Annotated in this window: 56 protein-coding genes, 1 tRNA gene and 1 pseudogene (1 of these 58 running past the window's edge); 29 read left to right on the forward strand and 29 right to left on the reverse strand. The window is 39.9% G+C overall.

Going from position 1 to position 55,281, the window contains the following annotated elements:
- A protein-coding gene (corA, locus tag G6Q06_RS02315) for a magnesium/cobalt transporter CorA (RefSeq protein WP_163565581.1) crosses the window boundary here: on the forward strand, nt 1-838 show its 3' portion. It extends 122 nt beyond the left edge of the window; 838 of the gene's 960 nt are visible here — the last part of the coding sequence; its start codon lies beyond the left edge, outside the window; it ends in the stop codon at nt 836-838.
- Here the strand turns inward: corA and G6Q06_RS02320 are convergent.
- From G6Q06_RS02320 to G6Q06_RS02330, 3 genes and pseudogenes are all read right to left on the reverse strand, one after another.
- Complete coding sequence (locus G6Q06_RS02320) at nt 833-1,366, reverse strand: PepSY domain-containing protein (RefSeq protein ID WP_163565582.1); 534 nt, start codon at nt 1,364-1,366, stop codon at nt 833-835. The genes corA and G6Q06_RS02320 overlap by 6 nt on opposite strands.
- Nucleotides 1,363-2,532 (reverse strand): glutathionylspermidine synthase family protein, encoded by a 1,170-nt coding sequence (locus G6Q06_RS02325; RefSeq protein ID WP_163565583.1) that lies wholly within the window; start codon nt 2,530-2,532, stop codon nt 1,363-1,365. The genes G6Q06_RS02320 and G6Q06_RS02325 overlap by 4 nt, the downstream gene beginning before the upstream one ends.
- Nucleotides 2,533-2,690: 158 nt before the next feature.
- Nucleotides 2,691-3,308 (reverse strand): annotated as a pseudogene (locus tag G6Q06_RS02330) (UPF0323 family lipoprotein); the annotation flags it as partial.
- A gap of 63 nt (nt 3,309-3,371) precedes the next feature.
- On the opposite strand from G6Q06_RS02330, the gene G6Q06_RS02335 reads away from it, so the two are divergent.
- Nucleotides 3,372-3,956, forward strand: a complete 585-nt coding sequence (locus G6Q06_RS02335; protein ID WP_163565584.1) for a ribonuclease HII — start codon at nt 3,372-3,374, stop codon at nt 3,954-3,956.
- Here G6Q06_RS02335 and G6Q06_RS02340 read toward each other — a convergent pair.
- A complete protein-coding gene (locus G6Q06_RS02340; RefSeq protein WP_163532810.1) occupies nt 3,930-4,688 on the reverse strand; it encodes a sulfite exporter TauE/SafE family protein in 759 nt (252 codons plus the stop codon). The two genes, G6Q06_RS02335 and G6Q06_RS02340, sit on opposite strands and share 27 nt — an antisense overlap.
- A gap of 99 nt (nt 4,689-4,787) precedes the next feature.
- Here G6Q06_RS02340 and G6Q06_RS02345 point away from each other — a divergent pair, with 99 nt between their 5' ends.
- The 4 genes from G6Q06_RS02345 to G6Q06_RS02360 all read left to right on the forward strand — a co-directional run bounded on the left by G6Q06_RS02345 (nt 4,788) and on the right by G6Q06_RS02360 (nt 7,259).
- The gene (locus G6Q06_RS02345) at nt 4,788-5,900 is read left to right on the forward strand and encodes an FtsW/RodA/SpoVE family cell cycle protein (RefSeq protein ID WP_163565630.1); all 1,113 of its coding nucleotides are present in this window, start codon (nt 4,788-4,790) and stop codon (nt 5,898-5,900) included.
- Nucleotides 5,862-5,938: transfer RNA gene (locus tag G6Q06_RS02350), tRNA-Ile, on the forward strand. The genes G6Q06_RS02345 and G6Q06_RS02350 overlap by 39 nt, the downstream gene beginning before the upstream one ends.
- 19 nt (nt 5,939-5,957) lie before the next feature.
- Entirely contained in the window at nt 5,958-6,590 is a 633-nt protein-coding gene (rpe, locus tag G6Q06_RS02355; protein ID WP_163532809.1) for a ribulose-phosphate 3-epimerase, read from the forward strand.
- A gap of 60 nt (nt 6,591-6,650) precedes the next feature.
- The gene (locus tag G6Q06_RS02360; RefSeq protein ID WP_240328601.1) at nt 6,651-7,259 is read left to right on the forward strand and encodes an exonuclease domain-containing protein; all 609 of its coding nucleotides are present in this window, start codon (nt 6,651-6,653) and stop codon (nt 7,257-7,259) included.
- 15 nt (nt 7,260-7,274) lie between these two features.
- Here G6Q06_RS02360 and G6Q06_RS02365 read toward each other — a convergent pair whose 3' ends face one another.
- On the reverse strand, nt 7,275-8,579 hold the full coding sequence (locus G6Q06_RS02365) for a methyl-accepting chemotaxis protein (RefSeq protein ID WP_163532808.1): 1,305 nt from the start codon (nt 8,577-8,579) through the stop codon (nt 7,275-7,277).
- 307 nt (nt 8,580-8,886) lie between these two features.
- On the opposite strand from G6Q06_RS02365, the gene G6Q06_RS02370 reads away from it, so the two are divergent.
- The 8 genes from G6Q06_RS02370 (at nt 8,887) to G6Q06_RS02405 (ending at nt 17,558) form a co-directional block, all read left to right on the forward strand.
- The gene (locus tag G6Q06_RS02370) at nt 8,887-10,053 is read left to right on the forward strand and encodes a hydrogenase small subunit (protein ID WP_163565585.1); all 1,167 of its coding nucleotides are present in this window, start codon (nt 8,887-8,889) and stop codon (nt 10,051-10,053) included.
- The gene (locus tag G6Q06_RS02375; protein WP_205435779.1) at nt 10,053-10,478 is read left to right on the forward strand and encodes a cyclophilin-like fold protein; all 426 of its coding nucleotides are present in this window, start codon (nt 10,053-10,055) and stop codon (nt 10,476-10,478) included. The genes G6Q06_RS02370 and G6Q06_RS02375 overlap by 1 nt, the downstream gene beginning before the upstream one ends.
- A gap of 42 nt (nt 10,479-10,520) precedes the next feature.
- Nucleotides 10,521-12,269 carry a nickel-dependent hydrogenase large subunit gene (locus G6Q06_RS02380; protein WP_163565586.1) on the forward strand — a complete coding sequence of 583 codons (1,749 nt, stop codon included), beginning with the start codon at nt 10,521-10,523 and terminating at the stop codon, nt 12,267-12,269.
- The gene (gene cybH / locus G6Q06_RS02385; protein ID WP_163565587.1) at nt 12,256-12,930 is read left to right on the forward strand and encodes a Ni/Fe-hydrogenase, b-type cytochrome subunit; all 675 of its coding nucleotides are present in this window, start codon (nt 12,256-12,258) and stop codon (nt 12,928-12,930) included. Before G6Q06_RS02380 ends, cybH begins: the two co-directional genes overlap by 14 nt.
- A complete protein-coding gene (locus G6Q06_RS02390; protein WP_205435788.1) occupies nt 12,926-13,459 on the forward strand; it encodes a HyaD/HybD family hydrogenase maturation endopeptidase in 534 nt (177 codons plus the stop codon). Before cybH ends, G6Q06_RS02390 begins: the two co-directional genes overlap by 5 nt.
- A 104-nt stretch (nt 13,460-13,563) precedes the next feature.
- Nucleotides 13,564-14,961 carry a hypothetical protein gene (locus G6Q06_RS02395; protein WP_240329163.1) on the forward strand — a complete coding sequence of 466 codons (1,398 nt, stop codon included), beginning with the start codon at nt 13,564-13,566 and terminating at the stop codon, nt 14,959-14,961.
- A gap of 9 nt (nt 14,962-14,970) precedes the next feature.
- Nucleotides 14,971-16,005, forward strand: coding sequence for a GDP-L-fucose synthase family protein (locus G6Q06_RS02400; RefSeq protein WP_163565589.1), 1,035 nt, complete (start codon nt 14,971-14,973; stop codon nt 16,003-16,005).
- Between the two features lie 848 nt (nt 16,006-16,853).
- The gene (locus tag G6Q06_RS02405) at nt 16,854-17,558 is read left to right on the forward strand and encodes a hypothetical protein (RefSeq protein WP_205435780.1); all 705 of its coding nucleotides are present in this window, start codon (nt 16,854-16,856) and stop codon (nt 17,556-17,558) included.
- A 99-nt stretch (nt 17,559-17,657) separates the two neighbouring features.
- Here G6Q06_RS02405 and G6Q06_RS08715 read toward each other — a convergent pair whose 3' ends face one another.
- The 3 genes from G6Q06_RS08715 to G6Q06_RS02415 form a co-directional block, all read right to left on the reverse strand.
- On the reverse strand, nt 17,658-17,792 hold the full coding sequence (locus G6Q06_RS08715; protein WP_006564724.1) for a hypothetical protein: 135 nt from the start codon (nt 17,790-17,792) through the stop codon (nt 17,658-17,660).
- A gap of 113 nt (nt 17,793-17,905) precedes the next feature.
- Nucleotides 17,906-18,895, reverse strand: a complete 990-nt coding sequence (locus G6Q06_RS02410; protein WP_205435781.1) for an A/G-specific adenine glycosylase — start codon at nt 18,893-18,895, stop codon at nt 17,906-17,908.
- 2 nt (nt 18,896-18,897) lie between these two features.
- A complete protein-coding gene (locus tag G6Q06_RS02415; protein WP_163565590.1) occupies nt 18,898-19,677 on the reverse strand; it encodes a glycosyltransferase family 25 protein in 780 nt (259 codons plus the stop codon).
- A gap of 48 nt (nt 19,678-19,725) precedes the next feature.
- On the opposite strand from G6Q06_RS02415, the gene G6Q06_RS02420 reads away from it, so the two are divergent.
- Nucleotides 19,726-20,844: a DegT/DnrJ/EryC1/StrS family aminotransferase gene (locus G6Q06_RS02420; protein ID WP_163565591.1), complete on the forward strand. Its 1,119-nt coding sequence runs from the start codon at nt 19,726-19,728 to the stop codon at nt 20,842-20,844.
- Between the two features lie 80 nt (nt 20,845-20,924).
- Nucleotides 20,925-21,425 carry a DUF1440 domain-containing protein gene (locus tag G6Q06_RS02425; protein ID WP_163565592.1) on the forward strand — a complete coding sequence of 167 codons (501 nt, stop codon included), beginning with the start codon at nt 20,925-20,927 and terminating at the stop codon, nt 21,423-21,425.
- A gap of 3 nt (nt 21,426-21,428) precedes the next feature.
- Here the strand turns inward: G6Q06_RS02425 and G6Q06_RS02430 are convergent, their stop codons facing one another.
- The 10 genes from G6Q06_RS02430 to G6Q06_RS02475 all read right to left on the reverse strand — a co-directional run bounded on the left by G6Q06_RS02430 (nt 21,429) and on the right by G6Q06_RS02475 (nt 31,071).
- Entirely contained in the window at nt 21,429-22,241 is an 813-nt protein-coding gene (locus G6Q06_RS02430; RefSeq protein WP_163565593.1) for an oxidoreductase, read from the reverse strand.
- Between the two features lie 199 nt (nt 22,242-22,440).
- On the reverse strand, nt 22,441-23,292 hold the full coding sequence (locus tag G6Q06_RS02435; protein ID WP_163565594.1) for a thiamine-phosphate kinase: 852 nt from the start codon (nt 23,290-23,292) through the stop codon (nt 22,441-22,443).
- A gap of 1 nt (nt 23,293) precedes the next feature.
- The gene (gene nadC / locus G6Q06_RS02440) at nt 23,294-24,109 is read right to left on the reverse strand and encodes a carboxylating nicotinate-nucleotide diphosphorylase (RefSeq protein WP_163564200.1); all 816 of its coding nucleotides are present in this window, start codon (nt 24,107-24,109) and stop codon (nt 23,294-23,296) included.
- A gap of 82 nt (nt 24,110-24,191) precedes the next feature.
- A complete protein-coding gene (locus G6Q06_RS02445; RefSeq protein WP_163564105.1) occupies nt 24,192-25,010 on the reverse strand; it encodes a phosphatidylserine decarboxylase in 819 nt (272 codons plus the stop codon).
- Complete coding sequence (locus G6Q06_RS02450; protein ID WP_104685894.1) at nt 25,010-25,531, reverse strand: helix-turn-helix domain-containing protein; 522 nt, start codon at nt 25,529-25,531, stop codon at nt 25,010-25,012. The genes G6Q06_RS02445 and G6Q06_RS02450 overlap by 1 nt, the downstream gene beginning before the upstream one ends.
- Nucleotides 25,532-25,540: 9 nt before the next feature.
- Nucleotides 25,541-26,059: a hypothetical protein gene (locus tag G6Q06_RS02455; protein WP_163564106.1), complete on the reverse strand. Its 519-nt coding sequence runs from the start codon at nt 26,057-26,059 to the stop codon at nt 25,541-25,543.
- Nucleotides 26,043-26,924 (reverse strand): menaquinone biosynthesis prenyltransferase MqnP, encoded by an 882-nt coding sequence (gene mqnP / locus G6Q06_RS02460; protein WP_163532795.1) that lies wholly within the window; start codon nt 26,922-26,924, stop codon nt 26,043-26,045. Before mqnP ends, G6Q06_RS02455 begins: the two co-directional genes overlap by 17 nt.
- A 36-nt stretch (nt 26,925-26,960) precedes the next feature.
- Nucleotides 26,961-28,202, reverse strand: coding sequence for a ComEC/Rec2 family competence protein (locus tag G6Q06_RS02465; RefSeq protein ID WP_163565595.1), 1,242 nt, complete (start codon nt 28,200-28,202; stop codon nt 26,961-26,963).
- Nucleotides 28,202-29,683 (reverse strand): replicative DNA helicase, encoded by a 1,482-nt coding sequence (gene dnaB / locus G6Q06_RS02470; RefSeq protein ID WP_163565596.1) that lies wholly within the window; start codon nt 29,681-29,683, stop codon nt 28,202-28,204. The genes G6Q06_RS02465 and dnaB overlap by 1 nt, the downstream gene beginning before the upstream one ends.
- Nucleotides 29,671-31,071, reverse strand: coding sequence for an NAD(P)H-hydrate dehydratase (locus tag G6Q06_RS02475; RefSeq protein WP_163565597.1), 1,401 nt, complete (start codon nt 31,069-31,071; stop codon nt 29,671-29,673). Before G6Q06_RS02475 ends, dnaB begins: the two co-directional genes overlap by 13 nt.
- A gap of 301 nt (nt 31,072-31,372) precedes the next feature.
- On the opposite strand from G6Q06_RS02475, the gene G6Q06_RS08390 reads away from it, so the two are divergent.
- The 5 genes from G6Q06_RS08390 to G6Q06_RS02495 all read left to right on the forward strand — a co-directional run bounded on the left by G6Q06_RS08390 (nt 31,373) and on the right by G6Q06_RS02495 (nt 35,577).
- Nucleotides 31,373-31,912: an alpha/beta hydrolase gene (locus tag G6Q06_RS08390; RefSeq protein ID WP_205426591.1), complete on the forward strand. Its 540-nt coding sequence runs from the start codon at nt 31,373-31,375 to the stop codon at nt 31,910-31,912.
- A gap of 125 nt (nt 31,913-32,037) precedes the next feature.
- Nucleotides 32,038-32,430 (forward strand): alpha/beta hydrolase, encoded by a 393-nt coding sequence (locus G6Q06_RS08395; protein ID WP_205426590.1) that lies wholly within the window; start codon nt 32,038-32,040, stop codon nt 32,428-32,430.
- Nucleotides 32,431-32,432: 2 nt separating this feature from the next.
- The gene (locus tag G6Q06_RS02485) at nt 32,433-33,002 is read left to right on the forward strand and encodes a sugar O-acetyltransferase (RefSeq protein WP_163532791.1); all 570 of its coding nucleotides are present in this window, start codon (nt 32,433-32,435) and stop codon (nt 33,000-33,002) included.
- 75 nt (nt 33,003-33,077) lie between these two features.
- The gene (locus G6Q06_RS02490; protein ID WP_163565598.1) at nt 33,078-33,653 is read left to right on the forward strand and encodes a sugar O-acetyltransferase; all 576 of its coding nucleotides are present in this window, start codon (nt 33,078-33,080) and stop codon (nt 33,651-33,653) included.
- 193 nt (nt 33,654-33,846) lie between these two features.
- The gene (locus G6Q06_RS02495; protein ID WP_163565599.1) at nt 33,847-35,577 is read left to right on the forward strand and encodes a hypothetical protein; all 1,731 of its coding nucleotides are present in this window, start codon (nt 33,847-33,849) and stop codon (nt 35,575-35,577) included.
- On the opposite strand, the gene prpD is transcribed toward G6Q06_RS02495, so the two are convergent.
- The 4 genes from prpD to G6Q06_RS02515 are packed head-to-tail and all read right to left on the reverse strand — an operon-like array spanning nt 35,560 to nt 40,914.
- Entirely contained in the window at nt 35,560-37,014 is a 1,455-nt protein-coding gene (gene prpD, locus G6Q06_RS02500) for a 2-methylcitrate dehydratase (protein WP_205435782.1), read from the reverse strand. The two genes, G6Q06_RS02495 and prpD, sit on opposite strands and share 18 nt — an antisense overlap.
- Nucleotides 37,011-38,135, reverse strand: coding sequence for a citrate/2-methylcitrate synthase (locus tag G6Q06_RS02505; protein WP_163565600.1), 1,125 nt, complete (start codon nt 38,133-38,135; stop codon nt 37,011-37,013). Before G6Q06_RS02505 ends, prpD begins: the two co-directional genes overlap by 4 nt.
- The gene (gene prpB / locus G6Q06_RS02510; protein ID WP_163565601.1) at nt 38,132-39,007 is read right to left on the reverse strand and encodes a methylisocitrate lyase; all 876 of its coding nucleotides are present in this window, start codon (nt 39,005-39,007) and stop codon (nt 38,132-38,134) included. The genes G6Q06_RS02505 and prpB overlap by 4 nt, the downstream gene beginning before the upstream one ends.
- A complete protein-coding gene (locus G6Q06_RS02515; RefSeq protein WP_163565602.1) occupies nt 39,007-40,914 on the reverse strand; it encodes a propionyl-CoA synthetase in 1,908 nt (635 codons plus the stop codon). The genes prpB and G6Q06_RS02515 overlap by 1 nt, the downstream gene beginning before the upstream one ends.
- 184 nt (nt 40,915-41,098) lie before the next feature.
- Between G6Q06_RS02515 and G6Q06_RS02520 the strand changes: the two genes are divergently transcribed.
- A complete protein-coding gene (locus tag G6Q06_RS02520) occupies nt 41,099-41,668 on the forward strand; it encodes a sugar O-acetyltransferase (protein ID WP_240329164.1) in 570 nt (189 codons plus the stop codon).
- A 70-nt stretch (nt 41,669-41,738) separates the two neighbouring features.
- Entirely contained in the window at nt 41,739-42,728 is a 990-nt protein-coding gene (locus G6Q06_RS02525) for an aldo/keto reductase (protein WP_163565603.1), read from the forward strand.
- A 529-nt stretch (nt 42,729-43,257) separates the two neighbouring features.
- On the opposite strand, the gene G6Q06_RS02530 is transcribed toward G6Q06_RS02525, so the two are convergent.
- From G6Q06_RS02530 to rsmA, 7 genes are read right to left on the reverse strand one after another with little or no spacing between them, the layout of a single operon-like run.
- Nucleotides 43,258-44,127, reverse strand: coding sequence for a glycosyltransferase family 25 protein (locus G6Q06_RS02530; RefSeq protein WP_163565604.1), 870 nt, complete (start codon nt 44,125-44,127; stop codon nt 43,258-43,260).
- Nucleotides 44,120-45,928: a glutamine--fructose-6-phosphate transaminase (isomerizing) gene (gene glmS, locus G6Q06_RS02535; RefSeq protein ID WP_163565605.1), complete on the reverse strand. Its 1,809-nt coding sequence runs from the start codon at nt 45,926-45,928 to the stop codon at nt 44,120-44,122. Before glmS ends, G6Q06_RS02530 begins: the two co-directional genes overlap by 8 nt.
- 11 nt (nt 45,929-45,939) lie before the next feature.
- A complete protein-coding gene (locus G6Q06_RS02540) occupies nt 45,940-46,179 on the reverse strand; it encodes a DUF2443 family protein (protein ID WP_034375922.1) in 240 nt (79 codons plus the stop codon).
- 19 nt (nt 46,180-46,198) lie between these two features.
- Entirely contained in the window at nt 46,199-47,158 is a 960-nt protein-coding gene (locus G6Q06_RS02545; RefSeq protein WP_163565606.1) for a KpsF/GutQ family sugar-phosphate isomerase, read from the reverse strand.
- The gene (gene msrB, locus G6Q06_RS02550; protein ID WP_205435786.1) at nt 47,155-48,186 is read right to left on the reverse strand and encodes a peptide-methionine (R)-S-oxide reductase MsrB; all 1,032 of its coding nucleotides are present in this window, start codon (nt 48,184-48,186) and stop codon (nt 47,155-47,157) included. The genes G6Q06_RS02545 and msrB overlap by 4 nt, the downstream gene beginning before the upstream one ends.
- Nucleotides 48,183-50,138, reverse strand: a complete 1,956-nt coding sequence (locus G6Q06_RS02555) for a ribonuclease J (protein WP_240328599.1) — start codon at nt 50,136-50,138, stop codon at nt 48,183-48,185. The genes msrB and G6Q06_RS02555 overlap by 4 nt, the downstream gene beginning before the upstream one ends.
- Nucleotides 50,139-50,146: 8 nt before the next feature.
- Nucleotides 50,147-51,025 carry a 16S rRNA (adenine(1518)-N(6)/adenine(1519)-N(6))-dimethyltransferase RsmA gene (gene rsmA, locus G6Q06_RS02560; RefSeq protein WP_163565607.1) on the reverse strand — a complete coding sequence of 293 codons (879 nt, stop codon included), beginning with the start codon at nt 51,023-51,025 and terminating at the stop codon, nt 50,147-50,149.
- An 83-nt stretch (nt 51,026-51,108) separates the two neighbouring features.
- On the opposite strand from rsmA, the gene G6Q06_RS02565 reads away from it, so the two are divergent.
- From G6Q06_RS02565 to G6Q06_RS02585, 6 genes are all read left to right on the forward strand, one after another.
- Entirely contained in the window at nt 51,109-51,654 is a 546-nt protein-coding gene (locus tag G6Q06_RS02565) for a purine-nucleoside phosphorylase (protein ID WP_205426587.1), read from the forward strand.
- A gap of 69 nt (nt 51,655-51,723) precedes the next feature.
- Nucleotides 51,724-51,846, forward strand: a complete 123-nt coding sequence (locus tag G6Q06_RS08720; RefSeq protein WP_275896941.1) for a hypothetical protein — start codon at nt 51,724-51,726, stop codon at nt 51,844-51,846.
- Nucleotides 51,847-52,059: 213 nt separating this feature from the next.
- Nucleotides 52,060-52,503: a type I restriction endonuclease gene (locus G6Q06_RS02570; RefSeq protein ID WP_240329165.1), complete on the forward strand. Its 444-nt coding sequence runs from the start codon at nt 52,060-52,062 to the stop codon at nt 52,501-52,503.
- Between the two features lie 101 nt (nt 52,504-52,604).
- Entirely contained in the window at nt 52,605-53,720 is a 1,116-nt protein-coding gene (locus tag G6Q06_RS02575; protein WP_163565609.1) for a cytochrome-c peroxidase, read from the forward strand.
- 52 nt (nt 53,721-53,772) lie between these two features.
- A complete protein-coding gene (rpmB, locus tag G6Q06_RS02580) occupies nt 53,773-53,961 on the forward strand; it encodes a 50S ribosomal protein L28 (RefSeq protein ID WP_006564954.1) in 189 nt (62 codons plus the stop codon).
- An 8-nt stretch (nt 53,962-53,969) separates the two neighbouring features.
- Nucleotides 53,970-55,109 (forward strand): potassium channel family protein, encoded by a 1,140-nt coding sequence (locus tag G6Q06_RS02585; RefSeq protein ID WP_163532776.1) that lies wholly within the window; start codon nt 53,970-53,972, stop codon nt 55,107-55,109.
- Nucleotides 55,110-55,281 lie beyond the last annotated feature (172 nt).

Below are 55,281 nucleotides of genomic sequence, written 5' to 3' on the forward strand. Positions count from 1 at the left end.
AGAATTAGAGTGCATCATCCAAAATTACTCTTTACATATTTATAACCGCAAAGGTTTAGAAAAAAGCACCATGACTAAGTACTGGGAAAACAGCACTTCTATCATGATCAACACCTTTTTTATCCACAAAGATAACCCCCTAGCCTTCCACACAGAGGCCATTACCTACCTGCTAGCCGAAAATATTGTATTTACAATCTATGAGGGTAGTTTGCCCATTTTTGAAGATGTACAAAAACGCATTTTAGCTAGCCCTAAAAAGTTTCAAGACGGGTTTGATATTCTGGCTAAGATTTTAGAACTTTACTTTGAAAAAGGGGCGGATTGTTTAGAGGAGGTAAATCGCGAGACTAGCGCTTTACGCAAACACATTGTTTTAGAGCAGGAGGAACTTAACCACGAGGATATTTTAATCACCCTCTCCTTTTTGCAAGAATTTACTATGGAACTACGCGACTCACTCTTTGATAAACGGCGCATCATCACCACTTTACTTAAGAGTAACAAAGTAGATAGCGAGACGAAAAAAGACTTTACTATCATCTTGAAAGATTTTAACTCTTTGGTGGACTTTAGCACGGCTAATTTGAATGCCTTAGATAATATCCAAAACCTCTTCACTTCACAGGTTAATGTAGAGCAAAATAAAATCATTAAGCTCTTTACAGTGGCTACTATGGCGATGATGCCCCCTACTCTAATTGGCACGATTTATGGGATGAATTTTGAGGTGATGCCAGAGTTACGCTGGGAATTTGGCTATCCTATGGCGATTGTGGCGATGGTGATCTCTACGATATTGCCCATTCTTTACTTTAAAAAGAAAGGTTGGCTATAGCGATTCTATCATCAAAAGAGCTAGCACCACACAACCTAAAATAAAGGCGGTAACAATCCCTTTTAAGTTTTTGTATTTTAAAGCCATTAAAAGCCCGCTGGCATAAAATAAACATAAAAACACCCCAAAGGCAAAGCCAAAAACCACAAGAGCTTTACCCGCCCTACCCTTATGGATTTGCATAAGTACTCCTAAAAAATTGCGCTTAATGCTTGTAATGGTACTGGTATTGCCTTGAGAACTTAAATTGATCTCATAGCCAGCCGTGCCAATAATTAAAGCCCCTCTGCGCTTTCTAGGCTCAATTTTAGAGGGCAGGGGGATTTTATTTTGTTTTAGAAAATTAAGCAGAAAATCTAATTCTTGTTTAGCAGAAACAAAGGGTACTTGCCACTTTTTAATCTCCGCCCCACTCTCTGACTTGATACCTAAAAAGAAAGCAAGCCCACTGATGACAAATAGCAAAGCCATAGGCAAAAAAAACATACTGGCATGTATATGAAAAAAACGCGCCCATTTAGTACTCATAAAATAATATGGCTCACAAACTTAGAAAAATTATCCATCACCAACCCGCCTTTTCTAAAGCCAAGCCCGCAAGGTTCAAAAGCATAAAAAACATTGGGTTGGTAATATTCTTGTCCGGCTTTATTTAGCTCGTAGTACTCTTGATACACGGGTTTATGGTTGCCATAAGCCCCCTCGCTTTTGTGTAGTACCTGCAAATTTGCATCTAAGATTTCTACATTAGCCCCCTCTCTACCAAAGGCAACTTTTTTAACCTGTTTTTTATGCAAAGGTTCATAGCTAGCCTCTAGTAATAAAGGGTGGTTAGGGTAGCGATCCCAAAGCAGTTTTAAAAAGCGTTTGCTTTGGAAGAGCAAAGTATAAGCGGGGTTTAAAAAAATCGCCTTTTGATTTTCCATAATGCTTTGCATGAGCATGGCTAATTCCGGCTCATCAATGGCGATATTTTCCCAAGGCACTAATTTAAACAAAAACTCGTAATTCACTCCCTCAAAAAACACCCCCTCAGTGGCGTTAAATTGCACCAAATCCATATAAGTAAACTGGGTTTGAAACCCGGCAGTCCTAGCCGCATCCTCTAAAAACTTAACGGTGCGCTCCTCCTCGCTACTACCTTGTATACTAGAAAAAAGGATCTTCCAGCCCTCATACATGGATTCAAAACCGCTAGTATCCTCGCCTAAAGTAACCAATCGTTTAAAATTTTGTACCAAAGCCTCATGGATATTATTAAACTGCAAATCCTCATTATAGCCATTGTGTTTGAGTAAAGCCCATTGCACCACCGCGCTTTCATATAGCATAGTTGGGGTATCGGCGTTAAACTCAAGTAATTTAATAGGTTTGCCATCTAATCCCCCCGCTAGATCAAAGCGTCCATAAATATGCCAGTGAATATCATCTTCCCAGCTTTGTCTAATCAAAGGCACGATGCTATTTGGAATATCTAGCTCAAAAAAGCGCTCTTGATCAATGACCATTTGAGCCGTCTCTACAAACATGTTATAGAGCTCCTCGCAAGCTTCATAGTAGGCATCTGCTTCTTTTTGGCTAATACTAATTAAATCATTGCTGATATAAGGGCTTTTATCCGGATCTGTATGCCAATCAAGCCCAATTTCTTCTAAAACTTCTTGGGTGAGAGGTTCTAAAGTTTTAATGCGCATGGGTATCCTTTCTCTTAAGAAATAGCGCTAGAATGGCTATGTGAGCCAAAAAAGCCACTGCGGTTTTGTGAGGGGCTTTGTGAAGGGCTAGTATGTGAAGGGCTAGTGCTATGTGTGCTTTGGGGCGCAGCAGAAGGTGTAGTGGAGGGAGTATGCGGGCTAGAGCTAGCAGGAGTGCTAGTACTAGGGCTTTGGTTAAAAAATCCGCTACGATTTGTTGAAGGCGCAATTGCATTTGGGCTTCTTCCAAAACTATTTTGGCTGCGTTGGTAGGCCTGTGGAGAGGTGTAATTTCTCTGTGCATTTTGGTTGTAATTAGGGTTGTTAAATAACTTATTACCAATATAACTCCCTAAAATAGCCCCCGCTGCAGAGCCTAGAATTGCCGCGCCTATACCAAGCCCTGAGCCTCCTCCCTCACTAGGGGGTTTAGTTAGCTGGCTATTGCCCTTATCAATTTTAACCTCCTCCTCTTTGATAAACTTTTGAATCTCCTCATCGCTAAGCATCCTCTCTTTGCCCTGCAAATCCCGCACTACAACGCGCGTTTTATCGCTAGGATACTCCTCAGCCACTTTATAACTCTTATCTGCCTGCTCTTGTAAAATCACAAACGCGCCTTTTTTAATAGGCGTGGTGTTGCTTGTTTTTTCGGTTGGCTTTTCTTTTTCTTGGGTGTTATCTGAACCTTTACAACCCACCAAAGCCACAACAACCACAGCGCTTAGCCCCCCGACAATAGCATAATCTGAAATTTTCCTAAAGGGTTTTTGCATGGAATATCCTTAGTTAAATAAAACCCCATGATAGCATGTTTGTATAAAACTAAGGAATTTTTAATGATCTTAGGCATAGATGAGGCGGGGCGGGGGTGTTTGTGTGGATCGCTATTTGTAGCGGGGGTGGGCTGCACAGCAGAAATAGCCGCTTTTTTTAATAAGCAAGGGCTTAAAGAGAGCAAACAGCTAAAGCGAGAAAAGCGCTTTGAGTTTGCAAAACAGATTCAAGAACACAGAGAGGTTTTAAGCCTTGTGGTGGCTAAGAGTGCGTTAGAAATTGATAATAGGGGTTTAAGTGTGTGCATGCAAGAGGCCATTACACAGCTTGTTTTACATTTCCCCTACATTTTACATGTAAAACTAGATGGCAACACACTTTTTCATCTCCAATTTAGCCACCTAAGATGCTTTGAGGCAATCATTAAGGGCGATTGTCAAATTACCCAAATTGCTATGGCCTCTATTTTAGCTAAGACTGCTAAAGATAAGGAAATGCTAGCCTTAGATCAATCTTATCCGGCCTATGGCTTTATACGGCATTGTGGTTATGGCACTCAAGAACACCGCAAAGCTATTACACATTTAGGCTATTTAAAAGAACACCGCAAGAGTTTCAAACTAAAGCCACTTATAAATAGAAACTAAAATAGAGAGGGTGTAAACAGAGATGAGTAATCGCCTATGCCAGATAGAGGGTATTAAAGGAACAATCCTAACCCCAAGCATCACCCCTAAAACACTCCCCACCCCCACCAAAAGCCCCCAGCGCATGTTTTGTAAATGCAACAAACCCTGATGGCTTAATGAAAAAACCCCGCTAACAGAGGAGAAAACCACAAAAAATAAACTCAAAGGTACGCTTTGTTTGGGGCTTAAATTTAAATAGCGCGAAAGAAGCGGGACCATTAAAACCCCCCCGCCAATGCCAAGACTAATAGCAAAAATCCCGGTGAGTGCTCCGATCCAAAGGAGGTTGAATTTATCCTTGTTGGTTAAATCTTGTAATTGACTCTCTTGAGAATCTTGTGATGATCCTAAAATAAAGCGCAGGAGTGAGTAAAGAGTAACAAGAATAAAAAGGCCTAAAAGGATTTTGTGGGGGATATGGGTTAAAATCAAACCGCTAAAGCTTGAGCCAATGAGTCCGCCAAGCCCTACATAAAGCCCAACCGACATATTTAAAAGCCCCTTTTTAAAATTAGCCACACTCCCCACTACAGAAGAAAGAGCCATTTGTAAAACAGAAATCCCTACAGCGCTTGCATACGAGTGGCCTAAAAACAGCATTGTTGGTACAATTACCATTCCTCCGCCAATGCCAAAAAATCCGGATAACACGCCTGTAAAAATCCCAATTAGTAAAAATAAAAGAGACATAATGATTAACCCTTTTGCTATTGTAGTCTTATTACTACTTGCATGTTAAAATGATTTATCCTAGTTAAAAGCTAATTAATGATTAATCGTAAAGTTTTCATGCACTTTGATTTTTTGCTTTTGTTTTTTATTCTCCCTCTTATGGGCTTGTCTTTTTTCCTAGTTTATGAAATCAATACAGCCCTAAGTCTTAAACAAGCCATTTACTTCGTGGTGGCTTTTGTTGTGTTTTGGGCGATTTTTTTTATCCCTTTTAGACAACTTGATCGCCTCTTTTATCTCTTTTACTGGTTTTGTATTTTCTTATTACTACTTGTAAATGTAGTCGGCTCTGTCAAGCTAGGGGCACAGCGTTGGCTAACTATTCCGATTATCTCTTTATCTTTACAACCCAGTGAACCGGTAAAAATTGCTATTTTACTGCTTTTAGCCCATTTAATTAGCACAAATCCTATTCCACCTAGTGGTTATGGGTGGAAGATGTTTGGCAAATTAAGTTTTTATATTTTATTACCTGTCATTTTAATTTTAAAACAACCGGATTTGGGTACGGCTCTTGTGATTTTGATGATGGGTTTTGGGGTACTTTTTTTAGTAGGGGTTCACCCTAAAATTTGGATCACCCTAGCCCTTTTTTTCACTATCGCCTCCCCTCTTATTTATAGCTCTTTGCATGATTACCAAAAAAAGCGCCTCCATGATTTTATTGCTGAAAAGCCTAATTACCATGTGCGCCAATCTATCATCGCCATTGGTTCGGGTGGGTTACTAGGCAAATCTAAAGAACAATCCACCCAAGCTAAATTAAAGTTTCTGCCCATTGCTACTAGCGATTTTATTTTTGCCTATTTTGTAGAAAGATTTGGCTTTTTGGGTGCTTTTATACTTCTAGCTTTCTACATGGGTTTTATCTTGCATTTTTTATCCTATTTTGGCAGCGATCCTAAGGATCGATTTTTACAGACCATTGCCGGAGGGATTGCGGTTTTACTTTTTGTCTATACAAGCATTGATATTGCCATGACTTTAGGTTTAGCCCCCGTAGTAGGCCTACCCCTCCCGCTTTTAAGTTATGGGGGGAGTAGTTTTATTACCTTTATTGCCCTCTTTGCTGTCTTTGAAAATCTCCTTGCTTTTAAATTTGGTTTTGGTTATAATCGCCCTCTTAGGCGTGGATTCTTAGCTCAGTTGGTCAGAGCATTCGGCTCATAACCGATTGGTCGTAGGTTCGAACCCTACAGAATCCACCACTTTTGGTATAATTTTCCTATGGAAATAGCAGCCAGTATTTTAAGCGCGGATTTTATGGATTTAAAGCAGAGTATCACACGCGTACATGGCGTGGATCTCTTGCATGTAGATGTGATGGATGGGCATTTTGTACCTAATCTTACCTTTGGCCCTTGTGTGCTTAAAAATTTAGATCAATATTTTAATATCCCCCTAGACATCCACCTCATGGTAGATAATCCCCTATTTTGCATTGATCTTTATAGTGGCCTTAGACCAAGCTATATTACAATCCATTTAGAAAGTACCCCCCATATCCATAAAACGATTCATTACATTAAAAGTTTGGGTTTTAAAGCCGGGATAAGCTTAAATCCAGCCACCCCTCTATGCGGGCTAGAATATATCCTAGATGATCTAGATTTAGTGCTGTTTATGAGTGTTAATCCGGGCTTTGGCGGACAAAAATTTCTCCCTCTTATACTTAATAAGATCACCCACTTTAAACAGCGTTTCCCCCACTATACCGGCAAAATTGAAGTAGACGGGGGGATTAATGCGGATAATGCAAAAGACTTATGGGCTTGTGGGGTTGATATACTCGTGGTTGGGAGTTATTTATTTACCCATGAAGACCCTGCCTTAGCTTTAAAAGAATTGCGCAAAACATGATCTCTATTTATTTTTATACCTTTCTTAAGCCTTATCTTAATTTGCCGGCACTTTGCTAGCATGGGCGATCACCCCCTTAAACCATGTTTTTCAGAGCCTTACTACCAATCGCTTTATTGCTTTGTAGACATTGAAACCACCGGATCTAAGCCTGAAAACTCTAGCATGATTGAAATCGCTGCTTTGCTTTATGAACCGCCTAAAAATCCAATGCATAGGGGGCAAATTATCCGGAGTTTTTCTAGTCTAATCCATTGCTTAGAAGTCCCCCCAAAAATTACTGAACTCACCGGCATTAGCACAGACGATCTTAAAGAAGCACCCCCTTTAGAAGCTGTATTGCAAGATTTTAAACTCTTTATTCAAGATCATATTTTTGTCGCCCACAATGCAGATTTTGATTTTCATTTTATCAGTTCATGTTGTGTGCAAGTTTTAGATAGCGCCCTTTTTAATGCCAAACTTTGCACGCTTAATTTAGCTAGAAAATGCATCCCTAGCCCTAGACATGGCCTTCAATTTCTCAACACATTTCTAGGGTTAGACATTCCCATTTCTCATAGAGCCTATGCCGATGCGCTTGCTTCGTTGCGTGTTTTTGAGCGCTGCCTGCGCGTATTGCCCCAAGAAATTTATACAACCCAAGATCTTTTAGATTATGGCGCTTAAAAAGGCTTAACTCTTTTATTTTTTAACTTCCATTTCCTTAGCAACGCGATCGCCAGCCTCTTTAATTTTATCCATCAAAACCTTACTTTGCTGGGAAAGATCCACTGTTTTATCAGAAGCCTCCATTCCAGCAGTGATATGCTCTACTACTTGGGAAGTGATCTCGCGGATAGAGCCAATGATAGCCCCAATCTCAGTTACAGATTTACCCGTGCGCTCGGCAAGTTTTCTCACCTCATCAGCCACCACCGCAAACCCGCGCCCATGTTCACCTGCTCTAGCCGCTTCAATGGCTGCATTAAGAGCAAGTAAATTAATTTGATCGGCAATGTCTTTAATAGTCTGGGTGATTGAAGAAATTGACTCAGATTGTGATGAAAGATTATCTACTAAACCTGTGCTACTTCTCATGGTATCGGCTACACTTTGGATATTGCTTAGAGTTTTTTCTACCATTTCGCTCCCATCACTAGTTAGTTGTTGGTTTTCCTTGATGAGGTTTAAAGTCATGGCTAATTTACTTTTCGTGCTGTCTTCTTTACTAGTAACATCATGGGCGATTTTAATAACCTTATACACTTCACCCTTTTTATTAAAAACAGGGTTATAAGTGGCTTCTAAGTACACTTTTTTACCACTTTTAGTTATGCGCTCAAAGGTGGATTTTAAAAATTCCCCTCGCCGCAATTTATCTTGATTGGCCCTATAGCTAGGTTGTTTAACATATTCAGGATCGCAAAATATCGCGTGGTATTTTCCCTTAATTTCATCAAGGGTATAGCCCATGACTTTTAAAAAATTTTCATTAGCCCTGATCACATTAAAATTAATGTCAAATTCAATAATAGCCATTGAACGATCGACAGCTTGATAAATAGCCTCTAAATCATTGTGTTCTAAGAGTACAGAGGTAATATCCTCAGCAATCTTTAAAATCTTATAGACTTTCCCTTGTGTATCTACTACAGGTGTATAACTTGCTTCTAAGTAAACAGCCTTGCCTCCCTTAGTTAGGCGCTCAAAAATGCCTTCCCTATATTGCCCGGATCTCAAGGTATTCCAAAACTTAAGGTATTCAGGAGACTTTACATATTCCGGATAGCAAAAAATTTCATGGGATTTTCCTTTAATTTCATCAAGGGTATAGCCCATTAGCTCTAAAAAGTTAGCATTAGCATTAATCACGATATGATCTAAATCAAATTCAATCATAGCCACGGATTTATCAATGGCTTTATAAATCGATCTTAATTCAAATAGCTCGTCTCTAGCAACACAGTCGCATTCAGACTTATCCTCTGATCTTTTTCTAAAAAACATGAAACCACCTTATTTGAAATTTAAAGCGTGTGCCCATTTTACTACGAAAGGGGGTTAATATAAACACGAAGGCTAAAACGGGGGGGGGGGGGGGGAGAATATAAGCATTTTGATTTAAGCTCACCTTGATTTTACCCTTATTCTCTTGTTGCTTGCAAAATGCCAACTATTCTAACATCTATCTAAAATTTGCACCTTAAAATTAGAGCATGCTTAATTGTCCGGCTAGCCTAAACTTCTGCCTTAAGTACTCTGATATTAAACATAATGTATCATGACTAGTTTTCATTTTAAACAAAGGGAAACCATGCAATCCCATAAAAGACTTTTTCAAACTATATCCACCCGTTTAGATCGCCTCATCTCTTTAAATGCCCATAACGAGCATAAAAATATCCATGCAGAACTAGCCAAAAAGGGGCTCAATCGGCGCGATTTTATGAAATGGGCTGGGGCAATGACAGCCACTCTAGCCTTGCCCGCAAGTTTTACCCCTCTAACGGCTAAGGCTGTGGAAGTAGCCAATCGCATGCCTGTTATTTGGCTACACATGGCCGAGTGTACCGGCTGTAGCGAGAGTTTGCTTAGAAGCGAAGATCCTAGCATTGATAGCATCATCTTTGATTATATCAATTTAGAATACCACGAGACTATTATGGTAGCTAGCGGGCATCAAGCCGATTACAGCTTAGAACAAGCCATTACTAAGCACAGGGGCAATTATATTTTAATGGTAGAGGGAGGCATTCCACAGGGAACTGAATATTTCTTAACCGTGGGTGCAGAGGGGCGTACTGGAGCTGAGGAGTGCCGCAGGGCTGCAAAATATGCTAAGGCTATTTTAGCTATTGGGACATGTTCGAGCTTTGGAGGTGTGCAGGCGGCCTATCCAAACCCTTCTAACGCACAGCCTCTAAGTAAAATCATTGATAAACCTATCATTAATGTACCCGGTTGCCCTCCTAGTGAAAAAAACATCGTGGGTTGTGTGCTTTATTTGATCATGTTTGGGACTGCTCCGCGCCTAGATGCTTATAACCGCCCCACTTGGGCTTATGGACACCGCATCCATGATTTATGCGAACGGCGGGGGCATTTTGATGCGGGTGAATTTGTACAACACTTTGGCGATGAAAATGCTAAAAATGGCTTTTGTCTTTATAAAGTGGGTTGTAAGGGACCTTATACCTTTAATAACTGCTCTAAACTGCGCTTTAACTCACACACCAACTGGCCTATTGGCGCTGGGCATGGGTGCATTGGGTGCTCTGAGCCTAATTTTTGGGATACCATGAGTCCTTTTGAAGAGCCTATTTCTAATCGCCTCATTACCCCGCTAAAAACTGCCTTTGGCGGAATAGGGGCAGATAAAGTAGCCGATAGTGTGGGCATTGTGGCCTTAAGTGCAGCTGGTATTGGCATTGCTATGCATGCTCTCATCTCTAGTTTTTCTAAAGATAAGCCGGTAGATTAATGCAAGCGCTTTTTAAAATAGCTTACAGACTAGGCTTAATAGCCCTCACACTCCCCCTTTTAGGAACTTCCATGCCACACATTAAAATCACCATCCACGAGCAAAGTTTACACGCCACTTTAGAGGATAACCCCGCTACCCCTGCCTTAATTGCTAAAATGCCCTTTACAGTGCGCATGCAAAATTTATATGGCCGGGAACTAGTCCATCGCTTAGGAGCAGGAGCTTTGCCCACAGGGAAGTTACGCCATGATGCTTACAAAGTAGACGATTTAATTTATTGGCCACCTCAGGGGAGTTTAGTGATTTTATACAGGCAAAATGGCGAGATTTTTGAGCGCCAGCAACTAGGGCACATTACACAAGATGTGTCTACACTAGGGGGAATAAAAGATATTGAAGTAACTTTTAGTGTGGAACCGTGAGAAAAGAGGCTTATGCAAAAATTTATCATAAAGGAGGCTTAAATGGCTAAAAAAATCATCGTCGATCCTATCACGCGTATTGAGGGGCATTTGCGTATTGAGGTGGTGGTAGACGACCACAATGTAATCACCGATGCCTTCTCTTCCTCCACGCTTTTTAGAGGCCTTGAAACCATCATTAAAAACCGCGATCCACGCGATGCGGGTTTTATTGCCCAGCGCATTTGTGGGGTTTGTACTTACTCACACTATAAGGCTGGGGTGAGTGCGGTAGAAGACGCCCTAGGCATTGTGCCCCCTTTGAATGCACAACTCGTTAGGAGCATGATGAATATCGCGTTATTACTCCATGATCATGTGGTACATTTCTATACCCTGCATGGCCTAGATTGGTGCGATCTACTCAGCGCTCTAAAGGCCGATCCTAAAAAAGCCAGCCAAATAGCTTTCCACTATAGCGATTATCCTCTAGGCACGGGAGCAGATGAGCTTAAAGAAGTGCAAAAACGGGTAGGTGATTTTGCTAAGCAGGGCGCACTTGGGCCCTTTAATAATGGCTATTATGGGCATGCTACTTATCACTTTAGCCCCGAGCAAAACCTCATTGTACTTTCTCACTATTTAAAACTTTTGGCTATCCAAAGAGAGGCGGCTAAAATGACGGCTATTTTTGGGGCCAAACAACCCCACCCACAAAGTTTAACCGTGGGCGGAATCACCTCTGTAATGGATGTGCTGGATCCCACTAGGCTAGGTGAGTGGAAAAGCAAGTTTGAAACGGTGAAAGATTTTGTAGAGCGGGCTTATTATGCAGATATTGTCATGGCAGCGGGTAGTTTTAATAAAGAGCAAAGCGTGCTAAAGGGTTGTGGGCTTAAAAATTTCATCGCCCATGAGGAGATTCTCTTGAGTAAAGACAAATACCTTTTAAGCTCAGGGGTGGTACTTAATGGCGATTTAAATACACTCCATAAAATTGATGAGAAATTGATCAAAGAGGAGGTTACCCATTCGTGGTATCAATATGAGGGTAAAGAAATCCAGTTACACCCTTATGATGGCCAAACTAACCCGCATTACACCGGTTTTAAAGACGGGCAAAGTGTGGGCATGGATGGCAAAATGGTAAATAGCAAGGTATTAGATACGCAAAATAAATACTCTTGGATCAAATCCCCTCGCTATAACGGCCTGCCTATGGAAGTGGGGCCTCTAGCCTCTTTAGTAGTGGGTCTAGCGGCTAAAAACCCCCACACCACCAAAGTCGCCAACCAATTTTTAAAAGATACCCACCTTCCTATAGAGGCTATTTTTAGTACGCTAGGGCGTACAGCCGCGCGTTGTTTGGAATCTAAAATTTTGGTAGAAAATGGCCTACAAACCCTTGATTCTCTAGTAGAAAATCTCAAATCCGATCAAAGCACCTGTGCGCCCTACCATATTGATAAAAACAAAGAATATCAAGGGCGCTACATCGGGCAAGTACCTCGCGGCATGCTTAGCCACTGGGTGCGCATTAAAAACGGGGTGGTGGCTAATTATCAAGCGGTAGTGCCCTCTACTTGGAATGGAGGCGCTAGAGATAGCAAAGGCCAAAAGGGACCCTATGAGATGAGTTTAATTGGCACTAAAATTGCTAATCTCACTCAGCCCCTAGAGATTATCCGCACCATCCACTCTTTTGATCCATGCATTGCCTGCTCGGTACACATGATAGATACGCAGGGTACAGATTTAGGCGATTTTAAAGTTGAACCTAGTTTTTTAAGGGGAGCCCATGGCAGAGTCTAAATACCACGCTATAAAAGAATTTTCCGGTTTAGTGCGCTTGTTTCACTGGGGGCGGGCTTTGGCGATCTTTTTGCTTTTGCCCACAGGATTTTACATTGCCTACCCCTTTTTACAGCCCGGTTCAAGTGTTTATAGTGGCATGTATTTTTTGCAGGCCTATATCCGCAGTTTCCATGAGATGTTAGGCTTTTTCCTCATCGCCCTATCCCTCTTTCGTTTTTATCTCTTTTTCTTTGATAAAGAAAGCCGGAATGAACGCGCTTCTATCCGACATGTGGGGCGTCTTAGTGCATGGATTGATCAACTTAAGGTGTACTTTTGGATTGGTAAACATAAACACGCTAAGAGTACTTATAACCCCTTGCAATTTGTGGCCTACTTTTGTTTGTGTGTGCTACTTGTGATCATTTCTTTAAGCGGCATTGTACTTTATTATAATGTCTATCATAATGGCTTAGGTAAGATACTTGGGCATAGCTTTAAATGGTTTGAAGTGCTTTGTGGCGGGCTTTCTAATGTGCGCTATATCCACCATTTAGCCACATGGGGGATTTTACTTTTTATCCCTGTACATGTCTACATGGTATTTTACAATTCAGTCAAATTCCCAAATGGGGGCGCGGATTCTATCATCTCTGGTATCCGCTATGTGAAAGATTGATCTGAAAATTTTAGTTCTTGGCATTGGCAATATTTTACTAGGCGATGAGGGGGTGGGGGTGCATTTATGCCATTTTTTAAAACACAACTATTATTTTAATCCCCCCATTGATTGCCTTGATGGTGGCACTCTAGCCCAAGCGCTTATCCCCTTTATTGTGGAGTATGAGCGCGTACTGCTCTTAGATTGCGTAGATGTGAAAGACGCGCAAGTAGGCGAGGTGTTTTGTTTTGATTTTAATAAACTCCCTGAAAATATCTCTTGGGCAGGTAGTGCACACGAGGTAGAGATGCTGCAGACCCTTAAACTAACCGCTCTTGTAGGGGATCTGCCCCCCACAACCATTATTGGCCTGATACCCTCTTTAGCCCTAGAAACCACCTTTGAGCTCTCAAATGCCCTTCTTAAAGGAACACAGATCGCTTTGCAAAAAGCTTTAGAAATTTTAAAAAGCTGGGGCGTACACGCACAATTAAAGCCTAAACCTTTAGATTTGCAAGAGTTAGCCTATTTGTCTTATAAATTATGACCTTTGCCTTCTATTTTGTTATATTAGATACCTCTCTTCTAGAAGTTTTTGATCGCTTTTTAGCTTTCCATGCCTCTATACTTTGCCTTCCTTATGCCTCTATTTTGCAAGATAAAAACTATTCTTTTTATATCAAGGCTACAGAGAATAAAGCCCAAGATTTTGCCACTTTGCTTAGCCAAAGACTACCCGCCTCTTTGGGTTTTAGTTTTGTTAAAGTAGAGGCGCTTAATTTAGAATGCAAATGGCAAAGTGAAAAACCTTTAGAGCCAAAAATAGATGTATTAAAATGGCAGGCTTTTTTAGAGGGGGAGGTTTGGGAGGGTGCTATTTTGCATTTGAGCTATCAAGGTGTGCCTTTTGCATTAAGCGATCTTAAACCCACTCTTTTAGAGATCGCACACACCCTTAAGCAAGGCCAAGAGGTGTGTTTTTCTACTTGCAGAGGGCTTAAAGCCTTAAGCCTAAAACCAAGTAAGCGGGTTATGTTTGCTAATTTAAATAGTTTACTTAGTCTTACGCGCATAGATAAAACAAGCGCACAGACTCTAGCTAGCTATGAAAAACCTAGTATGTGGGTTTGCCCTAAAGAGATTTTTAAACAAGAGCTCTTATTAGCTCAAAGCGATCAAATCTTAGCCAGTTTGCCCTTTGATCCCTTGCTTGGCCTTTTAGGGAAGTTTTTACACGCGCTAGAAATGCCCTATATTTTTATGCATGAGAGTAAAAAAGAGGCGCATTTAAGCTACCAATGTTTAGATACCTACCCCAAAGATGTAACTATCACCCCTTCTAAAAAAGGCGTTATTCTTTGGCATGGACAACACAGCTTAAAACATGCCATGCAGGCCTTAGAAGAAGAGCGCCATGTGCTAATCCATCTTAGTTTTGAAGAACCTAGTTGTTTTTGGATTAAAGAGGGGAATTATAAGCATCTTTTGCATTTGCAGATAGATACTTCACTCCCCTCTATTTTAAAACGCATCCAGCAAGAGCCTAAGGGCGCTTCACTCTATAAAAACTACAAAAAAGAGTTTAAAACCCTGTGTGAGACACTCGAACAAATCCCGCCATCAGAGCCTAGTGAAAACCTATTAGATCTTTTAGGGGTGCTTTCTCAGATTTTAGGTTTAAGCTCTTTAAATAATAGCGCGCTTGTCTTTGCGCATGCTAGGGCTTTTTTGCGCCATAAAGGCCCGCGTATTGATTTTAAGATAACAGAGCGCTATAAAAAGCTTTATTTAGACGATCTAGCCCCCCTAAAAACGGCTATGAGTTTTCATTTAGCTGGGGTAGAAGATGCAACTTTATGCTTTGGAGTGCTTGATTCTTTAGCTGAGTTTTTGGGCAATTTTATTTATGATACTTATCTTAATTTTAGTGTGAATCAAGTGTGTTTGTGTGGCGATGTGTTTTTAGAAAAGGTGTTTTTAGATTTATGCGTGGGCTATTTTCCTAAGGAGTGTACTTACCTATGGCCTTCCTTTGAAAATCCATGCTAGAATGAACAAATGCAAAAGAAAGATAAAATTTATGTCGCGGGGCATTTAGGATTAGTAGGGCGCGCGTTAGTGGCGTGCTTGCAAAATCAGGGCTATACAAATTTGATTTTAAGAACCCATGCAGAATTAGATTTAACCAGACAAAGCGCAGTAGAGGCGTTTTTCAAACAGGAACGCCCCGATGTGGTGATTTTAGCTGCTGCCAAAGTGGGGGGGATTTTAGCCAATAACACCTACAAGGCAGATTTTATTTATCAAAATTTAGCAATCCAAACCAATATAATTCATTGTGCTTACCAATATGGAGTTAAAAAACTCTTATTCTTAGGTTCAACTTGTATTTATCCCAAAGAAAGCCCCCAACCTATTAAAGAAGAATATTTACTCAGTAGCGCCTTAGAACCCACTAATGAATCTTATGCCATCGCTAAAATTGCCGGGTTAAAGATGTGTGAGGCATACAATGCCCAGTATAAAACAAATTTTATTAGTGCAATGCCCACTAATCTTTATGGCCCCTTTGATAACTTTGATTTACAAAGTGCCCATGTCTTACCTGCCCTGTTAAGAAAAATATACCTAGCACGCCTTTTAGAGCAAGGGCATATGAATCTAGTACTACAAGATTTGCAAGTTTCTAGCCCTCAAGAAGGATTAACCATTTTAGAAAAATATACCATTAGTGCAGAGACTGTAGGCATTTGGGGAAGTGGCAAGCCTAGACGCGAATTTTTACACACTAGCGATTTAGCGCGCGCTTGCGTGTTTTTATTAGAGCATCAAAAAGCCACCCCTATGCACAATCATACTAATATTGGTACAGGAGAGGATATTAGCATTCAAGATTTAGCCATGATGATTAAAAACATTGTTGGTTTTAAAGGCGCGTTGGTTTTTGATCACAGCAAACCCGATGGCACTTTATACAAGTGTAGCGATGTGAGTAAAATCACGCATTTAGGATGGAAAGCCTGTATAGGATTAGAAAAGGGGATTAAAGATCTTTATTTGTGGTATCAAAACAAACAAACCCCCAAAAGTTAAGTCTTTATCCATTTTAAATAGTTGATAAGTTACTTGTAGTTTTTCTAAGCGCATGGTAATTTGGCTTAATCTTGCTTAAGCTTTTGGGTGCAAAACTCTAAATCTTTCTCTAGCCTCTCAGTATAGATCAACAACTCTTCTAAATAATCCAAAAGTACAGGCTTTTAGGCGGTCTCTTGGATTTAACAATGTTACATTTGATGGGGATATAAACCCTTTGGTAGGCTATACGAGGGGTTAGAATCTTTAGTGGTTACTAGTGATTCTGTTATTTATCCTTACAAAAAGTTTTTCTCCCAAAGGAGATTATCTAAAAAACTAAAAGGTTCTTGCAATAGAAAAAACAAGTAAAGAAAGTGGCTAGAATTCACACTTCTATCAGGAATAGCAGAGAGGACTATAGGTATGCTAGATGATAGGCATGCAATCAAGGTAGATAAAACTAGGGTAGGGAAACCCCCGAAGTTACGCTTGTGAAAGATTCCTCTAGAAGTATTTATTTAAAAGAATCCAAAAAGATACTTATCGTGGTCTACACTTATCACAGCATAATCGCTACACCCAAGAAGTTATTATTGCTATTCTAAGAGTTTTAAAAGAAACTTTAGAAAATAATAAAATTTCACACTTAAGAATTAGAACCACAGACTTATCCAAGAGACCTACTAACACCCATGAGGAATCTCTATACGCACAGATGACCACCCAATTATCACGCACTCTAGGCAGAATCACCCAAGATAGCTTGCGTAAAAATATTTTTGTAGACATGGAAAGAATGGGCTTGATTTGTAGATTTAATAAGGAATTAAAATTAAAACCAGTAGGAGAACACCACATAACTTATTATGTCAATCTTAGCCCACTTGGGGAAAAAACTTTTACAGGCTTCTTTACAAAAACCACCTAATCCATTTGTATTAAGCAGACTGTGGACAGATGCGCTCACAAATTTGCATGGAGGGTTTGAAAATACGCTGTATGCCTTAATGCTTGAACTTAGCCACCACAATATCTCAAGTATCAGCCTAGAGGAATTTGCCTTCTTTATTTCAGATATTGAGAATAATCAAGCGTATATTGTGAATTTGATTTGTGAGTTTAGGGCTTTGTCTAAATTTCAAAGAGAGCAGATTGTGGAGTGTATTAAAAAATACGCCAATCCAAAGGGGAATGATATTTATAAGGGACTTGATAAAACAGCTCTTAGGGACTACCATAACTGGATTAATGAAGCCCAACAGATGTTTATGTTGCTCAAAGATAGCGTGTTATTTGGCATGGGTGATAAACGCAAGGGGGAGCTAAATTTGAGAGTGGGGGATATGGGACTTATTAAAGACAAAACCAAATTAAAGCGATCGCAAGCAGAAAAAGAGGAGTATTTTAAGCGACATAAAATCAATAAGCAGGCCATGCATAAAAGTGGGTTTGAACTGATTGTGCCATTAGCTCTAGCTAGAGATCAAAATGAGTTTTCTGTTTTAGATCGCTGGCAAAATATGATTTTAATTGACGGCTACAAGCATGCCCAAATCTCTCAAAATTGTTAATTGCGTATTTGATCTCAATATTTTATATGGGTTTTAAAAAACCTAACCCACCCCTAAAAACCTCTAGGAGTGAAAAGCCCCCAAAACACTAACTTAAAACTACTTTTGCTCAGGTTGCCAAATGGTCTTTTCAGAGGGGGTATAATCTTTCTCGTCCTCTAAAATTTGCTTTTTACTCTCTGCACAGGCCGTCAGTAACGCCACTACAATCCCAATCGCCAGTAACAAGCGCATTTATACCCTTTAATTTTAAATTAAAGGTGTATTATAAACCCCTAATGTTAAAAGTCCATAAAAACCCACATCCAATAATGCCAAAGATCAACCCATAACTTTGTAAACTCTACCTACAAAATCCCCCTCTTTTCTAGTAATGCCACAATTTTAGCGCCTAGAGAACTCATAGGTATTTGCTTGAGACTAGCTAAAGCTACAACTACTAGGTTTTCTGGTTGTAGATCCTCTAAAGTAGCTTGATAAAGCCAAACTTGCACGCGGTACTTGGTATAGCTATGCCGCACACTCCCTAAGAGAGGCAAGGGTATTAAATCCTGCTTTTTTAAGAGAGGAAATTGGTAGAGGTGGGCATATAAACCCTTTTGTGTGTAGGTGAGGTATAAATTCTTTGTTTCTACACACACCCCGTAGTGTTTTGTAATGGGAATACTGGGGGTTTTTTTCACCACACTAAAACGCTCTATATTTTCTTTACCACAGCAACTAAAACTTAAGGGGCAAATGTGGCAACTAGGCTTAGGGGTGCAGACAAGCGCACCTAAATCAATGAGAGCTTGGTTATGATCAAAAGAATTAGTTGGATTAACAAAGGCTCTAGCCTTGTCTTGCAGGAGGGTTTTAAGATTCTTGCTTTTTAAATCTAGTCCAAATAAGCGCAAAAGCACACGCGAGACATTGGTATCTAGCACGCCCACATTTTGCCTAAATCCAAAACATAAAATCGCGCTTGCGCTGTATGCTCCAATACCGGGCAGGGCTAATAGGTCTGTATAATTAGAAGGCAAACAACCCCCATATTTTTGGCAACAAATCTGCGCGCTTTTATGTAAATTTTTAGCACGGGCATAATAACCTAGACCTTTCCATAAAAGTAAAACCCGGTCTAAAGGGGCATTTGCTAAATCTATTAGAGTGGGGAAGGCCTGCAAAAAGGGGAGATAAAATTTGTCTAACACAACCTCAATTTGGGTTTGCTGGGACATGATCTCAGAAACATAAATTTCATAAGGGGCATTGGGGCCTGTAAGGTTTCTAATCAGCATACTTTTACGCCCATGTGTTTGATACCAGACTAATAAAGCCTCTTGTAAAACTTTCATGTTTAGGTGTACTTGACATATAAATGATTAATCCGTCTAAGTAGGCGTATGCCGATAGAGAATTTTTCTTGATTAAGTCGTTCTATGTTCGAGCCATTGGGTTTTTCAGCAATAGCAAAAGGTTCTAATACAAAATTAGAGATGCCATGTAGGTAGGGATGATCCATTAACATATCCACCGGTATCACCCACTTGGCGCTAGCCTTAATAAAAGTCATGGCAGCTTGTGGGGTTAAACAATAGCCTTGAGTGCCTTTCCCATCTACTGGACCTACAATTTGGAGTACACGCGTAAAATGCGTTGGTTTTTTGACAAGTTCAAATAGATGCATTAGCCGTACATAGCCTAGTGTATGGATATGTTCTTCTAAAAAATCTAAAGATTGCCAAAAGCAGGGCTCTAGTTCTATATCATCTTCTAGTATCACAATGGGTTCATTGTATTCCAAACACCTATACCACAGGCAAAAGTGGCTGGCATAACACCCTAATTCTCCTAAACTCATGTATTTGCCTTTATATTTTAGCGCATAGAAATAGGCACTCAAAGTATCCTTAATATTAGGGGTAACTCCACAACTTGGGTGGGTAAAACAGGGGTGTAAATGGGCTTTAACTAAAGGGTGTAACCCCGTTTTAGTTTTAGAATAAATGGCATCAAAAATTTCTACACTATGCTTAGAAGAAGTGTTTAAACTCTTTTTTAAATAACTAATATCGCGCTCAAAGAGCTGGTGTTCTTGGCAGGTTTTTGAGGAAAGGTGGATTAGAAAAATACGCATAGCAACTCCAAAATGGTGTATTATAGTGCTTTTTTCTTAAGGTTATACATGCCCTATAAATACCCGTTTTTAGACTTAGTAGCCATAAATGCACCCTATCAAGAAGCTTTTAAACTCCAGCTGCAAGCACATTTAAAGAATGCCCATTTTATTAGCGGTCCTGCGCACTCACAATTTTTACAAGCCTTTAGCCAGTACTGCCAAAGCCCGCATGCCATAGGTGTAAATAGTGGGTTAGACGCGCTCACTTTAATGCTAAAAGCCTACCAGATTTTAGGGCTTTTGCCACAAGGAAGTGGGGTACTATTGCCCTCTTTTACTTTCATAGCCACAGCCCAAGCGATCTTACACAATGCTTTAGTGCCACAATTTGTTGATATAGGCAAAGACTATCTCCTAGACCCCTGCGCATTAGAAGCTAGCGCTACGCCCCAAACTAAAGCGATTTTGGTAGTGCATTTATATGGTCAAGTGGCCAATATGCAGGCTATTAAGGCAATTGCTAATAAACATGGGTGGCTCGTGCTAGAGGATTGTGCCCAAGCAACAGGGGCGCTATATGCACAACAAAGGGTGGGTAGTTTAGGGCATGCAGGCGCTTTTAGTTTTTATCCAAGCAAAAATTTAGGGGCACTTGGAGATGGGGGGTGTGTGCTAAGTTCTAATAGCCAGCTAATAGAAACAATCCGTGTATTAAGCAATAACGGCTCACCAGATAAAAAAGACTCGTTATATTTAGGTTATAACTCTAGGTTAGATAGCATTCAAGCTAGTTTTTTACATGTGAAATTGCCCCATTTAGATACCCACAATGCTAAACGGCGCGCTTTAGCCCAAATTTATTTAGATACCATTAATAACCCTTATGTGTATTTGCCAAGTGTGCACAATATAGAAGAACATGTATTCCATCTCTTTGTGATTCGTATCTCTCAAGGTCTGCGCTCACAAATGCAAAAACATTTAGCTAGTTATTCTATAGAGACGCGTATCCACTATCCCATTCCCATACACCTACAACGCACCTTTAAAGAATATGCTAATTTATCACTACCCTACACTACGCGCTATTCTCAAGAAGTTTTAAGTTTGCCTATTAGCCCCACTCAAAGCATAGAAGATACGCTTTTTATCGCTAAGGCGATCAATGCTTTTAAACCTATCTGAATTTTATAAGGACTTTTTATACTCTCCTTAAGCCTCTTTTAGCCATGCTTGTTTCTAAAAATTCTTAAATAGGTGCGTTAATGCTGAAAACTTTTTTAATCGGGATTGTAGCGGGTGTTTTTGGGGCTATTGTAAAATGGGGCTGGGAAGTTCCTTTCCCACCTAGAAACCCTCATATCCCCTGGCCTCCTGATGCCATGCAAAGAATTACACCTCCACAGATTTTATTAGAACAATTGCACCTACCCACAGATTGGAGCTACACCTTTTCAGGTATCCACTTACCCCTTTCTATTTTCATCGTGCATGTAGGCTTTTCTATCACTTTTGCTATCCTTTATTGCTTGTTAGCTGAAAAATGGAAAATAGTGAGTGTGTATCGGGGGGCTGTTTTTGGGTTTGCTGTTTATCTTTTAGCCCATGTTCTTGTCATGCCACTTATTGCTGAAGTGCCACCCCTCTTCTTAATCCCATTTGAGGAAAATCTATCTGAACTTTTTGGGCACATTATGTGGCTTTGGAGTATAGAACTTGTGCGCTGTGATTTAAAGAGTAGATTTTCTCAATCATCTACTACCTGAAGTTTATTTGATTTGGCTAAGCATTAGAGCATCATAGGCACGATCCCCAAAAATTTGGCGCAAATACACTAAAAAACATGCTGCCTGCCCAACTAAGTAACGCGTTTTTGGATTACTAGCACTGATGATCTTTTGGATAGTCTTTGAAATAATTTTTGGATTAGAGCCTTTCATGGGTGGATTCTCCATAGCTTTTATATAGGCCTTTACCATTCTCTGATAAGGGCCATTTTGTGATTGCATAGAAAAGTAATCCTGCACACCTTGAGCAAACCCGGTGTTGATCACACCGGGTTCTAAAACAACAACATGGATACCAAATTCTTTAAGTTCTAAACGCAAACAATCGCTATAGCCTTCAATGGCGTGTTTACTCGCATGGTAGAAAGCACCTAGAGGCGTGTAAATTTTCCCACCCATAGAGGAGGTGTTGATAATAAGGCCACTGCGTTTTTCGCGCATGTAGGGCAAAACTTTTTGTGTTAAACGGATCACACCATAGAAATTAACCTCAAATTGTTGTTGGATTTTCTCCATAGACAACTCCTCTACCGGACCATAAAGACCATAGCCTGCATTGTTCCAAAGTACATCAATACGGCCCTGTTCTTTTATCACCTGCGCAACAACAGACTCAATATCTGATTCATTTCTCACATCCATTTTAAGAACATGCCCGCCTAATTGCTCTAAATCTTGCATTTTATCTACACTGCGCGCTACACAATAAACAATATACCCGGCTTGGATTAAATCTTTAGCTGCAACCTTACCCATACCCGAGGAGGCACCGGTGATTAAGAGTACTTTTTGCATCTAAACCTCCTAAAATTTAATTTGTGTTAGCGGATTAGTACTTTATTTTGGTTAACAATTTATTAAATGTTTATTACTCGCCCGTCTTAAATCTCTTTCTAAACTCTGGAGTAGCAAAAAGCAAAAAGTCCGGTTTTTCTAATTGCGTGTTAAAGCCTTTATAAAATTCAGTGCTAGGGGTGGTTTGCTTAGATCGGAGCTATTTTATTGCTTTATGCCAAATCTTAGCTTTGTAGCGTGATTTTCCCCGCACCACACGCCCTACAAAGCTAAGCTTAATGCGATGTCTTTTTGCTCGCTGGATTAACGCATGTTTGTTTTGTACTGGCAAACACAAAAGCATTTCATATTCCTCGCCACTTAAAAAAGCGCGCTGGTAGGGATTTATCAGCTTGCAATGTAATTGATTAAGCTGTGATAAGCGGTTACACTCGGCTAAAAGGCCATCAGAAATATCTAACCCAGCGTGTAAAAGGGGGCGTATTGTTTGCAGAAAAGGGGCTAGATTTTTGAGTGCTGGTTTATAAAATTTAGAGTGGCCTGCAACCCTCCCACCTCTAAGCAAAGTCTGCAAGGCTTTATCACTCTCTCCAAGCCTGCCGGTGTGTACTAATAAATCTCCAAGCCGTATTTTTTGCCGTAAAAGAGGCTTTGCACTATTGGCTAAAAGTGTAATGGCTAAACTCAAACTTTTTGAAACAATCGTATCCCCACCTACAATCTGGATTTTAAACTCTTGACAAGCCTTTTGTAGACCTAGCACTAGCTCTTTTATTTCTAGTGGGCTAAAGTTTTCTGGGAGTTGTAACCCTAAAAGGGCATATTTGGGTACAGCACAAAGCGCGATCGCATCTGAAATATTAACCGCTAGGGCTTTATAGCCTATTTGTTCTAAAGTAAACCATTCTCGTTTAAAGTGCACTCCCTCAGTAAAAAGATCAAGCATATAAAGGGGATTTTTAAAAGAAGGCAAAACCACCCCATCATCTCCTAACCCAAAGGTTATCCCACTTTGCTCTAAAATTTGTAAAAAGACGCGTTCTAAATCCACACTAAACTAACTTTAAACTCATATCCACCCACACCGCTTGGTGAATCAGTGCTCCGCTACTAATGGCATCAACCCCGCTAGAGGCATAGGCGCGCACACTTTCCTCAGTAATATTTCCACTGGCCTCTAAAAGCACTAAAGGATAATTTTGGTTACGATAAGCCACCACCTCTTTAATCTCCTCTATACCCATATTATCACACATAATAATATCCGCTCCTATGGCCATGATCTCTTTAGCCATTGCTACACTATCGCATTCAATTTCAATTTTAGAAGTCCATGGGATTTTTTGGCGGGCATGTTTGATAAAGGCTTTTAAATCTGGGATATGGATTAAATGGGTGTCTTTAAGCATAAGCGCATCATCTAAACCTAAGCGGTGGTTTTTAGCCCCGCCATTGCGCACCGAATATTTTTCAAAGACGCGCAAAAGGGGGCGGGTTTTTCGGGTATCTAAAAGACTAATGGGCAACCCTGCAATTAAACGCACAAACTGCGCTGTCTTTGTGGCTATCCCGCTACTGTGCTGTAAGATATTAAGTAGTACCCGTTCAATTTGTAAGATCAAGCGCCAATCACCTTGTAACTCTAATAAAACTTGTTTGGGTTCAAAACTTTGACCATCTTTAATTTTCCATGTGTGCTTTATTTTTAACCACTCTAAAAGCGCTTCTGCATAAACTTGGCCTGAAAAAACCCCTGTATCTTTAGCTACAACATGGGTTTGTACAAGTTTTGGCTCTACAAGGCGGGCAAATAAATCCCCCGCGCCTAAATCCTCAGCTAAACACTCCCTTAAAAATTCAATGTACATCTCTTGCATCAGCACTCCATGATTATTTTAAGATTAAGTCTTAGTTATAAAATACTATAAATCCTAATAAAATCATATAAAACTAAGAAATATCAGGTTGCTTAAAGGTAGCAATGGGAGTTGCAAAAGAGATTTCTTGACCTTGAAGAGAGTCAAATGTACTACTATTTTGCACAAAAAGTACCACACTAGAACCCATTTCAAAACGCCCTAGTTCTGCTCCTTTGGCAATATTAATAGGGGGGTTGTAGGTATAAATTTTAGGCTCTTTGTGCACGCGGGCGTTGGTGTGAATTGTATCATCAAAATTAAGCACAATCTGTCCCACATTCAAAGCCCCTATAGCCACAAAATACAACAACTGCCCCCGCACATCTGTTGCTACCACCACTACCCGCTCATTGCGGATAAATGCATTACGGTAGCGGTATTGGTTAAGCGCAGCAGGATTAACGCTTAAGAGTTCCCCGCAAAAGTGGCGTACTTCTACAATTTGTAAATCACAGGGGGCATGGAAGCGGTGGTAATTTTTAGGTGAGAGATAAAAATTAAAATAAAGATAATTTGTTAAAACCTCTTTTTGACCCAACAATTGCCCTACTTGATAATACATGCCCTTAATCTGGAGGGCTAAGTTATAAGTAACGGGCGCACAGACTGTGATGAGAGCATCGCAAGGGGCGATCAAAATTTCTCTGTTTGGATCAATAAAACGAGGGGTTTGTAAAGCGCGGGTAAAAAGGGCATTAAGCGTAGGATAAGACTCTATGGGAGCAAAACCATCTAAATTGATCTTAAAAAGAGAAACATAAATTTGATTAATAAGCCTTTGGATGGGTTTGGGGAAGGGGTAGCGGGCAAATTTACCAAAGAGTCTAGATAAAGTATTGCTAGTAGCCATTATTGTAAATCCGCCAGTTTAAGTACAAACTCAATTTGTCCTTTGCTAATGCGTAGTTCTTTTGCAATCGAATCAATGCTATGCCCCTCTTGGAATAATTGAATCACCTTTTTTTCATCAATATCATCGCTACCTTGTGTAAAATGCCCCATTTCTTTAAATTTATTCTCTAGTACGATGAGTTTTTCCTCTAAATAATCCCTATCCTTGTGCATAGTATCTTGGATTTCTTGGAGATGGTTATAAAGATTTGTAAGGCTAGTGTTTAAATTGGTGTTTAACTCATCTTTGACATTAGCGCTAATACTAGAGGCGTTAAATTCTGTTTGCATTTCATTTTCCTGAATCCATTTGCGGATTTTATAGATTTCTTGGTTAATGGCATCTAGGGCTTTTTCTAATTGCTTGGTTTTGCTGGCAAATTCTTTATCTTTCAAGTGGCTATAGGTGAGTAAACACACAAAAATAAGTACCACCCCTCCCCCCACAATCCACAACAATTCATTAAAACTCAGATCCATCACAAACCCTTACTTTTTTAAACTTTCTAATTCAACTTGGACGATATAACTATCCCAATCGCGTACATCACCAGCATGCATGCGTTCAATGCTTAACATCTTAGAATCAAAAGCCCTAGCCATTAAGGCGATGCGTTTATAAGGCATGTGGGGGAATTTTAAGCGCATGTAATAAAGTGTATCTACAATAAAAACCTGCTCTCTCACCCCTAAAACCCCATGCCCTAGCACGCTAATATTGATGCGATCTTCTAAAGCAATATACTCCATGTCTCTCTCATGGATATATTGCTCTAAACGATCTAATTTTTTATAAATTTCAGATAATGCTTTTAAAATCACATCCTCTCGTTCTTTACCATAAAACACCTCCCAAGGCACATGCAGGGCTTGGCTAGCTTGTCCTAATTGTAAAAATTCTTGATCATGGAGTGGCTTATAGGGGGCGTATTCTACTGGCAAAGACACGCTTACTAAACGGGTAAAATACCCATGTTCTTGGCACAATTGCTTATAAGTGCTTAACAAGCCACACTCCGCGATCTAATACGATAAAACCTAAAAACACTAAACCCAAATACCCATTACTGACAAAAAAAGCCTTAGGGATATTTTTAAAATCACGATAAACTAGCCATTGTTCATAAATTAAAATACACAAACACACCCCCACACCCAAAGCCGCCACTAAACCTAGCTGTGCGCTGTTTACAAAACCTATCCAGCATAACACCGCTAAAGCATGGGCTAGACGTGAAAGTTTAAGGGTGATTTGCTCCCCAAAGATAGCAGGCACGGAATAAAGCCCCTCTTTGCGATCAAATTCTATATCTTGCAAAGAATAGAGTAAATCAAAGCCAGTTACCCAAAACACCACCCCTAAAGCTAGTAACAAACTCCATAGAGGGATATAACCTAAAATAGCAATCACTCCAGCTAAGGGCGCTAAACCTAGACAAATCCCTAAAACAAGATGTGCTAAATAGCTAAAGCGCTTCATGTAAGAATAGCCCCCTAAAATGAGTAAAAAAACAAAGGAAAGCTTAAAGGCAAGGGCATTGATCAGAAAACTCACCCATACAAAGAGAAGGGCATTAGCCAAACAAAACCCTCTTAAAGTCCAAATACCGATGCGCCCATCAACACTAGGGCGGTTATAGGTGCGGGTGTTTTTTACATCAAATTTACGATCCACAAGGCGGTTAAAACCCATAGCAAAATTACGGGCAAAGAGTAACGCCAGAGCGCATAAAAGCAATGCTTTTAAACCAAACCACAGACTTAAACGCGCCTGCGTGCCGGAGACGACTATGGCAATTAAAATAAACATACCCGAAAAAACCGTGTGCTCAATGGCAACAAGATCGCCCAAGAGCTTAAGTTTTTTTAACATTTAAAACCTCTTTAAAGCCCCTATTTTAACATAAAATCAAGAAATTAAAAGGTAGAGAAATAGGGCTAGACTGATTGTATAAAGAGCGTAGTAAGCATGGACAAATCGAATCGCTAAAAGAGAGAGAAGCCCATAAAGAGATAAAAGCCATATAGGCGTGTGGTAGTTAATTGTAGGGATATGCCATTTTAAAGTCTGGAGTAAATAAGAATCAAAGAGATTGCCACTATTAAAAAGATGCAAGATTAAGCTTAGGGGGAAAAAGAGGACAAAGACAAAAGAGAGGAGAATACCGCTGAGCTGGTAGGGGTTAAAGGGGGTAAAAAAGGCGTGCACAAGGGGGAGCATGTGTAAAAAAAGGGTAGTATTTAATAAAAAGGCATAGATTAAGGGGTGGAGTTTTGGCATGTGTTTGATAAAGAGGAAAATATAAAACACGCCCCCTACAGATAGAATAAATCCAATATTGCGCACTAGTGAAGGGAAAAGAATTAAGGATAGTAAAACCACTAGTGCTAGCAATGAAAAACTCAACAGCTCTAAACCATTATAGAGTAGAAAAAACCCCAGTAATGCCATTACAAAGGCGCGTAAAAAAGAAGGCTGGAAATGTAGCAAAAACAAGTAGCCTAAAAGCAAACACAACACCATTCCCATTAAATCATAAGTGCGGTTGCGATAAGGAAAATAGCGTTGTTGTAGAAAGGTATAGGGGTATTTAAGAATGAGAAAAAAGAAAGCGCTTAAAATCCCTAGATGAAAGCCACTAATGGCAATTAGATGACTGACCCCCAAACCCACCACCACTTGCCTTAAGCTTTGATTAAGAGAATCGGCTAAAAATAAGGTGCGGTAAAAATTGCCCATTAAAGGGTTAGTATGCTGGGTGTCAATAACTTTTCTTAAAGGGTTTTTAGGATCGCTTCCTTGTTCTAAAGAGAGGGAGAAAGTGTAAAAATAACAGGATTTTAAAAATTGCCAAAACGAACAAGGCGCCATTTTACCAAAAGCGCGTACAAATTTTAGACTCAAATCTTTAATATCTTCTTTGCTGGTGGTGTAAAACACATTGTAATGGCTATCTTGTAACTTTAGCACCTGTGTAGCACCCTTGCTATACTGTAGCAACACTCGGGCATGCAAGCTTAAAGGTTTTTTATCTAAAAAGCGGTTGTATTGTTGGTATTTTAAACTTAAAGAAAAAGCAAACAGACCTAATAAAAGGCCTAGAGCACAGATCCACTCTTTAGAGGTTTGGAAAAGGGCAACAGGAGGCATTAAAAAACATCAGGGACAGGGGTCTGCTGGGGTTCTTGGTAAAAAGTAGTGGGTTTATATTCCCCATCTTGGCTTTCTATTGGATCTTCAAAACGCGTATAAGCTTTATTAAAGAGTATTTTAACCGTACCAATATCTCCATTGCGGTTTTTGGCTAAAATAAGCTCTGCTTGCTCAATGCCCTTAGTGCTTTCATAAATAGCCTTTTTCTCGGCATTGAATTGTTGTTCTAATTTTTTAGCCTCCTCATTCTTTCCTTCTTTGCGCAACTTAGCTAAACGATCGTTGTGATCGCGTTGTTTATAGACTGCATCGCGGTAAAGAAACAAGACTTGATCGGCATCTTGTTCAATTGCACCGCTATCTTTTAAATCAGAGAGAATAGGCCGCCTATCCTCACGGCTTTCTAAAGAGCGATTAAGCTGGGCTAGAGCGATAATAGGGGTTTGTAATTCTCTAGCGAGGGTTTTAAGACCTCTACTGATTGTAGCGATTTGTTCATGCCTGTTTAAACTTTGATCGCTAGCCATTAATTGTAAATAATCAATAATAGCAAGGGTGATCTCAGGGCATTTTCTTTTAAGTTGGCGCAATTTAGAGCGCACATGTTGGATTGTTAAAATACTGGTATCATCAATGAATAAAAATTTGTGGTAGATGTTTTGGGCGCTTCTGCTAAGATTTTCCCAATCCTCATCGCTTAGATTGCCAATTTTAAGATTGTGTAAATGTAGCGAGGTGAGATTAGAAAGTAGACGCATCATAAGTTGCTCTGCTCCCATTTCCATGCTAAAAATCGCCACTCCCTGATTGTGATTAAGGGTTGTTTTTGCTATGTTAAGCACTAGACTAGTTTTACCCATACTAGGGCGCGCCCCTATTATAATGAGATCGCCGGGTTGAAAGCCCCCTGTATAATCATTTAACTTATTAAAACCAGTATCCACCCCCGTAACTCTTTGATTACCCTTTAACTTAGCTTCTTTAATAAGATCAAGGGTTTGTTTGAGTACGCTTTTCACATCTTTAAACCCTCCCTGTGTTGTTTGTAAAGAGAGAGCATAAAGATCGCGCTCAATGCTATCCATAATGGCTTGGCTAGATTTTGCTTGATCGCACTCTGTATGGATTTGTCTAGCCAAATTTAAAAGGTTTCTACGGCAGGCGGCTTCTTTAATCGCATGGATATAGGCGCTTAAATTGGCTAAAGGAGTTGTACCCATTATGGCGGTTAAAGCCTCTGTGGTTTTTTCATCGCCCTTTATTTCTACTTTCTTGTTAAGAAAGTGCGCATCTACGGGGCGTTTTTCCTCATACAATTCATTACATAACTCAAAAAGATTTTGGTGCGCTTCGTAGTAAAAGTCTGAAGGTTTAAGCTCTCTGGCAAACTCTTCATATTGCTGGCTTTCTAAAAGAGCAGAAAGTACCACGCGCTCCATAGAGATTAAATCAGAATCAAGGGAGGTTACATTTTGCATGCAAGCATCTCTAAATTAGAAATAAGTTTTTCTGGGGTGAGGGCATAACTTTCTTTGTAAGCAGCAGCAGCTAAGCCGTGGGCTAGACTAGCATGAATAGCTGCATCTAAAAGAGTATAACCCTGTGCTAAAAGTGCAACCACTAATCCAGCTAGTACATCTCCACTCCCTCCCTTAGCCAGAGCGCTATTACCCAGAGGGTTAATAAAAATGCGGCCGTTATAGGCAATAAGTGTATTAGCCCCTTTTAAGAGTAAAACCACATGTGGGAAAGTTTGGCTAAATTCATGAGCTAATTCCCATTTAGAGCGTAGTAAAGTGGGTAAATCTAGCTTAAAGCCTAGCGTTTTTAAAAGCGCTAAAAATTCTTTAGGATGGGGTGTGAGAACAAGAGAATAGGGCTTTTTAAGCCACTCTTTTAACAAGGGTTCGTAAAATAAATCCGCATCTAGCACACATGCCCCCTGTTCTAGCATTTGTTCTATAAAAGCGGGTTTTACTCCCATACCCATGCCAATAGCAAAGGCGTTGGCTTGAGTAGGGATTTCTTTAGCATACACAAGCTCTATTGGTTTGCTTTGGCTTAGGCTAGCTGCTCCTAAAATACTCACCATTCCAGCCCCAAAGGCTAAAGCACTCTTAGCGCTAATTAATCCGGCTCCACTTTGCTCACCCACATACACACATGCATGGCCAAAATATCCCTTATGTACATTTTGTTTTATGCGTTTAGGTAGACACAGATCGCAACTCTCTAATAAATTAAAAGGAGTCTCTGTTTCATACAAAGAGCGCCCTATTCCTAAATCCGCTACAACAATCTCTCCGGTAAAATCTTTGGCCATGTCGCTAAATAAACTTGCCTTTAAAGCCCCCATGCACACACTCACATGGGCATTAAATGCCACAGAACTAATATAACCATTTTGATCAATGCCGCTAGGTATATCACAGGCCACGCGCCATTGCCCTAATGCATTCATCTGTTTAATTAAATCCTGCATTTGCTGATCTAACTCCCCTTGTAATCCTGATCCAAATAAACAATCTACCAGCACAGCACAGGGGGTTAAATTGCTTATCATTTCTACTTGAGTACACAGGGCGCGCTGGTATTGGATACGGCACAAGGCACTTTTAGGCTCTTTAGCGCTAAAAACTTGTACGCGATAACTTGTGCCCTGTAAATGCCTAGCCAAAGCATAGCCATCGCCTCCATTGTCTCCACCCCCACAAACAATTAAAATCTTCTCCCCCCTTTTAGCTTGCTTTGTAATAACCTGTTTTAAAGCTATGGCCGCATTTTCCATAAGCAATTCTGGCTCTAATTGATAGAGCATACAGGCGCGCTTGTCTAGTTCTTGACTGTCTTTATAAATAGCTTGCATGCTAACCCCCTAAAGGGCTCATTATATCCAATAGTTTTTAAAGGCTCTCATGCCAAAACTAAATTATCTTTTAACGATCAAATTATTTGGGGGTAATGTAGCGGCTAATAATCAGACCCTAGAGGGGCAATTATCCTAAAAATCACCACTAAAAGCCGTGTACTGCAATATTAAATATTAGCAATTCTCAATCATAAAGAGAGGCATCTTTTATGGTAATTTTATTCAAACCCCCTTTCTTGACAAGCACTCATGTTAGGCCTATAATGCGCGCGCCTTAAGAATATAGAAAGGATTAGTTATGCGTCTATTTTTAGTCTTTTTTGCTATGTTGTGCCTCACTCTGTATGCCCAGGATTTTAAAACAACGGGTACAGAGCCAAGTCTAATTAAGGGCAATAATTTTTATGTGAGTGCGCGGGTTAAAGTCCAAGAAGTGCGCTTTAAAAACCAATATGGATTAGAGGTGGTCGGAAAACTCTTTACTCCAAAAAACATGCAAAAGGGCAAAAAATACCCCGCTCTTGTGGTCGGGCATCCTATGGGCGCTGTTAAAGAGCAATCTGCAAGCCTTTATGCCACAAAAATGGCAGAAAAGGGTTTTGTGGCTTTAGCCTTTGATTTAAGCTTTTGGGGAGAGAGTGCGGGGCTTCCGCGCAATGGCGTGCTACCTGACATGTTTGTTGAAGACTTTAGCGCAGCGGTGGATTATTTACAGACTAGGTCCTTTGTTAATCCAGAAGAAATTGGGGTTTTGGGGATCTGTGCTAGTGGGGGGTTTGCACTGGCTGCTGCTAAGATTGATTTGCGCATTAAAGCTGTAGCCACTGTGAGCATGTAAACACAGGAGAGGCAGCGCGCTATGGAATTAGGCACTCCACTACAAAAGAGCAAAGGCAGGCTCTTTTAAAGAAGGCTAGCAAAGAGCGCACAGAGGAATTTTTAAGCGGCAAAGTTAAAGAATATGTGCTAGGTACTCCCTTAAAAATTACCAAAAATTCCAATCCAATAGAAAAAGAATTCTATGATTTTTACCGCACACAAAGAGGTGAGTACACACCAAAGGGTGCACCCAGAGACAAAACAACCATGCCCACTTTAACAGGGATTGTTAAATTCTTAAACTTTTATCCCTTTGAAAATTTGGATTGGATTTCTCCTCGTCCGCTACTTTTTATCACAGGCGATCATGCCCATTCTAAAGAATTTAGCGAGTCTGCCTACAAAAAGGCAAAAGAGCCCAAAGAGCTTTATTATGTGAAGGGAGCCGGGCATGTGGATTTATACGACAGGGCGGATAAAATTCCTTTTGATAAAATAGCGTCGTTTTTCAAACACAATTTAGAGAAAGGAAAATAAAAATGTCTGATTTAGATATTTTTGTTAGAGACTTAACCGGTGAGCCGATAGATATGGCCGATCCTGAATTCCCCAAGATTCTTAAAGTGATCATGAACGCCCAAAGGCTTATCCACAGACTCAACACGGAACTTTTAAACAGCGAGCAAGTAGGCGAGTTGATGAGTGAGTTAACAGGTAAACCCTTTGATGAGAGTAATTGGATTTTGCCCCCCTTTTATACAGATTTTGGGCGCAATATTAATTTTGGGAAAAACTGCTTTATCAATCAGAATTGTACCTTTATGGATAGGGGAGGCATTAGTATTGGGAACGGGGTTTGGATTGCCCCTAGAGTGTGTTTAACCACCACTAACCATGACTTTAATCCCTATAAACGCCAAGTTACTTTTTCTAAGGGGATTGTAATTAAAGAGCGCGTCTGGATTGGGATTAATGCAGTCGTGTGCCCGGGTGTTACTATTGGAGAAAATTCTATTATAGCAGCGGGTTCTGTGGTAACTAAAGATGTCCCGCCTAATGTGATTGTGGGGGGCAATCCGGCTAAAATTATCAGACCCTTAGAATTTTAAGTGTGTGTTGACAAATATCTCAAATTAACTTAGAATGGCGGGCTTTTTATTTTTTATTAGTAAAGGTAGATAAAGATGTCTGATTTAGATATTTTTGCTAGAGATTTAGCCGGTGAATACATAAGTATGGACGATCCTGAGTTTGGTAAAATTTTTGAAGTGATCATGAACGCCCAAAGACTCACCCACAAACTTAACACGGAATTTTTGAGTAAAGAGCAAATAGGCGAGTTGATGAGCGAGTTAACAGGTAAACCCTTTGATGAAAGTAATTGGATTTTGCCCCCGTTTTATACAGATTTTGGGCGCAATATCACCTTTGGAAAAAATTGCTTTGTCAACAATTGTTGTACTTTTATGGATCGCGGAGGAATTAGCATTGGTGATGGGGCATTTATCGCCCCTAAGGTGTGTTTAACCACCACTAACCATGACTTTAATCCCTATAAACGCCGGGTTACTTTTTCTAAGGGGATTGTAATTAAAGAACGCGTCTGGATTGGGATTAATGCAGTCGTGTGCCCGGGTGTTACGATTGGTGAAAATTCTATTATAGCAGCGGGTTCTGTGGTAACTAAAGATGTCCCGCCTAATGTGATTGTGGGCGGTGTTCCAGCTAAAGTTATTAGACCCTTAGAGTTTGAATCTTAGTATTAAGCAGACAAACAAGAGATGATTTAACTTATCAGCCAAGCCTAAATAATCTAATAAAGCCTTGACTCCTTATAGCTAAATTAGGGGCTTTACCAAGCGCATTAGCCTATTAGCGGTTTTTTTATTTTATAGTTTTGTTATTGTAACGGGTAATATAGGACTTTCTCATGTTTAAGATGATTCTGGTTTTTTGCTTGCTTCTAATCGGGGGGGGGGGGGGGGTGAATTAAGCGGGGCAGATATTCGCAACGGGTTTTTTATTGGCGCTGAATTTGGGGTACAAAGCCAAAATCTCCAATCTACTAGCTTTTTAGCATGCCCAAATTGTGGACTGATTAATGGAGAACCAAGTGGCTATTCTTCTTCTGTTACAAACTTGACTAGAGGGCTAAATGAGGATATTAAAAAAGCGCTTAGCCAACTACAAAACTTGCAAAATCGCATCAATGCAACTAAGGATAAATCCCAACACATAAGTTATTCTAGTGATCTAGATGCGTTAGAACAAGAAATTAGTAACGCTATTGCGCGTCTTACTAGTGTCTTAGATCTCTATCCTAAAAGCAAACAAAATCAAGAAGTCCTTTCTACTTATAGCCAACTACTAAGCCAAATCAAGAATTTAGATAAACAGCTTATCTCAGAGATAAAGAGCTATGACAATCAGTTTAACTACAACACAAATGTTAACAGCTACAACAGCGCTAAAAATTCTCTAGCCCCAAACATTAATAGCGCTTCTAGTACAAATAGCGTTGCAACAAGTGTACAAAGTATTATCAATGATTTAAAGACAATTACTAGTCTGGATCAAAGTCTAAGCAGTCAATATAATCAATATAGCAATGAGGGTATCAATGATGCGCGTGCTGTAGCTAGCGTGTTAACCCAAGCATTACAAGGAGGACAATCACAAGCTGAAAATTTTCTTAATGGCTTGCTAAATGCAATTGATTCTAATTTACCTAATACAAATTTTGATCAGCTCATCGCGGTGGTAAACTGGTTTGCACAAATGGCTAAAGAGATTCAAAGCCAGTGCCCCCAATACGAAGTCTACTTATTGGCGGTATACAAAAACGCTTTTAGCGATATTGCAGTAACAGGTACGGGATTTATCCCTAGCGCAATACAAGTATTTGGTAACCCACCTAAGTTTAACTACCAAAATTTTAGCCCGCAAATTATGAGTTTACAAAATATACACCCTAGTTTAGAGTCAATGATTCAAAGCATTTACTCTACCCAAAGATTTTTTGAGAATATGCGTTATAACGCCGGTATTTTGCTAGGTTGGCAGCATTTTTTTAGTAAGCATTTTGGCTACTCTATTTATTCAGATCTAGGTTATGGCTATGTGAATAGCCCGCTACTTAAAAACTTGAGTGTTTTTAAAGCGTTGCAAAATGTCTCCATAGATTTAGGGGCTAATCTAATTTTTGATTTCAATACACCTAAAAGCAACTCTACCCCCGTGTTTTATGGCATGTTTGCAGGTGTGCAAGGGGGCAGTACTAACTGGGTTTTAACCGGCCCAGTAGAGAGTTGGCGCGCCTCTTATAATACAAGCGTAGATTTGGGTTTGCGTTTGCAGTTTAATACAAATATTATCAAGTGGGGAGTTGATATTCCTGTAGTCCCCCATGAGATTAATTGGCAATCTGGCTTTAATCATCTTGAACTTGATAATAATGCCAAAGACATCGGGTTTTTTATAACCTATGAAAAATTATTTATGCACCGCGCTTCAGGCCACTGGTATATTATGCGCCACAAACGCTATAGCGCTCCGCACATTAGCAAGTATTCCACTTATCCTGCCTATCCCACTTATCCCATTTTCAAGACAAAAAGGCAAAAAGGCCACACAAAAAAGCGTTATTTGTGCTGGCCTATTAATGCTTTATCCAAGCCAGAATAAGTCGCTAAATTCATTAAAATACATCTCTTCTAAGGCTTCTTTGTCCTCAAAGAGATTTAAGATAATCTTACATTTTTTTGGGTCTAAGCGGGTGGCTAGATTGGCTTTAAACTTTGAAACTAATAAGGGTATGCCCTCATCTCTTCTTCTTTTATGGCCTATTGGGTATTCTACCTCTATCTTTTTGCTATGCGTGCCATCTTTAAAAAAGACTTGTAGGGCATTGGCAATACTTCTTTTATCCCTATCTAAATAGTCTTTGTTATATCTTTCCTCTACTTCTATAATCATCTTAGCTCTGAGTGCATCAATGCGCGCATCTTTAGCCACCGCGTCCTCATAATCATCAGCCACCAAACGCCCAAAGATCAAAGCTATAGCAACCATGTATTGTATGCAGTGATCTCTGTCTGCTGGATTAGATAAAGGACCTGTTTTATTAATGATGCGGTGGGCTGATTCTTGGGTTGAAATAATGATTTTTTCAATTTCATCTAAGCGGTGTTTGATCTCATCATGCAAGATTAAAGCGGCCTCAACCGCTGTTTGGGCATGAAACTCAGCTGGAAAAGAAATCTTAAAAAGCACATTTTCCATAACATAGCTTTTAAAATCTTGCTGTAAGCTGAGTTTTTTACCCCTCATTTTTACAGCCTCATAACCCCAAAACTTAGCGCTAAGCACAGAAGGATAGCCCATTTCACCGCTCTTAGCCTTTAGGGCTAAATCCACACCGCGGCTAGAAGCATCACCAGCTGCCCAGCTTTTTCTACTACCTGTATTTGGAGCATGGCGATAAGTTCTTAGAGCGCCTCCATCTATGAAGGCATGCGAAATAGCGCTTAAAATTTCATCAAAATTACATTGTAAAAGCTTAGCAGCTACAGCACTACTTGCTACCCTGACTAATAAAACATGATCTAAACCAACCTTATTAAAACAATTATCAAGGGCTAAAATACCTTGAATCTCATGGGCCTTTATCATGGCTTTTAAGACACAAGAAACTTTTAAGGGCTCTTTGTTATTTGCTAGATTTTTACGGCTTAAATAATCAGCTAAAGCAAAAATAGCGCCTAGATTATCGCTAGGATGCCCCCATTCAGCTGCTAACCATGTATCATTAAAATCAAGCCATCTTATCATAGTACCTATATTAAAGGCAGCCCTTATTGGCTCTAGTTGGTAAGAAGTGCCCGGAATTTTAGCCCCCAGTGGTCTAAACTCAGCCCCCTCAACACTAGGCCCTAAAAGCTTAGTGCAAGCAGGATATTTTAAGGCTAAAAGCCCACAGCCTAAAGTATCCATCAAACAATACCTAGCTGTTTGCATGGCAAGTTCGCTTGTTATCTCATATGTATCTACATATTTTGCTATCTTAACTATTAGCTCATCAAATTCTGGACGCTTTGCATCTAAAATACCCATATCACTCACTTGTTTTTCCTATCTTGTATTTTAATAAAGGCTCTTGGCTCTACGCCTATGTATTTGCTACTTGGCCGTATAAGTTTGTTATTGGCTCTTTGTTCCTTAATGTGAGCACACCAGCCACTAACCCTACTCATGATAAAAATGGGTGTGAAATAAGGCGTGGGTATGCCCATAAAATGGTAAGCAGAAGCGCTATAAAAATCTGCATTAGGTGGGAGGGTTGGGCGCTTTTGCTTCATTAAATTTTCTATGGCCTCACTGATTTTAAAAAGCAGGCTATCGCCCCCTAAATACCTGCTATGTTCTTTAATTAAAGCACTACGCGGATCCCCACCAAGACCATAAATACGATGCCCAAAACCCATTAAAAGCTCTTTGTTGGCTAATTTTTCTAAAACACCTTCAATAGCCTCATCTACACTTTTAAAACTAGAAATCAAATACATAGTTGCCTCATTTGCTCCGCCGTGCAAAGGCCCTCTTAAAGACCCTATAGCAGCACAAACAGCACTAAAAATATCACTCTTAGTAGAGGCACAAACCCTAGCTGTAAAAGTAGAGGCGTTAAATTCATGCTCTGCATACAATATCAAAGAGCACTGCATGGTTTTAATAAAATCTTGCTTGGGTTCTTTAAGCTTTAATTTTTCTAAAAAATACCCAGCGATGCTATCTTGCTTTGAATGAAAATCTATCTCTTTTTTAGAGTGTGTGTAGTGGTGATAATAACAAAGCACACTTGGCAAAATGGCCAAAAGCCTAATGATCTTTTCATCTTGATCTTTAAAATCCTCTTTTTCACTTTCTAAAGCACCTAGGGCTGCAACTGCGGTTTGCATCACATTCATCGGATGTGCGTTTTTAGGCATAGCCCTTAAAATGGCCTTTAGTGGCTCACTTAAAGCTCTTTGAGCGATGATTTTTTGTTTAAATGCTTGCAGCTGTTCTTCTGTTGGCAACACACCAAATTGTAATAAATAAGCCACCTCTTCAAATGTAGCATACCTAGCTAGATCTTCAATGGCATAGCCATAGTAATTAAGACCATTGCCAAGCCCGCATGTACAGATTGCACTCTCTCCAGCTATCACACCGGCTAAACCGCCTTGTTTTTTCTCACTCATTTCTTGCCCTTTTTAAATAAAGCATCTAATTTTTGCTCATAAGCATAATAATCTAGCATTTCATAAAGCTCCTCTCTTGTTTCCATAAGTTTTAACACTTCTCTTTGATGGCCATGTTTTAATATGCTTGTATACACCTCAAAAGCTGCTTTGTTCATGGCACGGTTAGCACTAAGCGGATAAAGCACCATAGCAATACCTGCCTTTTTGAGCTCCTCTTGGCTAAAATAAGGTGTTTTTCCAAACTCAGTGATGTTAGCCAAAACAGGCACTTTAACACTCTTGCTAAAAGCCTCATAATCTTCTAACTTGCTAACAGCCTCAGCAAATAGCATCTCAGCCCCAGCTTCAACATAGGCTAGAGATCTATCAATAGCGCGATCAAGCCCTTCTATGCTGTAAGCATCTGTTCTTGCCATGATCACAAAATCAGGATCTAACTTAGCATCTATAGCTGCTTTAATGCGATCACACATCTCTTGTATGCTAACAAGCTCTTTATTAGGGCGGTGTCCACACCTTTTTTGAGATACCTGATCTTCTATATGCATAGCCGCAACCCCGGCTCTACTTAACTCTTTAACAGTTCTAGCGATATTAAAAGCTCCCCCAAAACCCGTATCTGCATCCACTAGTAAAGGTGTATCCACCCTTGAGCTAATGCGCCTAACATCTATGCAAACCTCCTCAAGGCCTATAATGCCAAGATCAGCCAAGCCATAACTAGCGCTTGCCACGCCGCTACCGGATAAATAAAGAGCCTTATGGCCTATTCTGCTAGCTTGCAGCGCGCTATAAGCATTAATAACCCCTACTATTGCTAGGGGTTTATTTTCTTTCACCAAGTTTTTAAATTTCTTTCCTGCACTCATTATTTTGCCTTTTTCTCTTTTGGATAACCCAGAGCGTTGATAGCTTTTTCACAAAGTCTTAAAACACTTGCATCTTCTATTGTTGCTGGGATATTAAGGGTAAGGCCATCTGCTATCTCTCTTAGGTTTTTGCGCAGTATCTTACCACTTCTTGTTTTGGGTAAAGCACTCACTATAGTAGCTATCTCAAAAGAAGCCACAGCGCCTATTTCTTGGCGCACAAGGGCACAAACCCCCTCAACCACCCCTACATGATCTCTTTCTATGCCCTCTTTTAGCACAATAAAGCCCATTGGCAATTCACCCTTTAATACATCATTGACACCTATAACAGCACATTCTGCAACATCTGGATGTTTTGCAATGATTTCTTCCATCTCCCCTGTTGATAATCTATGCCCAGCTACATTGATAATTCCATCCATTCTACCTAGCACATACACATACCCATCCTCATCTATATAGCCGGTATCTCCTGTTAAATAATATCCCGGGAATCTATCTAAATAGCCTCTGTGATAAGCCTCATCATTTTCCCAAATCCCCATTAAGCAAGCAGGAGGCAAAGGTAGCTTAAGGCATAAAATGCCTTTTTGACCGGCTTGTAACTCTTGGCCATTTTCATCAAGTACTTTTAGATTAAAGCCGGGCATTGGCTTTGTAGGGCTTCCGGGCTTAATTTTAATCAACTCAAGCCCAAGAGGATTTGCCGCTATAGCCCAGCCTGTTTCTGTTTGCCACCAATGATCAATAACCGGCTTATTAGTTAGCCTTGCTATCCACTCAAGCGTAGAGCTATCACATCTCTCACCTGCTACAAAAATAGCTCTTAGGCTATCTAACTTAAACTTCTTTATCCATTTACCTTCTGGATCTTCTCTTTTAATAGCTCTAAAGGCTGTTGGGGCTGAGAAAAGCACATTTACTTTATATTCCTCTATGATACGCCAAAAAGATGAAGGATTGGGGGTTCTTACGGGTTTTCCTTCATAAATAATAGTTGTGCAAGCACTCATGAGCGGCGCATAAACGATATAAGAATGCCCAACAACCCAGCCCACATCAGAGGCTGTAAAAAACACATCTCCAGCCTTTACATTATAAATATTATCCATAGACCATTTCATCGCTACTGAATGCCCACCATTTGACCGGATAACACCTTTTGGCTGACCTGTAGTACCTGAGGTATAAAGGATATAAAGCGGATCTGTGGCTAAAACAGGTACAGGTTCTACACCCCTTGTTTTTTCTTCCTCAACCTCCCAATCTATATCACGCCAAGGAAGCATGTTAGCTCTTGATTGTGGGCGCTGGTAAATTAAACAAGTGGTTGGCTTAGCAGAGCATTTTTTAATGGCCTCATCTAAAACAGGTTTGTATTCTATGATACTGCTAACTTCTATACCACAGCTAGCACTTATGACTACTCTAGGCTTAGCATCATCTATTCTAACAGCTAGTTCATGTGCTGCAAAACCACCAAAAACCACGCTATGAACAGCCCCAAGCCTCGCACAAGCTAGCATTGCAATGAGTGCTTCGGGTATCATTGGCATGTAAATAAGCACTCTATCCCCCTTTATCACACCCTTGTTTGCCAAGATACCAGCTACCTTAGCAACGCGGTCTCTTAGTTGGAGGTAGGTGTATTTTTTCTTAGTATCGGTTACTGGAGAATCATAAATCAAGGCTAGCTGATCACCCCTGCCATTATGCACATGCAAATCAAGGGCATTGTAACAAGTGTTCATGCATCCACCAACAAACCACTTATAATGCCCATCGCTAGCATCAAGCACCCTGTCCCATTCATTATACCAATGTACATTTTTTGCAGCCTCAGCCCAAAAGGCCTCTGGATTTTTGATAGACTCTTGATATATTTGATCATAAACTCCACTCATATGCGTCCTTTTTTATGAAATTAGCTATATTGTAGAATACACTATCTGGATACTTTTAACGCTATTATAGGCGCTAATCCGGCTAAAATGATTAGACCCTTAGAATAGCGGTAGTGTTGACAAATATCTCAAATTAACTTAGAATGGCAGGCTTTTTATTTTTTTATAAGAAAGGAAAATAAAGGTGTCTGATTCAGATATTTTTGCTAGAGAGTTAGCCGGTGAGCCGACAGATATGGCCGATCCTGAATTTCCCAAAATTCTTAAGGTGCTCAAGAACACCCAAAGACTTGTCCACAGGCTTAACACGGAATTTTTAAGCGATAAGCAAATAGAAGAGTTGATGAGCGAGATAACAGGTAAACCCTTTGATGCGAGTAATTGGATTATGCTCCCCTTTTATACAGATTTTGGGCGCAATATTAGCTTTGGGAAAAGTTGTTTTATTGGTCCGTGTTGTATTTTTATGGATAGGGGAGGGATCAGTATAGCAAACGGAGTTTGGATTGCCCCTAGTGTGCGTTTAATCACCACTAGATTTGGTTCTAACCCTTATAAGCGGTACATGCTCTATTCTAAAAAGATTGTGATTAAAGAACGCGTCTGGATTGGTACTAATACAGTTGTGTGCTTGGGTGTTACTATCGGAGAAAATTCCATTGTAGAAGTGGGATCGGTGGTAACTGAAGATGTCCCGCCTAATGTAATCGTGGGAGGTAATCCGGCTAAAATTATTAAACCCTTAGAATTTTAAGCGGGTGTGTTGACAAATATCTCAAATTAACTTAGAATGGCGGGCTTTTTATTTTTTATAAAGGATTAAAATGCAACAAAAACAACTAGGTTCTTTAAAAGTAAGCGCTTTGGCTTTAGGCATTATGGGCATGACCTTTGGTTATGGTGAAACTCATAACAAACAAGAAATGATTAAACTTATCCACCAAGCCTTTGAACATGGCATTAATTTTTTTGATACAGCAGAGGCTTATGGGGCGGATAATGAGGAACTTTTAGGTGAGGCGATCAAACCCTTTAGAGATAAAGTTGTGATTGCTAGTAAATTTGGCATTAGTTATAAAGACCCTAACAATAAACATGCAACTATGTTTTTAGATTCTAGTCTTAATCGCACTAAACGCGCCCTTGAGGGGAGTTTAAAGCGCTTGGGAGTGGAGTGTCTTGATTTATACTACCAGCACCGCGTGGATACCAATACACCCATTGAGGAAGTGGCTGATTTGATGCAAACCTTCATTAAAGAGGGCAAGATCAAAGCTTGGGGGATGAGTGAGGCTGGGCTCTCTAGCATTCAAAAAGCGCATGCTGTTTGCCCCCTAAGCGCTTTACAAAGTGAATATTCGCTGTGGTGGCGCGAACCTGAAAAGGAAATTTTAGGGTTTTTAGAAAAAAATAACATTGGTTTTGTGGCCTTTTCACCTTTGGGCAAAGGGTTTTTAGGCGCAAAATTTGAAAAAAACGCCACTTTTGCTAGCTCAGATTTTAGAAGTACCGTGCCTAAATTTAATCCTGAAAATATGGCTAAGAATTACCCTTTAGTAGAATTTATCAAAGATCACGCTAGCCAAAAAGGCATCACCCCCGCCCAGTTAGCCCTCTCATGGATTTTACACACCCAAAAAATTGTAGTCCCTCTCTTTGGCACCACCAAAGAATCCCGCCTTTTAGAAAATTTAGGGGCTTTGCAAGTTTCTTGGAGTGATGAGGAATTAGAGGCGTTTAATAAAGGGCTAGCTAGCATTAAAATAGAGGGATCGCGCTATCCAGAGAGACTAAATAGCATGGTGGGTAAGTGATAAGATCGAAGCTTTATTGTGTTGTTGCCCTAGATTAAATAAAACGCCCAAGTGCTAAAAACATTTGGGCTTGTTTGGTTGGCTTAAGGGGATTTGGTTATTCTAGGCGGAGGTTTTATAGAGTTTGGGCTTTAGTTTTCTTGCAGATCGGATACATCTTTACAAGGTGTGGCTTTGTGAGTGGATTTAGAGACTTTATAGAAGGTCTTTAATGTGCCTTTAACTCGGGTTTAACCGGGGTTCAATAGTGGTTAATTGAGTTAAATACGATTAAAAAAGCTAATACGGAGGATTTTCTCGCATTAGTTTGGGTGTTGGTAAAACAGAAATTATGGCTCAGCTAAATATCGCCGTCTATAAAAATAATCTTAACTTGATTGCTGGAGTTTTTGCGGTGCACAATCACACCCGTTAAGCTTGACCCCCTCCCAAACGCGCCTACCTACAAAAGTAATTTTTTAAGGGGCGTTAATTCCAACCGAGATGCCGCGCATGTATTGCGTGTTTTATTAGTTAAGATTTTTGCTACTCAAGAAGGCCTTAAAAATAAGGATAGATAGTGCTTGGCAAATAACTTAATCTTAAGAATGCAGTTACAAGTACGCAGAAGGTATAACAACCATTTTAATTTACCCTTGAAATAATCCGTACTAGTGGGGGGGCTTTCTGAATCTAATGGGTTAATAAGCAAGACAGCAGACTTAAGGGTAAAGGTGAGTGCGTGGTGGTTGTAATAAGAATCTATATAGGTGTCTACTTTTAATGCCCAAAGAGGAGGGCAGGCTTTTAAAAGCTTATGCGCTCCATTAGGGTTTAACATATAGCCATGTGTTCCTAGTCCTTGCGGGCTAAAAAGGTGATCAAAGTTGTAGTTGATAGAGGTTTTTGCACAATACCCCTTAGAGTGGATAAGGAGGCGTATTATCTGGGCTTTATCAGCATGCAAGGCTTCTAAACTCAAATGGCATTTTCCAAAAAAATCATTTGTGGGCAATACATCATCTTCTAAAATAATCATAGGGCGTTTGAGCCGCACACATTCTTGCCACAGCAAATAATGGCTTGCAAAACGACCCAGTTGTTTAAAACTTAAAAAATCCAAAGGCGTTTTAAGCGCTAAAGAGGCTAATTGCAAACACTCTTTAAAGCTAGGCAAATGGGGGCTAAAATCGTTTAAAACCGGGTGGGTGTGTTCAAAGGTGATTCCTCGTTGTAAAAAATCTTGGTGTCCATGGATAGCCTTAAAAATGGCAATAGAAAAAATATCTCTTTGATCAAAACGCTTTAAAAGGTAGTTTAAATGCCAAAGTAAAGGAGTGATGTCTCTTTCTTGGGGGGTTTTAAGAAGATGGATAATACAAATAGGAATGGGTAAAGATTCAGGGGATAAATTACTCAACAGTTACACTTTTAGCTAAATTACGGGGCTTATCTACATTTAAGCCTTTTAATTGTGCCATTTCAAGGGCAAAGAGTTGCAAAACAACCAGCATGCTAAAAAATTCGGGCATGTAGTGGGGGTAGTGGGGGGTATTGATCTGAAAATGGGCATTGGCAATATTTTCAGGGCTTAGGGCAAAAATACGCGCATCACGGGCTTGTAATTCCTCAACACTACTACAATTTTTAGCAAAAAGCAAATGAGCGGGTAAAAGGGCGGTGCATAATAAATTGCAATCAGCTAGGGCAATGGGGCCATGTTTCATCTCTGCACTGGCATAACCTTGCGCATACACATAGGCAATTTCTTTTAACTTAAGTGCTCCTTCTAAAGCCAAAGGATAAAACACACCCCGCCCCATGAAAAAATAACCCTGTGGGTTTTGATCTAAAATGTGTTTGCTAATTTCTTTAATTTTTTCATGTAATTTGAGTGTATCAGTAATGGCTTGCATGCTAGTTTTTAAAGCCTGCATTTGATCGTGTTGTACTTTAGTATCTAGTTTATTTTGTTTGGCTAGCACAAGTGCTAAAAGCCATAGAAGTAAAACTTGACTAGAAAAAGCTTTAGTAGAGGCCACACTTTTTTCTAATCCCGCGCGGGTTAAAAGGGTGGTATCTGCTAGCGCGCCCATTGTGGAGTTTTGCGTATTACAAACCCCTAAAGTTTTTAGCCCTAAGTTCTTGGCTAATTTTAACGCCTCTAAAGTATCTGCACTCTCGCCACTTTGAGAAATAGCGATAAAAAGCTCATCTTGTCTGGTTGCAAAATGCCCATAGCGGTATTCACTGGCTAGCTCTACTTGCACTTTAACATGAGCTAGGCTTTCTATGAGATATTTTGCCACTAAAGCGGCGTGATAACTTGATCCACAAGCACTAATTGTTACCGTAGAAATCTGATCTAAAAAATCTTTGGGGAGTTCTAAATGCGCATGGGTGGGTGTCCATCTATCTAGTAGAGTTAAAACTTTATCCTGCTCATAAATTTCTTTTTCCATAAAAGTAGCAAAACCTTCTTTATTGCTCTCTTGTATATCTTTTGAAATGGGAGTGGTTTTAAAATGCAAAGGCGTGTGATAATCCATGCACCCAAGTGCCCCCTCTTCTAAACGCACCATTTGCTTAGCTCTACCAATAAGCCCGCTTTCAGCACTAGCAAAATAAACACTATCTTGAGTCTTAGCAAGAAGCAAAGGCGAGCGGTTTTTAGCATAGAAAATACAGGTGGGTAATTTGGCATGGATAAGCAAAATCGCATACGCCCCCTCTAATTTAGCAATGGTGTTTTTAAAAGCCTGCAAGGCTAAATCTTGAGAAATACTATTAGAGTTAGATAAATTTGCTAATTCTTCTTCAAAGACATGGACAATTACTTCGCTATCTGTTTGGCTACTAAAAACATGCCCTTTTGTTTTTAAATCTGCTTTAAGCGCGGCATAATTTTCAATAATTCCATTGTGCACAAGGGCGCTATTTTGATAAACATGGGGGTGGGCGTTGGCTGTAGTGGGTTTGCCATGTGTAGCCCAACGCGTGTGGGCAATGCCTACTCCAAGTCCGGATGCGTTAAAATTTTGGGTTAATGCTTCTAGAGCTGCGATCTTACCACTTGTTTTAAAGACTTCTAATTTAAAATCAGCAGCCCCAATTGTTGCTAGCCCTGCGCTATCATACCCCCGATAATCTAATTCTTTTAACCCTTCAAGCAAGAGAGTTTTTTTATCTGCTATTCCAATATAGCCCATAATCCCGCACATAAAAATCCTTTCTAAAAAACTAACATCTCTCGCTTGTATTTATTTAAAGCATTGATATGTTCTTTTAGTTCCTCTACCCGTTCTCCTATTTGCGTATAAAAGGCCATATTTAAAGTTTCTGGAATATCCATACTCCCCCGTTTCATCAAAATAAAATCACTCAAACTTAAATGCGCTATTTTTAAGAGTAGCTCTATCTCTTCTTTGGTATTTTCAATATCTTTAATGATTAAATCTAATCTTTCAAACATCGTCTTCTCTTTTAAGCTGTTAGTTATTCCCTAGCCCTAAGGCTAATAAAGTATGCAAGTGCAAAACGCCTAAAACTTTCTTTTGATCATCACAAACCACTAAAAGCGAAATTTTATAAGTCTCTATTAATTCTAAAGCCTCTACAACTAGCATGTCTAAATTACTAATTGTTTTAGGATTAAGAGTTGCAAAGTTTTTAGCTGGGGCAGTAGAATCAAACTCAGATTGGAGCAAAGCGCGTCTAATATCCCCATCGCTTAAAATCCCGATTAGTCTTTGTTGATTATCAACTAATAAAGCATTGCCTAAGCATTTATCATTGGCCTCAACTAAAGCAGCATGTAAACAAGCCTCTTGATCTATTAGGGGCAAGTTTTTAGTTAATAAAATATCTTTAACTCTTAGACGCAATTTTTTACCTAGTAGCCCTCCCGGGTGTAATTTAGCAAAATCCTCTCTACTAAAATTTTTAACCTCCATTAAGCATGCTGCTAGCACATCACCTAATGCTAGGCTTAGAGTAGTTGAAGTGCTAGGAACACCAAAAGAGATAGCCTCTTGAGTGATATTTAAAGGGATTAAATAAGTGGCTAATTTACTCAAAGAATTATTGCAATCTTTAGTCATAGCAATCAGGGTTTTAGGTTTTAAAGACCCCAAAGCCTCTAAAAGCTCCATGCTCTCGCCTCCATAGCTAATAGCTAAAATCACATCTTTAGGCCCTACAATACCCATGTCGCCATGTAAACTCTCGGTGGGGTGTAGAAAAATTGCCTTAGTGCCGGTGCTTGTCAAAGTAGCCGCGATCTTACGCCCAATATGTGCGCTTTTTCCCACCCCCATGATTACTACTAAAGGGGCATGCGCTAGGCGAGTGATAATGGGTTCTAGGGTTGTGTGATCTAAACTGACTTTTAAAAGCGCCTCTGCCTCTGCATTTAAAATTTGCTTTGCTAACTTGCCAAAATCAGATTTCATTTTCTTATCTCTTTACGCATGGCTTTTTTTAGCAGAGGGATTAAAGCGCCATAACCTTCTTTTTCCATGTCCTCTAAAGGAATGAATTTAAGCGCGGCGCTATTAATACAGTAACGCAATCCTCCCAATTCTTTAGGCCCATCTTCAAAAACATGCCCTAAGTGTGCATGCCCTACACGGCTTTTGACTTCTGTGCGAATCATGTTGTGGCTAGTATCTTTAAAATAGTTCACCACCTTTTGATCAATGGGTTTACTAAAACTAGGCCACCCACAGCCTGAGTTAAATTTATCAGCGGATAAAAAGAGGGGTTCACCTGTGGTGATGTCTACATAAATGCCCGGCTTATTCTGATCAAAATAGGCATTATGAAAGGCAGCTTCAGTTTGTCCTTTCTGCGTAACTTGGTATTGTAAATCAGTTAGTTTTGCCCTGAGCTCTGCATCGCTAAGTTTGTGATAGTCTTTAGCATCAATGATCACCTCATCGGCCTTTTTTAAATCAATATGGCAATACCCTCCCGGATTTTTCTTAAGATAATCTTGATGGTACTCCTCAGCGACAACAAAATTTTTTAAAGGCTCAAGTTCAATCTGTACTTTTTGTTTGTAATGACTCTGCAAGCGCGCGAGGGCTTTAGCAATAATGGGTTCATCTTTAGAGTCTACATAGTAAATACCCGTGCGGTATTGGCGACCACGGTCATTGCCCTGTTGGTTTAAACTGGTTGGATCAATGACTTTAAAATAATAAAGCAAAAGTTTATCTAGGCTAATTTGGTGTGGATCAAATTCTACTTTCACGGTTTCTGCGTGATCTGTGTTGTGTAATTCATGGTAGTTTGTTTGATCGCTTTTACCATTGGCATAACCCACTATGGCTTTTTTGACTCCATAAATGCGCTCCATATAAGCCTCTAATCCCCAAAAACACCCTCCAGCTAAATAAATTGTATGTTCCATGCCTTTCTCCTGAGCACTCCCTTGTAAAATCCCCGCTATTAATAGCCCTAGTATCCAAACTCTCATGGGTTTAAAAACACATGGCTGACAATGGCCGGATATTTTTTAGTGTGCTTAAAAAGCGCTTTTCTTAGAAAATTGCGTACATTATCCTCTAAATGCTTAGTATTAGAAATCACATCAAAACGCAAAGCTTTAATATGCAAACTCAAAGAACCTTGCAATTCCTCTAATAATGAGCGTTCCTCTTTAAAATTGACAATCCCTAAAGTGGTGATCTGAGAGGTGGGCATAAGTTCTCCTGCTTTAGAGATAAATAACACCGCGCTTAAAAGCCCTGCACTGGCAATTTCTTGGCGATCTTGTACAATTCTTTCCTCAATGCTAATATTATTGGTGTTATCCACATAACTTTTTCCACTTTTAACACTTTTAGTTTTACGCATAAAGTTAGGGTTAACCTCCACTTGATCGCCATCTTCCATAAGATAGATATTTTTCTCAGGAATGCCACAGGCAATAGCCGTTTCTTTATGGCGGGCTACATGGTTATACTCCCCATGGATAGGCAAGAAAAATTTAGGTTTAATAAGTCTTAACATGAGTTTTTGCTCCTCTTGGGCGGCATGCCCGCTAACATGGATATCAAAAGATTGATAAACCACCTGAGCTTCTTTTTTCATGAGTAAATTCAAAATACTAGAAACACTGGCCTCATTGCCCGGAATGGCTTTAGCCGAAAGAATAATAAGATCGCTAGGTTTAATGCTAATGTGGCGGTGCTCATCAGTAGCCATGCGATAAAGCGCGCTCATGGTTTCACCTTGTGAGCCGGTGGTAACAATAAAGACTTCATGATCGGGGTGTTTTTCAACTTCATGGGCTTCTATGAAGGCTTTAGAGGGCAGGTGGATATAGCCTAATTCACGGGCAATATCTAAATTTTTCTCCATAGAGCGCCCAATCACGGCTACCTTACGCCCGTAGTTAATCGCATATTGAATTGCTTGATAAACCCGGTGGATATTAGAAGAAAAAGTGCTCATGATCACTCTTCCAGTTGCGTTTTTAAAAAGATTATCAAATACCGGACCAATGCTACTTTCTGAGGGGGTGATTCCTGTTTTATAAGAATTAGTACTATCACTTAAAAGCAACATAACCCCCTGTTCACCATAATAGGCTAGGCGGTAAAGATCGGTGGGGATATTATCAACGGGGGTGTGATCAATCTTAAAATCGCCTGTGTGAATGATCGTGCCCACTTTGGTTTGGATAGCCAATGCGCTTGCATCAATAATGGAGTGGGTGATGTGAATCCATTCAATGGTAAATTCGCCAATTTGGATGGGTTGGCGTTTTTGCACAATTTTAAAATAGTTCTTAAACTTTTTAAGGCCATGTTCATCAAATTTATTACCAATCATGCCCAAACTAAGCGGTGTACCATAGAGAGGGAATTGTAATTCTTTAAACAAATAAGGTACAGCCCCAATATGATCTTCATGGGCGTGGGTGATAATCACGCCTACGATCTTCTCTTTAATGCTGTGTAGATAGCTAAAATCAGGGATTAAAATATCCACTCCATGCATGTCCTCACTTGGAAAACTCATGCCCACATCTATGATAATGGCTTGATTGAGGGTTTCAATTACCATCATATTCCCGCCAATCTCGCCTAGCCCTCCTAAGGGGGTGATTTTTACCCGTGCTTTAACGCTTAAATCTAGTTTATAATGCGGGTTGAGGTGGTTAATGTGGATTTTATGGTTAGTCTCTACGCCCTGTTTGAGTTCTTTATGAAAGCCTAAATTACCCCGCTCATTGGCTTTTGTGATGTTTTTTACCCCAACTTGTTCTGGGTGTGCTTGTAAATTTTTATTGTGAAACTCTCCTCTCCCTTGTCTGATACGATTAAAGCGTGCAGGCTTTGGAGGGTTTGTTTTTTTGGGTTGAGAAGTGTTTTCTGAGCCTGTATCTTGAGGCGGATTGTTTGAATCGTTAAAATTATCCATGTTATTTCCTATTGTATTGGGTTGTGGAGAAAAGCAAGTAGACTAGCGTAATGGGCTGGATCTAGCTGGTGAGGACGCAATGCAAATTCTAAATTATGTGCTGTGTAGAAATCTTGGATACGCTCTAGTGGATAGCTCCCCTTTAAATTGTTATATAAAGTCTTGCGACTAGCTTTAAAACAGATTTTAAGCAAATGCTCCAAACTCTTTAAATCCCACTCTTTTGTTTCTCTTTCTACTAAGGGTTTTTTAAGTAAAGACATGAAGGCTGATTGCACCTTAGGCGGGGGATTAAAAGCCTCTTTGTTAACTTTAAAGAGTAAATGGCGTTGCCAACATAGGCTATCTGCTAGCACGCTTAAAGCCCCATAATCGCTACTATGCACAGGGGCACAAAATTTATCCGCTATTTCTAATTGCACCATAACTGCCATACCGATACATAAGGCATCTCTAAGGGCTCTTGTAATAATGGGTGTGGCAATGTAATAGGGTAAATTGGAGACCAGAAAATAAGGCTTTTGGCATAAAAAACCGGTTTCAGAGACGCTAAGCCTAATGTCTCTATCTGCTGTTTGTATGCACACTTGCCTATCTGCTCCATTAATCCCCTTATATTGCATCACATCCCCAACAACTAGCTCCAAACGCTCAGACAAAGGCCCTAGCTTATGGTATAACCTTTGGGCCAAACCGGGATCCACTTCGTAGGCTAACAAGCTTTTAGGCGACTCTAACTTATTTAATAGCCGGGTCGTCAGATCTCCCAAGCCAACCCCTATTTCTACTAGCTGTATCCGATCCTTAAAATGCTCATAGGGGATGGATTGTAAGATCTGCTCCAGATAATGGGCATCATGTAAAAAATGCTGGCCTAAAACTGCCATTCTTTTGCTCTAAAATTTCTGCCCCATTGTAGCACAGGCTAACTTAAAAGTGCTAGCATGGAATTTTGTATAAAGGAGATGTTTTGTTTGTGTGTGCCGGCAGAGATGAGAGTTTTGATTTTGCAAAAAGTATTGGGATTGGTTTAGTAGAGAGTGCTTTAAATTTGAGTCGTCTTTGCTTGCTTGAAAAGCCTAATATGTTAATTTTTATTGGTACAGCTGGATCTTATGATTTAAATATGCCTCTACTTAGTTTATATAAAAGCATGCGATCTACTCAGATTGAGCAAAGTTTTACCCTCCAAGATAGCTACACCCCGCTAGAAAATTACCTAGAAGTCCAAGAATGGGAGTTTGATACATGGGATTTACCTAGTGTGGTGGTTAATTCAAGCAATTATATCCACACGAATTCTATTTTTTCAAAACACATGCATGCTGCCGGTATTGCCCTAGAAAACATGGAATTTTTTAGCGTTTTAAGTGTTGCGCGGGCTTATGCTATCCCTAGTTTAGGTATTTTTTGCACCACAAACTACACGCAACAAGACGCGCACCAAGAGTTTTTAAAAAACCACAGCCAAGCTAAAACCTATTTGCAAGAATGGGTACAAGCCCATTTACTTTAGGCATGACAACTTATGCTACTATGCGCCCGGAAATCCTAAGGATTTCTAAATCTATGGAAGGAGAATGCTATGAATATGAATCAAAACAACAGCGGTTGTTGCAACAGCCAAAATAATAACCAACAAAATAGCAACCGCAACAACAACAGCAATAACCAAAACAACAATAGCCGCAATAATAACCAAGACTAGGCTGTGTGGTGGCGGATTATTCCGCCCCAGCCAAAGCAAATCTTAAAGAAGTTCTACCCCACATGGAGTGCCTGATGGCCAAAAATATCTGTTTTGTATCCAAGATAAAGAGGTTACTGCTAAATACATCTAAACGCTGCATTTAATTAACTTTGGCATATATTAAAGCGCAACCCTAAAGACTATAATAAAGCGCTTTGTTTAGATACTAACTTGCTATGGGGGTTTTTACAAACCACCCAGCCTAAAGACATAGAGGAATTACAAAAACGCCAAAGTACGAATCTGCAAGAAACTTTTTTAACGCGTTTAAAGAACCAAATAGAACAACAGGGTTTACTTAAGGTTTTAAAAGAGGGGATAGAGGTTTTAGGCGTGTCTTTTAAACTTGCCTATAACAAACCTCCCGACCAAAAAAACCCAGATACTTGGAAAAACTACCAAAACAATCTCTTTTCTGTGACGCGCCAGTTGCGCTATAGCACTCAAAACAACAACTCTTTAGACTTAGTGATCTTTTTAAACGGCTTGCCTATTTTTACCTTAGCACATTTTGCACTAGATAATGATTTAGTGTATATGAGCACTAAGCTAGAGGGGACTAAGACGCTTTTTATCACAAACACCCACCACCAAATAAATCCCCCAAATCTCTAAATTGACTTAAAACCCTCTACTAGCTTTTTAACGCGGATCATTAATGCTAGATTAACACGGCTTAAACTAGAATACTTCTTATCAAAAACTCAAGGATTGTTATGAAAAACTTTTTTGGTCTGCGTTCTGTGTGTGTTGTTTTGGCTTTAAGCGGTGTAGTGCATGCCCATGCCCAAAAGAATAATGATCTAGATTTGATTAAAAAAGCCCTAGAAGCTAATTTAGTACCTATGCCAACGGGTAAGGATCTTAATAAATATTTAACACAAAAGGTAAGAGAATTAGATCCAAGCTATAAGGGGCCTGTTTTGACTAAGGGACAAATTGAACTAGGCAAAAAGCTTTACTTAGACCCTAGAATCTCCACCTCCTATCTTGTTTCTTGTAACACTTGCCATAATTTAGGTTTAGCAGGCGTGGATAATGTCTCCAGAGCCGTAGGTGAGGGCTGGAGACCTAACCCTCATTTTTTAAACTCGCCTACTGTGTATAATTCTGTTTTTAACTCCGTGCAGTTTTGGGATGGGCGTGTTGCTCATTTAGACCAACAAGCCAAAGGCCCTATTGCTAATCCGGTAGAAATGAATGCTGATCCTAAAGTTGTAGAAGCCAAGATTAATTCTATACCCGGTTATGTCAAGGCCTTTAGACGCGCCTATGGCAACCATGTCAAAATTGATCTTAATTTGATTGCGCGCACAATTGCCATGTTTGAAGCGACTTTAAACACCCCTAGCCGCTATGATGACTTTTTACGGGGCAATGTCAAAGCCTTAAGCCATCAAGAAAAAGAGGGCTTGAAAATCTTTATAGATAAGGGTTGTGTGGGTTGTCATAATGGGATTAATCTAGGGGGCACAATGCAACATTTCCAAGTAGCCGCACCTTATAAGTTTGCCAATATTGGAGATTTTAAAGGCGATAAAAATGGTATGGTAAAAGTCCCTACTTTGCGCAATATCCTAGAAACCATGCCCTATTTTCACAATGGGCAATACTGGGATATTAAAGATGCGATTAAAGCTATGGGTAAGATCCAACTTGGCGTTACAATTAGCGATGTAGAAGCAGAAAAGATCGCTACCTTTTTTGGATCACTTACCGGTAAAAAACCCATTATTATCTATCCTGATTTACCGGTTATGAGTACAAATACACCCAAACCAAAAGGTGTTCCAGAAGGGGATATGGCGTCTAAAAAAGCGCCTACACACTAGTTTAAGACAAAAAGGGTATAATCGCCGTTTATTTTCAAATTAAGGAGAATAAATGGCAAGAAGATGTGATTTAAGCCATAAAGGTCCTATGGTGGGTAACCGTGTAAGCCATGCTAATAACAAGACAAAAAGGCGCTTATTGCCTAATTTGCACACCATCCACATTACCCTAGAAGATGGCACTAAGCAAAGAATTAAGGTTGCAACTTCTACTTTAAGGACTATGCGCAAGAGTCGCTAGAGTAGAGGGTGCTACAAAAGCTTAAGGCATTTCTCTCCTCTGTTAAAAAGAAGAAAGTTAAGGCCGACTACAATCTTAACGCTGAGATTTACGAACAATTTGAGGTTTTCCGCCTCCCTTTAGTACTCATCCAGTGCTTTATACTGGCGGGGACTTTAGGTTATTTAGCCCTAGAGGATTACAGCCTCATTCAGGCCTTTTTCCAGACCACCTATACTTTTACCTCTACAGGGTTTGGGGCGCTTAATGAAAGCCATTTTGGCACTGTTAGTGTCTTTTTTACCTCAATTATTATGTTTTGTGGAACGGGGGTGGTAACCTTTAGTGTAGCGGTACTTATTAATGTAATCAATAAGGGCGTATTAGCCCGACTTATTAGGGAAAAAAGAATGATTTATAAAATTGCACGATTAAAAAACCACTATGTTATTTGCTATCACAATGAATACACAATCGAACTAAGTAAGCAATTTAGGAGTGCACAAATTCCCTTTGTGGTGGTGGATAACAAACCTAATTTTGAAGAAGAGGCCATTAAGTATAAATACCCATACTACATTGTAGGCGACCCACACACCAATTTAGCCATGCTTAAAACCCATCTAAGTAGCGCTAAAGGGGTTGTGGCTTTTTCAGATACCTTACCTGTTAATATTGCCTTGATTGTGGGTGTGAGACTCTTTGAAAAAGAATTAAAGCGCAAACCTTATTACATTATCGCTAGCGCACACAGCGATGAAGGTTTAGAAAAGCTGAAAAAATTAGGGGCTGATAGCGTGGTCTCGCCAACAAAGTTAATGGCACAAAGGGTAAGTGCAATGGCAATCCGTCCTGATATGGAAAATATCTTAGAAAAGTTCATTTATAAAAAAGACACGCTTTTAGATTTAGAAGAGGTGATTGTGCCTAAAGAAAGCTGGTTAGTACAGCGCAAACTCAAAGAAGCGCATTTTAGAGAGATCACAAAGGTTTTTATCATCGGGATTATCCAAAAAGATGGGCGTTATATCCCAATGCCTGATGGCGAAGTCATTATCGCTAGTGAATCTAAACTTTTAATGATTGGCACTTCTGAAGGGGTAGAAAAATCCAAAACTTTTATTTTACAACACCAAAGACCTATGGAGATGGATTACATTACCCTATGATCTTGCACAAAGATCAGAGCTAGCATAAGGAAAGCCCCACAGGGCGCTAGTGATCATGCTATTTAGCCCTAGCCTTGTAAAAAAGAGCTAGCCATGCGTTTTAATTTATTAATAGCCTTTTTGTGAAAAGGGAGAGGCGGCGGAGGAGGCGGCGGAGGAGTGGGGGGGGGGG

The organism is Helicobacter suis (assembly GCF_902196135.1).
In the GTDB taxonomy this organism is placed as follows: Bacteria; Campylobacterota; Campylobacteria; order Campylobacterales; family Helicobacteraceae; genus Helicobacter; species Helicobacter suis_A.

What these genes read in the sequence shown, in the direction of transcription:
- G6Q06_RS02340 (WP_163532810.1), bottom strand. Translation starts at nt 4,688, where the DNA reads ATGTCTCTTTTATTTTTACTAATTGGGATTTTTACAGGCGTGTTATCC.
- G6Q06_RS02515 (WP_163565602.1), bottom strand. Translation starts at nt 40,914, where the DNA reads ATGAGTGGAGTTTATGATCAAATATATCAAGAGTCTATCAAAAATCCA.
- G6Q06_RS02430 (WP_163565593.1), bottom strand. Translation starts at nt 22,241, where the DNA reads ATGCAAAAAGTACTCTTAATCACCGGTGCCTCCTCGGGTATGGGTAAG.
- G6Q06_RS02465 (WP_163565595.1), bottom strand. Translation starts at nt 28,202, where the DNA reads ATGCCTCCTGTTGCCCTTTTCCAAACCTCTAAAGAGTGGATCTGTGCT.
- G6Q06_RS02410 (WP_205435781.1), bottom strand. Translation starts at nt 18,895, where the DNA reads ATGAAAGTTTTACAAGAGGCTTTATTAGTCTGGTATCAAACACATGGG.
- G6Q06_RS02345 (WP_163565630.1), top strand. Translation starts at nt 4,788, where the DNA reads ATGCACTTTGATTTTTTGCTTTTGTTTTTTATTCTCCCTCTTATGGGC.
- glmS (WP_163565605.1), bottom strand. Translation starts at nt 45,928, where the DNA reads ATGTGCGGGATTATGGGCTATATTGGAATAGCAGATAAAAAAACTCTC.
- G6Q06_RS02425 (WP_163565592.1), top strand. Translation starts at nt 20,925, where the DNA reads ATGCTGAAAACTTTTTTAATCGGGATTGTAGCGGGTGTTTTTGGGGCT.
- G6Q06_RS02415 (WP_163565590.1), bottom strand. Translation starts at nt 19,677, where the DNA reads ATGCGTATTTTTCTAATCCACCTTTCCTCAAAAACCTGCCAAGAACAC.
- msrB (WP_205435786.1), bottom strand. Translation starts at nt 48,186, where the DNA reads ATGAGAGTTTGGATACTAGGGCTATTAATAGCGGGGATTTTACAAGGG.
- G6Q06_RS02445 (WP_163564105.1), bottom strand. Translation starts at nt 25,010, where the DNA reads ATGGCTACTAGCAATACTTTATCTAGACTCTTTGGTAAATTTGCCCGC.
- G6Q06_RS02320 (WP_163565582.1), bottom strand. Translation starts at nt 1,366, where the DNA reads ATGAGTACTAAATGGGCGCGTTTTTTTCATATACATGCCAGTATGTTT.
- nadC (WP_163564200.1), bottom strand. Translation starts at nt 24,109, where the DNA reads ATGTACATTGAATTTTTAAGGGAGTGTTTAGCTGAGGATTTAGGCGCG.
- G6Q06_RS08715 (WP_006564724.1), bottom strand. Translation starts at nt 17,792, where the DNA reads ATGCGCTTGTTACTGGCGATTGGGATTGTAGTGGCGTTACTGACGGCC.
- G6Q06_RS02450 (WP_104685894.1), bottom strand. Translation starts at nt 25,531, where the DNA reads ATGGATCTGAGTTTTAATGAATTGTTGTGGATTGTGGGGGGAGGGGTG.
- G6Q06_RS02485 (WP_163532791.1), top strand. Translation starts at nt 32,433, where the DNA reads ATGTCTGATTTAGATATTTTTGTTAGAGACTTAACCGGTGAGCCGATA.
- rpmB (WP_006564954.1), top strand. Translation starts at nt 53,773, where the DNA reads ATGGCAAGAAGATGTGATTTAAGCCATAAAGGTCCTATGGTGGGTAAC.
- G6Q06_RS02380 (WP_163565586.1), top strand. Translation starts at nt 10,521, where the DNA reads ATGGCTAAAAAAATCATCGTCGATCCTATCACGCGTATTGAGGGGCAT.
- G6Q06_RS08390 (WP_205426591.1), top strand. Translation starts at nt 31,373, where the DNA reads ATGCGTCTATTTTTAGTCTTTTTTGCTATGTTGTGCCTCACTCTGTAT.
- cybH (WP_163565587.1), top strand. Translation starts at nt 12,256, where the DNA reads ATGGCAGAGTCTAAATACCACGCTATAAAAGAATTTTCCGGTTTAGTG.
- G6Q06_RS02325 (WP_163565583.1), bottom strand. Translation starts at nt 2,532, where the DNA reads ATGCGCATTAAAACTTTAGAACCTCTCACCCAAGAAGTTTTAGAAGAA.
- G6Q06_RS02490 (WP_163565598.1), top strand. Translation starts at nt 33,078, where the DNA reads ATGTCTGATTTAGATATTTTTGCTAGAGATTTAGCCGGTGAATACATA.
- G6Q06_RS02335 (WP_163565584.1), top strand. Translation starts at nt 3,372, where the DNA reads ATGATCTTAGGCATAGATGAGGCGGGGCGGGGGTGTTTGTGTGGATCG.
- G6Q06_RS02370 (WP_163565585.1), top strand. Translation starts at nt 8,887, where the DNA reads ATGCAATCCCATAAAAGACTTTTTCAAACTATATCCACCCGTTTAGAT.
- G6Q06_RS02365 (WP_163532808.1), bottom strand. Translation starts at nt 8,579, where the DNA reads ATGTTTTTTAGAAAAAGATCAGAGGATAAGTCTGAATGCGACTGTGTT.
- G6Q06_RS02575 (WP_163565609.1), top strand. Translation starts at nt 52,605, where the DNA reads ATGAAAAACTTTTTTGGTCTGCGTTCTGTGTGTGTTGTTTTGGCTTTA.
- G6Q06_RS02475 (WP_163565597.1), bottom strand. Translation starts at nt 31,071, where the DNA reads ATGCAAGCTATTTATAAAGACAGTCAAGAACTAGACAAGCGCGCCTGT.
- prpB (WP_163565601.1), bottom strand. Translation starts at nt 39,007, where the DNA reads ATGAGTGCAGGAAAGAAATTTAAAAACTTGGTGAAAGAAAATAAACCC.
- rsmA (WP_163565607.1), bottom strand. Translation starts at nt 51,025, where the DNA reads ATGGCAGTTTTAGGCCAGCATTTTTTACATGATGCCCATTATCTGGAG.
- G6Q06_RS02525 (WP_163565603.1), top strand. Translation starts at nt 41,739, where the DNA reads ATGCAACAAAAACAACTAGGTTCTTTAAAAGTAAGCGCTTTGGCTTTA.
- dnaB (WP_163565596.1), bottom strand. Translation starts at nt 29,683, where the DNA reads ATGCAAAATGTAACCTCCCTTGATTCTGATTTAATCTCTATGGAGCGC.
- G6Q06_RS02420 (WP_163565591.1), top strand. Translation starts at nt 19,726, where the DNA reads ATGCCCTATAAATACCCGTTTTTAGACTTAGTAGCCATAAATGCACCC.
- G6Q06_RS02540 (WP_034375922.1), bottom strand. Translation starts at nt 46,179, where the DNA reads ATGTTTGAAAGATTAGATTTAATCATTAAAGATATTGAAAATACCAAA.
- mqnP (WP_163532795.1), bottom strand. Translation starts at nt 26,924, where the DNA reads ATGTTAAAAAAACTTAAGCTCTTGGGCGATCTTGTTGCCATTGAGCAC.
- G6Q06_RS02505 (WP_163565600.1), bottom strand. Translation starts at nt 38,135, where the DNA reads ATGAGTGAGAAAAAACAAGGCGGTTTAGCCGGTGTGATAGCTGGAGAG.
- G6Q06_RS02375 (WP_205435779.1), top strand. Translation starts at nt 10,053, where the DNA reads ATGCAAGCGCTTTTTAAAATAGCTTACAGACTAGGCTTAATAGCCCTC.
- G6Q06_RS02545 (WP_163565606.1), bottom strand. Translation starts at nt 47,158, where the DNA reads ATGAAATCTGATTTTGGCAAGTTAGCAAAGCAAATTTTAAATGCAGAG.
- G6Q06_RS02360 (WP_240328601.1), top strand. Translation starts at nt 6,651, where the DNA reads ATGGGCGATCACCCCCTTAAACCATGTTTTTCAGAGCCTTACTACCAA.
- G6Q06_RS02555 (WP_240328599.1), bottom strand. Translation starts at nt 50,138, where the DNA reads ATGGATAATTTTAACGATTCAAACAATCCGCCTCAAGATACAGGCTCA.
- G6Q06_RS02405 (WP_205435780.1), top strand. Translation starts at nt 16,854, where the DNA reads ATGTCAATCTTAGCCCACTTGGGGAAAAAACTTTTACAGGCTTCTTTA.
- G6Q06_RS08720 (WP_275896941.1), top strand. Translation starts at nt 51,724, where the DNA reads ATGAATATGAATCAAAACAACAGCGGTTGTTGCAACAGCCAAAATAAT.
- G6Q06_RS02400 (WP_163565589.1), top strand. Translation starts at nt 14,971, where the DNA reads ATGCAAAAGAAAGATAAAATTTATGTCGCGGGGCATTTAGGATTAGTA.
- rpe (WP_163532809.1), top strand. Translation starts at nt 5,958, where the DNA reads ATGGAAATAGCAGCCAGTATTTTAAGCGCGGATTTTATGGATTTAAAG.